Here is a 57,671-nt window from a genome sequence, read left to right on the forward strand (position 1 = left end):
AGGAATGGGCTTGATCGTGCTGCACTCAGGTCACTTCTCTAAGATTTTCAAAAAGCTGATGGGAACATCATGTGATTTGAAATGGCGTGAAGCTGGCGAAAATGAACGCCTATGGGTGGTTCAGCCGAATCATCCGATTGCCGAAGGTATTGGTGAGACGATTGAATTGGAGCATGAAGAGATGTATGGTGAGCATTTCGACATTCCAGTGCCCGATGAACTTGTGTTTGTGAGCTGGTTCAAAGGCGGCGAAGTGTTCCGCAGTGGGTGTGTCTTTAACCGAGGGCAAGGGAAAATCTTTTATTTCCGACCAGGTCATGAAACCTTCCCTACTTATTATCACGCAGATGTGCAACGCGTCATTAAAAATGCCGTCAACTATGTTGCCCCAACCAAGCGTGAGCAACCGATTCGCGGAAATGTCCAGCCGCTTGAAAGCCTAGATTAAGAATCTTTGAGATTTTTAGCTCCTAAAGTCATTTTAGGGGCTATTCTTTTTTACAATGTGAAATAACTTTTCTACTTCTAGGCAATGCAAGAAAGGGAATTAGAGTGAATTTTAACCCAGTACATGAATCATACCAATATTAATGAAAAGGCTTTGAAAGAAGCGTTTAAACGTTTATACTGAATCTATATTAAATTATTTTATTAAGTGGGTGATGAAGACGATGAAGGTGTCACAAGAAGTTTTTGGGCAAGTGGATGGAAAGCCAGTCCATCAATTTACAATAGAAAATGAACACGGAATGGTTCTTTCGTGTCTTGATTATGGATGTATTATTACTAAACTTATAGTCCCTGATCGTAAGGGCATATTTGAAAACGTTGTCCTAGGATTCGATACCCTTGAAGAGTATCAAAAGTATTCACCGTATTTTGGTGCCGTTGTCGGCCGAGTAGCTGGTCGGATTGCAAATGGGGCTTTTGAGTTAGATGGGGAAAACTATCAACTTCCCAAAAATGAGAAAAATAATCATCTTCATGGTGGACCTCATGGCTTTAGTCATGTCCTTTGGGATGTAAATATTATCGAAGAACAGGAATCTGTGAGTCTTGAGTTCACCTATCGAAGTCCCGATGGTGAAGCCGGATATCCCGGAACAGTTGATGTTAAGGTGACGTATATTTTCAATGAGAAAAATGAACTACATATTCATTACGATGCCACAACAGATCAAACGACGTTAGTTAACTTAACCAATCATTCGTATTTTAATTTGAGTGGTAACTTAAAACGGGATGTTTTAAACCATACTTTATTCTTAGATAGCGATCAGTTTATAGAATTAAATGACGAATTGTTGCCAACAGGTCAACGATTAAATGTTGAAGGTACACCTTTTGATTTTCGGGCGAGTCGAAAAATCGCTGATGGACCTAAATCTAGTCACCCACAAAATCAATTAGTCGGCAAAGGGTATGATCATCCCTTTTTATTGAATAAGCAGCAGAGTGAAGAAATTAAATTAACAGATGAAGCGAGCGGGAGAGCACTTATCGTGGAAACCTCGGAACCGAGTGTCGTACTCTACACTTGTAATCAGCTTGAAGAGGGATTTGACATTAGAGGAGTTCCGTCTCGTCCCTATTTAGGGGTTTGTCTGGAAACCCAGTCTCCACCAGACTCCATACACCATTCTCATTTTCAACAATGTATTTTAGAAAAAGGCCAGGACTATCATACACACACTCTTTTTAAATTCATGGTTAAAGATGAATAGCAGGAATAAGAGGCCGAGATTAAAGTATATAAGACAAAGGAAAAACCGAACGATTTTGAAAGTCGTTCGGTTTTTCCTTTGTACGTAAGGTCGCTCCGTCAAAATCCTTCCGCGGACACGGTCTCAGCCCACTCGGGATTGAAATATGTTATCCCGAGTGGACCTTCAGCTCGTCTATTCCCGCAGGACTAAGGAAAGCGACTAGGAGAATCATCTTCGCAGAAAAAATCGTGATTCTTACGATTTTTTTGAGTCTACGTATTTTGACTACGCTTATATTTGCGTCATGACACTTACTCATATTTAAAAATATGATTGTTCATCTTTGACTTGGATTATTTCGTTATGTCCCGACCACTCTATTTTATAACGTTAAAATGAGAGCTTAGTAGAAGAGCTTATAAGTGCAACTTTGGCTTTAGCCGTAATGTTTGGAGATGAGCTAAGTCTTCTAATAGAATTGAAAAATTCCTGGGTCTTTGCAGCAATACAAGAAAATACATTATCCATACAAATTCATAAGAGAACTCTTTCTTTTCTTGTGGGATGTTTTACTAGAGTGAGAAAGTGCTACTGACATTCCCTAAATTGTTTAGGAGATTGTCCAAAGTAACTTTTAAAAGCCCGTGAAAAGGAATAAAGGTCGGAGTAGCCAATCGATAGCGCAATTTCTGTAATGGTATAATTTGTTGCTTTCAGCATGTGTGAGGCTTTGTTCATTTTAAGCGATAGGAGGTATTGTAAGGGCCCCATATTCATTTTTTTGATAAAGGAACTCGTAAAATAGGAACGATGAAGGCCGACGTATTTTGCGACATCTGTTACAGAAATCCCCTCTGCGTAGTGTGTGTTCATATAGTCGATACTACGTTTGAGCCAATTCTGTGACGTGATTTTTTTCACAAGATTCTTTTCAAGGGCTCTATTAGAGAGTTGATAGAAAAGCTTATAGATTAAACTAATGCGATCAAGAATCTCGCTTTCCTTTAGATCAGAGAATTTATTTCCAAGATCCTCAATAGTGCTTCTTACTTCTTTAGAAATTAAATCAGCTATAAAGGGAGAGTGCTCATTTAAGCCGATGCGTTGTAATAAAGACTGGGCTTGTCTACCATCAAAGGCAAACCAAAACATTTGGAGGCAGTGTTTAGGATCCGTGCGATATTGATGCGTTTGTTTAGGGTACAGGCAAAAGATATCTCCTGGACGCAATGTTTTTTTAAAAGCCCCTTGAGAAAATTCACCTTTTCCATCTAAAACAAAATGCAAACTATAGTAAGTAATAAATCGTGGGCCAATCTTATAATGGGGTTTTGATGAAGTCCTTCCTGCTCTTATTGGCCAGATTCCGCTTGCTTTCTCGAAAGGAGAGGGTGTATAAAACCAGTGATCTGCATATTCATGTGAGTATTCCTGCAATTTGGGTCACTCCTCTAAAAAATGTGATAGCTAACAAAATGATAACCATCGACTAACATCAAAACATTTAATTTTTACTGAAACACAGGTATTTTAGGGTGGAAGACGTTAATTATCTTTATTTTATTTTGAATAAGGAGGGACATCAAGTGAAATCTGAAAATGAGAAACCTAATATTTTGTTCATTACAACCGATCAGCAGCATTGGAACACCATCCAAGCCCTAGGGAATGATGCTATTCAAACACCAAATCTTAATCGGTTGGTGAATGAGGGTGTGGCTTTTGAACGCACCTATGTGACGAATCCTACGTGTTCACCGAGCCGATCCTCTATAATAACCGGTCATTATCCTTCTCGACACGGATGTTGGAATATTGGTGTTGCACTGGATAAAAAACATAAAACAATGGGAGAAATCATGTCGGAGAATGGTTATCAAACAGGATTATTTGGAAAAGCTCATTTTCAGCCAGTTTTAAAAGAGGGAAGCTTTGAAGGGCGGCCCAATATTCATCAGCGTGAGTTCTGGCGGGATTGGAAAGGTCCCTATTATGGATTTGAAAAAGTGGCTTTAGTTCACGGACATGCTGATGAAGATTCCTCTCATGGTATGCATTATGGTGCTTGGTTAGAGGCGCAAGGGATTGACCCGACACAATATTTCGGTCCAGGAGGCGGATATCGAGAAGGGTCTTGGGATCTTCCTGAAGAATTACATTATACCCGTTGGACAGCCGATCAAACGATGACTTTCCTTGAAACAGCTCAGAAAACAGAGCCAGATAAGCCCTTTATGGCTTGGTGTAGCTTTCAAGATCCTCATAATGCTTTTCTTTGTCCGGAACCATGGAACAGTCTGTATGATCCTAATCAGTTGCCTCCATTTAATGAATTTGAAGGTGAGATGGCGGATAAACCGAAAATTCATCAATATATGATTGAGGATCGTATGGATGAGCTTGATATAAACGTGACGAGTGACCCTGGTCATGATACAGGTGGCATTCAATGCTTAGGCCATACTAACACTAAATTAGGCTATGAACGCGCCCGGAAATGGCTGGCGTCTTATTATGCCATGATCAGTTTAATCGATCATCATGTCGGTCGATTATTAGACAAATTAGATGAACTTGGAATAGCTGAAAATACCTTGGTTATCTTTACTTCGGATCATGGTGACTATGCGGGTAACCATGGTTTGTGGCTAAAAGGACCCATTCATTATGATGATGTTTTACGTGTGCCGTTCATTGTAAGATTGCCAGGAACTATTCCTGAAGGAGTGAGATCTCGTTCACTCTTAAGTTTAGTAGATATTGCACCGACTTTACTGGATCTATGTGGCATGCCTGTCGATCCATCAATGCAAGGCATCAGTCAGCTAGAGACATTCAAAAATCCCAACAAAACTTCAAGAGAATGGTGTCTCGTTGAAAATAGGGCTGAACCAGACTTTTACGTAAAAACACTTGTTAAAGGACGTTATAAGCTTAATTATTATCTAAGCCGTCATGAAGGTGAGTTGTATGATTTGCAAGAAGATCCTTTTGAATTTACGAACCTTTTTAACAAGGAAGAGTATGCGCCTTTACGAATGGAGATGTTTATGCAACTCATCGATATTTATGGAGAACTAGAAAATCCCTATCCATTGAGAGAGAGTTTCGCATAAAGCACATGTTCTTACTTAGCATGACAAGGAATTGAAGAAGTGAATGTACTGATTTAAGCAAATTAAAAGAAAAAATAAATTTAAGTATAGACTTCATATACTAAATAAGATATCATAATTGACAATAACTTATTAGTAAAGGTCTATCAGGCTACTGAAGGCTCCTTCACTCATACAAAATTAACTTGTAAGAGTTATAGGAGTTTATTTTTTATCCAACCGAAATAGAAAGGGAAGGTCTTCATTTTTTGTCTTAATTCACACTATGCACATCGGAATAATTGTATTATGGGAAACATACGACTCAATAAAGAAAAATTTAGGTAGCAATGATGGTGAGTCATGCAGTGAAATATCTGGGAGGAGTGCGATAGGATGGCCAAAGTGACAAAGGAGAAATTGAACAGTATTATTCATGCGATGGAAGTCTTAGATTTTGGTTCAATTTTAGTTACTATTCATGAAGGTGAAATTACACAACTTGACGTCACTGAAAAAAATAGATTTCCCCAGAATAAAAAGAAAAAGGAAGATAGACAGAATAAATCAATCCGTTAACGCATTCAATATTAGTCGATTGGTCAACCAAAGGCTCATGCTGATTTAAGCAGCATGGGCTTTGGTGTTTTCTGAGACAAAAGGGGTGAGTCACATGTTCAGAGGATGACGATGGTTCGTAAAGAGAGTTATAGAATTAGACGTTTTGTGTGACATAGCTAACAAAATGCCAAATCAAAACTAACATAATGATATTAAAATTTTCATTCTTTTTAGTACACTGGTTGTAAACCCTTACAACTCTGGGGTGTTAATATTCCATTTTTTAAAGGGGGGATTACGCTTCATAACGCTATGATAAGAAAGTGTGACTGGGAATTTTTTGAATAAAGGGAGGCAATGAGGATGAAAAAGAGCGTTATTGTTCTGGTATGTATTGCTTTTATCTCTATCCTATTGAGTGGCTGTTCAAAAGGAAGTTCAGCAGGGGAGGATCCATCAAAGGGTAAGCCACCAGAGGGATTTAATAAGAGTGGTTTTCCGATAGTGGACAAGCCTGTTACGATGACGATGTTTGCAGATCGCTCGGCAGCGAATGGGCCGTATAAAGACATGTCAATGTTTCAAGCTTATGAAAAGAAGACCAATATTAAAGTTAAATTTAATGATGTCCCTGATGTTTCATTCGCAGAGAAGAAAAGCTTAGTGTTCGGTTCAAAGAACCTTCCTGATATCTTCTTTAAAGCCAACATTTCTCCATTGGAAACTGTTAAATATGGAACAAATGGTGTTCTTATCCCATTGGAAGGCCTGATCAAAAAGTATGCACCGAACATTGAGGGGCTTTTCGAGAAGTACCCGGAAACGAAGAAGGCTTTGACCGCTCCAGATGGGCACATTTATACACTATCTGATATTGTCACCCTGCTCAGTGCGAGAACCAACAAGATTTGGCTGAATCAGACAATGCTTAAAGGGGTTAATATGAAGGAGCCAAAAACAACAGACGAGCTTTACACTGTTTTGAAGGCTTTTAAGGAAAAATATCCAAAAAACACACCGCTTTCCGCTTCAAGTATCGGGGATCTGATCAATGGATTTGGTGGAGCGTGGGGATTAACACAACAGATGGGCTATAACATTAATGTAAATAATGACAAGGTTCATATTTGGACAGCCGATGACGAGTACAAAGAACTCTTAACCTATTTACACAAATTGTATCAAGAAAATTTACTTGACCATGAGGTCCCTACACATACTTACGCACAGTACGTTGCTAAAATGCAATCAGGAAAAGTAGGATTATTTTTCAATCAAGCATCAGATGCTTTTCCACAGGTTGCCGATCAATATGCGGGCATAGCACCGCTTAAAGGACCTGAAGGGGAGCAAAAATATACTGCTGGTCCTATTACTCGCTCCTTCGGTGAATTTGCGATTACATCTACAAATAAAAATCCTGAGGCGGCTATACGATGGATTGATTATTTTTACGGTGATGAAGGCTCTATTTTCTTTAGATATGGTGTTGAAGGCAAAACTTTTAACTATACAAAAGATGGTGTTCCAGAATACACAGATGATGTTTTGAAATCATCAAAAGGTATTGGTGCCATGACACCATGGCCTGGTGGTGGTTCGCCAGAATTAATCAATGAAAAGAATTCAACCGCTATCAATCCACCTGAAGTTCAAAAAGCGGCAGATAAAATCCAACCTTATATCTCTAAACAGATCTATGCGGCTCCGCTCTTTGATGCTGATACTGCAACAAAGGTTAATGACTTAAAGAACGATATCGATACCTATGTTAATGAGGCAACAGCAAAGTTTATTACTGGGGATCGCAGTCTTGATACATGGGATAAATACGTCTCTGAATTAAAGAAAATGGGGTTAGATAAGTTAGAGAAATATTATCAAGACGCTTATGACAAACAATATAAATAATGGCAGTTGAGTGGCAATTTCTTTGATTGCCACTCGCCCTTTTCACATATGGAGGTGTAAGGATGGGCTTAAGAACAGAACGCGCACAAAAAGGGGCAAAAAAAATAGCTCCCGCCATAAAACCAAAGAAACGTCTGTGGAAGCAAATCATCAAGCGGTATGACTTATACTTAATGCTGATACTGCCCTTGGCCTGGTATATTATCTTTCAATATGGGCCAATGTATGGATTACAAATTGCCTTCAAAGATTATCTTCCGCTTAACGGGTTCTGGGGGAGCAGATGGGTAGGATTTGAATATTTTCATCGCTTCTTTTCTTCCTACTACTTTTGGAGACTGATAAAAAACACGGTGCTTATTAAATTAATCTCACTTATTTTTGCCTTTCCGATCCCCATTTTATTAGCGCTACTCGTGAATGAAATTAAGAATAATAGATATAAAAAGTTTCTGCAAAATGTGACCTATATTCCGCACTTTATTTCAGTTGTAGTGATCGTCGGTATGCTCAACCTGTTTTTAGACCCTGAAAGTGGGTTAATCAATATTATTTTAGAGCATATAGGAATTCACCCTGTTGCCTTTATGGAAAAGGCCTCCTGGTTTAAGCCTCTCTTTATTAGTTCCAATATATGGACCAATATGGGCTGGCAATCGATCATTTATATTGCGGCGTTAAGTGGGATAGACCCACAGTTGTATGAGGCAGCCCGAGTAGATGGGGCAAGTCGCTTGCGGAGAATTTGGCATATTTCGATTCCAGGCATTTTGCCCACCATTATCATTCTGCTCATATTAGATATTGGCCACTTCATGGATATTGGCTTTGAAAAAATCCTGTTGATGCAGAACGATCTCAATATGGCCTCTAGTGATGTCATTGCGACCTTTAATTACCGAACGGGTATTTTGAATGGGGAATACAGTTACACCACAGCTATTGGTCTATTTGACGCTATAATCAATTTCGCTCTTTTGATTTTAATCAACCAGATTGCTAGGAAGAAGACATCAACCAGTCTATGGTAGAAGGAGGGGAATCCCTTGAATTTAGCGAAAAGAAAAAGTGTGGCAGAGGATCGCGTGTTTAATATTGTTATCTATACGATAGCTGCGGTACTTATCATTATTGTGTTATATCCCTTAATTTTTGTGTTAAGTGCCTCATTCAGTGATCCTAATCAAATTATTAATGGAGGATTGTGGTTATTACCTAAAGGCTTTACTTTAGATGCTTATACCAAGGTCTTTCATGATGCGGATATTTGGAACAGTTATAAGAATACGGTCTTATATACTACGGTAGGAACAATCATAAATATCATTTTAACGACTTTAATTGCTTACCCGCTTTCAAGACGAGATTTACCCGGACGCAATCTATTCATGATCATCATTACCTTCACCATGTTCTTTCAAGGGGGGATTATCCCAACATACCTTATTGTTCAGAATTTGGGCATGGTCAACACGTTTTGGGCGATGGTCATTCCCAATGCGATAGCGACCTATAATGTTATCGTGATGCGGACCTTCTTTCAAACGAGCATCCCGTGGGAATTGCAAGAAGCGGCTCAGATTGATGGCTGCACGAATTTTAAATTATTTTTAAAAGTGATTTTACCACTCTCAAAACCGATTATTGCAGTCATGGTTTTGTTTTATGCAGTCGGACATTGGAACTCTTTCTTCGATGCTTTAATCTATCTCCAAGACGATACATTATATCCACTGCAGCTGGTTTTGAGAGAAATTCTCATTCAAAATCAGGCAGCTTATTTAGATGAATTAGGCTCTTTTGGTATGGCGGATCAGGCCTTGCTCGCTGAAAGTATGAAATATGCGATTATAATTATTGCGAGTTTACCCGTGCTTATATTATATCCGTTTATTCAAAGACACTTTGTTAAAGGTGTCATGATCGGCTCGATAAAAGGTTAGAGGTTTAGGGGAAAGGAAGGAAAAAACATGTCAAAAACAGCAACGATTCAAATCAAAGGGGATCACATCAGTCAAGATAAGATTAATCCCTACATCTTTGGACACTTCGTAGAAGATATAAGGGATCATATGGATGCGATGCTCGCTTATGGCCTTCAAGGGATGGATTTTGAAGCGGAGGATCACGAGAGGAGAGGGATTTCTGCCCCTTGGTATCCAATGACCAACGGAAGAAACACACGCTATGCTTTGGAGCCTGCTGCGCCAAGGCATACAGGACATAGTCAAAAAATTAGAATCTATAATGACGACCAATGCTATGCGGGAATCGCTCAAGCCGTGTCTATTAAGGGAAACGTCAACTATGAGTTGAAGGTGTTTGCAAGAGCGTCATTAGAAATTAAATTTGTAACCATTGAAATTGTAGATCGAAAAAACCAAGAAAAACTATGTACGACCCAAATAGAGGTAACTAGCCATGATTGGCGAGAATACCACGGGATATTAACAGCTGATAGAGACTGCAGTGACGCTGAATTTAGAATTTTGATCAGTTCAGAAGGGGAAACATGGCCGGATGCTGAAGCGACGGGGATGCTCTGGCTTGATCATGTCTCCATCCTTCCAGATGATCGTGTCGGGATTGTAAAAAAGAGTGTTGTGGATATGACTAGGGCGTTAAATCCTGGCATTATGCGATTAGGTGGAAATTATATTAGTGCTTATCACTGGGAGTATGGCGTAGGACCAATGTATGAACGCCCGGTTATGTTAAATGAAGCATGGGACACGCTGGCGTGTAAGACATTCGGGACTGATGAATTTATTCACTTTTGTCGACAGACAGGGGTAGAGCCCCAAATCTGTGTAAACGATGGATCAGGGACACCTGAAGAGGCGGCTCGTTGGGTTGAATATTGTAACGGTGATGCGCAGAGTGAAATGGGCGCCAAACGAGCGGCGAATGGTCATGAGCAACCTTATAAGGTGAAATACTGGGAAATCGGGAATGAGGTTTGGGGGCCATGGCAAGTGGGGCATTGCAGTGCTGAGGTATTTGCCAAACGATGTGTTCAATTTGCCCAAGCCATGAAAGCTGTTGACCCTGAGATTGTTTTACTCGCTTGTGGTCACACCGATCCGGAGTGGAATAGAGTGGTTCTTGAGATTGCCGGTGATGTGATTGATATTTTAACCGTTCATATTTATCAAGGCTACAATCACTATGGACTCATTCATCAAAGTGCGTCTAGAGATGACCGCTATCATGCCATCGTCTCCTATCCAGAAATGACAAGGCACTTTCTCGATCAAGTCAAGGAAAGTATGAAAGGGCATCCTCATGTGAAACTGGCGGTTACTGAATATAACACGATGTATTATCCTAACAACTTAAGAAAAGGGCTCCCTAATGAACATAGTTTGGAAGCCGCGGTTGCCAATGCAGGAAATTTAAATGAATTTCTAAGGAATAGCCATGTCCTTGAAATTGCCAATTTTTCGGATCTTGTCAATGGATGGCTAGGTGGGTGCATCCGAGTCGGTGACTACTATGCCGACCAATTTAGGGGCAAACAGCCAGGCTGGAGCGGTCATGGGGATGTAGTGTATGGCACGCCAACTTATCACGTGATGAAAATGTATGCCAATCGTGATATCACTTATCTTGTAAATAATGAAGTCGAATGTGACACCTTCAATGTTATGGGAAGGAAAAAGGAACTCATTTTTGAAAAACTCCCAGAACTCGATGTTGTGTCGTGTCTCAATGAGAATAAGGATCTCTTGACGGTTTTCGTAGTCAATAGAAGTCTCGAGGATGTAAAGGTTGACATCCACCCTGACTGTTTTGAATGCAAGGGGAAAGTCAACGTAGGGAAAATCACTGGCCCATCGGTTGATAGTGTAAATGATGTGTTTCAACCTGAAAATATTACGGAAAGCTTTGAAGTGGTTGAAATAGTAGAGAACAAGATCGAGTATCAGTTAAAAGCCCATTCGGTCTATGCTTTTGAAATAGCCAAGCGCTAAACCTCTCTAGTTCGATGAGTAAACGACCGAAATCAGGACTAAACACTATCGATTATTTTATGAGCAAAGGTGAGAGCGTATCATAGATGAAGAGTATCCATAAGGAAAACAGGGGATCGGAGGGAACAAGTTGGTCAAAAGCAAACCCAATATACTTTTAATTTTAACCGACGACTTAGGCTATTCTGATTTAGGGTGTTTTGGTGGTGAAATCAGGACACCAAATTTGGATCAATTAGGGATGGAGGGTCTGCGCTTTACACAATTTTATAATTCTGCTCGCTGTTGTCCGAGTCGTGCTTCACTCTTAACCGGACTATATCCGCATCAAACGGGTGTCGGAGAAATGACAGGTGATGATGATTTGCCGGGGTATCGAGGCTTTTTAAATGATCAATGTGTAACATTAGCAGAAGTATTAGGCCAAGCAGGCTATCATACTTATCTTTCTGGAAAATGGCATGTAGGAAAGAAAGATCCTATTAAGCGAGGATTTGATGAATTTTACGGGATGCTTGGTGGCTTTGGGAGCTTTTGGGACGAGGAACTCTATGTCCGCTTACCAAAAGGGCGACCACAACGCCATTATGAGCAAGGTGAATTTTATGCCACAGACGCTATTACAGACCATGCCCTAGATTTTATTGAAGATTCGCGCCAGGATGACCAGCCCTTTTTTCTTTATCTTGCTTACAATGCACCCCATTTTCCACTACAGGCGCCAAAAGAGGAGATTGCGAAGTATGAAAAACTTTATGAAAAGGGATGGGATCATATCCGGGAAGATCGCTTGGATCGGATGAAACAGCTGAAAATTATTGAAGAGGACATCTTACTACCCCCGCGGTCCGAATATTGGAACCGTGACCGTGATTTAAGTGGTACGAATCCAGCCTGGGAGACCATTGATCCTGATCGAAAAAAAGATTTAACACGGCGTATGGCCATCTATGCGGCGATGGTCGATCGCATGGATCAAAATGTAGGGCGGATTGTCAATGACTTGAGGGAAAAAGGGGAGTTAGAAAACACTTTAATTCTTTTTTGTTCGGACAATGGGGCGTGTGCTGAATGGGATCCTTGGGGATTTGATGATTGGATCACCACCTCAAATATTTTACATCGAAAAGAGGACCTTGATCGTATGGGTGACCCCGACTCTTATCACAGCTATGGATCAGGGTGGGCCAATGCGTGTACAACACCGCTTCGTCTTTATAAGCACTATAGCCATGAAGGGGGAATCTGTACCCCATTACTTGTCCATTGGCCGGAAGGTATGAACCGATCTGGTGAGATTGACCACCGTCCAGGTCACTTTATTGACTTTATGGCCACCTTTGTGGATATCGCGGGTGCTGATTATCCAAAAACCTATAAAGGACATGATATTCTTCCCATGGAAGGTGAAAGTTTCATGCCGGCTCTTCAAGGCGAGACACCAGCGACACGAACATTTTGTTTCGAACATGAGGAACACTGTGGCATCCGCCAGGGAGAATGGAAGCTTTCGAAAATTAAAGAACGAGATTGGGAGCTTTATAATATTAATAAAGACCGAACCGAAATGAGGAATCTCGCCGATGATTATCCAGAATTAGTGGAAGACATGCGGAAGACCTGGGAGGCCTGGGCGGAGAGGACCCATGTTTATCCTCGGAGGGAAAATCGATGAATTGAGAAGAAAAAATAGTTGGGCAGCTCTCATACTGATGAAGGGCTGCCCTTTGTCAAAATATAAGAATGTATAAGATTCTGGTCATCAGGAGGGTGTGGATTTACGCTTCAGAACGCTCGCTTTCCTCGGGCACGGCCTCAGCTAACTTGGGATGATAAACGAGTTTCCCAAGTGGATCTTCGGACACGTGCTGTTCCCGAAGGAGTCTCGCGTCTTCCGCTCCAATCCACTTGATCTGACGAAGCATTTTGGTAAAAAAGCTTTTTAATGCCCAACTGAATGAGGACCGGGCATGCATTTCGCCCGGTTTTTCTAATTAAGAAGAAGCAGGTTTCGTAGAATTTCTAATCACTAACTCAGGCTCAAAAACAATAGAGCCGCCGGCGTCTGGGTTTTTGTTTTCAATAAGATTGATCAAGACCTCAGCCGCTGCTCGCCCTAATTCTGTTTTAGGATGCTTCACGCTTGTGAGTTGAACTTCAGAGGCTTCTGTAAGATGAGAATCATCAAAGCCCACGATGGAAAGGTCTTCTGGGACTTTCATGTTCAATTTACGGATGACATGAAGAATACTTAAAGCAGTTTCATCGTTATAACATACGATCGCTTCTGGTCGGTTTTCCTTTTTTCGCGTCAGCATGGCTCTCACCTGCTCTTGTAATTTCTCCCCTTTTTCCTCAGTACTAAAAGAGATCACCATATCAGGAAAGGGAAGGAGATGATGTTTTCTATGGGCATCGATATACCCCTTCATCCGATCAATCCCTTGGAGATCATCCGTTTTAAAGAGGCCAAGGACCTTGGTGTACCCCAGCTTAATTAAATGCTCGGTTGCGATAAATCCCCCTTTTTCATCATTCAAAGTAATGCTAGGGCCGGCTAATTCAGAGTAGGAGGCATTAATCATGACATAAGGGATTTTGTTTCTTTCCAGATTAAGATAGTAATTTAAATTAGGGTTATGATAAGTGCTTTTAGTGGGCTCGACGATAAGGCCATCGATATTGTTGGTCATGACATTTTGCAAACCTTTTTTTTCCAAGTCTACATTGTTGTTTGTGCTGGTTAAAAGCAGGCTATAGTCATTCTCTGTTGTATAGGATTCTATGCCTCTAATGATATAAGGGAATATATAATCGGAAATATAAGTGGTCATAACGCCAATCGTTTTTGTTTTCATCGTACCATGAGTATCAGATTTACGGCGATCCTTACAGTAAGTTCCCCCACCTTGAACCGTATACAGCCAGTCTTCATGAACAAGTTCTCCAATGGCTTGTCTTATGGTATGGCGGCTCACATTAAATTGCCCCATAAGGTCACTCTCAGATCCTATTTTTTCACCTGGGGTGATTCTTCCTTCTAATATCCAGGCCTTTATCGCTTCTTTGACTTGTATGTATTTAGCAACCATACTGTATCCTCCTAGCAACTTATACGTACAAATATAATACCATACCCTTGGATGGGAAACCAAAAGAATTTCTTTAGTGGGAAAATAATATAATTTTTTAAAAATTCATTGACACTATTGAGAATTGAATATAAAATGTGCGTATAATTTAATAAGAAAGCGTTTCAATTATTATTTGTACGGATTAATTTTTTAGTATTTAACGGCAGAATAACAAAAATAATAGTATTTCCTAAGGTAAAGGAGCGTGTTTTATGGCCAAATTAAAAGCAAAAATGACGCTAGACAAAGCATACAAAGTAGCGGAGGTCGATGATCGCCTCTATGGTTCATTTATTGAACATCTAGGAAGGGCCGTCTACGGGGGGATTTACGAACCCGGTCATCCGAACGCTGATGAGCAAGGATTTAGAAAGGATGTTATTGAACTCGTCAAGACCTTGAAGGTACCGCTGATACGATACCCAGGCGGTAATTTTGTATCGGGATATAACTGGGAGGATGGCATAGGTCCTGTTGAGAATAGACCCAAACGCTTGGATCTCGCTTGGAGGACGACCGAGACCAATCAACTAGGGACGAATGAATTTATGGATTGGGCGAAGAAAGTCAATGCTGAGGTCAATATGGCGGTGAATCTAGGGACAAGGGGCGTGGATGCCGCGCGAAATCTTGTCGAATATTGTAATCATTCCTCAGGGTCCTATTGGAGTGATTTGCGGATTTCTCATGGCTATAAAGAACCTCATAGAATTAAAACGTGGTGTCTAGGAAATGAAATGGATGGTCCATGGCAAATTGGTCATAAAACGGCCCATGAATATGGAAGACTCGCTGCTGAAACGGGTAAAGCGATGAAATGGGTGGATCCAACCATTGAACTGGTAGCTTGCGGGAGCTCAAATAGGGAGATGCCGACTTTTGCTGAATGGGAAGCTACCGTATTGGAGCATACATATGAGCATGTTGACTATATTTCTCTTCATAGCTATTACGGTAACAGAGAGAATGATCTCGGTGACTATCTCGCAAGTTCATTAGCGATGGAAGATTTTATTCAATCAGTAGTTGCCATTTGTGATTATGTCAAGGCAAAGAAACGCAGTAAGAAGAAAATGTACCTGTCGTTTGATGAATGGAATGTTTGGTTTCATTCTAATGAAGCAGACCAACAAATAGCCCCATGGCAAGTGGCTCCACCGCTCTTAGAAGATATCTATAATTTTGAGGATGCTCTAGTGGTAGGTACATTGCTTATAACACTCTTAAAAAATGCCGATCGTGTAAAAATTGCCTGTCTTGCACAGTTAGTTAACGTCATTGCCCCTATTATGACAACTCAAGGTGGCGAGGCTTGGAAACAAACAATCTACTATCCTTACATGCATGCTTCAGTTTATGGGCGCGGTACCGTGTTAAATCCAGTGATTTCTTCGCCAGTGTATGATGCGAAGACATTTACCGAAGTTCCATTCCTAGAGTCAACATCTGTCTATGATGAGGAAAATGGAACCTTAACTATTTTTGCAGTTAATCGTAGTCAAGACGACAATCTCTTATTAGAGACAGATATTCGAAGTTTTGAAGATTATAAAGTGGTGGAGCATATTGTCTTAGAAAACAGTGATATAAAGGCGACCAATCAAGAGCATCATCACAATGTCACACCCCATTACAGAGGGGGATCTACTATAGAAGAGGGATATTTGACAGCTGAGTTACCTAGGTTATCTTGGAATGTCATTCGTCTTGCGAAATAGAGAAAAAAATAGGAAGAGAGTCAGGTTGATCTCTTCCTACATTTGTGTAAAAGGAGTGCATGTATGGAAAGAAATCAAATGATTATCAATACGGATATTGAAAAGGGAACAATTAATAAAAATATCTATGGTCAATTTTCAGAACATCTTGGGAGATGTATTTATGAGGGGCTCTGGGTTGGTGAAGATTCTCCGATTTCCAACACGAAGGGGATTCGAAATGATGTGTTAGAAGCTCTAAAAAAATTAAACATCCCAGTATTGAGGTGGCCAGGTGGCTGTTTTGCAGATGAATATCATTGGAAGGATGGTGTTGGACCACGCGAAAACAGAAAACGAATGGTCAACACGCACTGGGGCGGTGTTGTTGAAAACAATCATTTTGGAACTCATGAATTTTTACTTTTATGTGAGCTACTCGAATGTGAACCCTACATTTGTGGCAATGTTGGTAGTGGAACAGTCCAAGAAATGTCCGAGTGGGTGGAGTACATGACTTTCGATGGCGAGTCACCCATGGCCCATTGGCGCAAGGAAAATGGTCGCTCGGAACCGTGGAAAGTGAAATACTTCGGTATAGGTAATGAAAACTGGGGCTGCGGTGGCAATATGCGCCCGGAATATTATGCAGATCTTTATCGGCGTTATCAAACTTATACAAGAAATTATGGTGACAATCAGCTCTATAAAATTGCCTGTGGAGCAAATGTAGAAGATTATCATTGGACAGAGGTGTTAATGCGTGAAGCCGCACGGTTTATGGATGGACTAAGTCTACATTATTATACCGTTCCAGGTGATTCATGGGAGCATAAGGGATCGGCTACTCAATTCTCTGAGAGTGAGTGGTTTGCCACATTTAAGAAAGCGCTTTATATGGACGAACTCATTACGAAGCATGGAAAAATTATGGATCAATACGATCCTGAGAAACGAGTCGGCTTAATTGTGGATGAATGGGGGACCTGGTTTGATGTAGAAATTGGAACGAACCCAGGATTCTTATATCAACAAAATACTATTCGTGATGCACTTGTTGCAGGTGTCCATTTTCATATCTTCCATAAACATAGCGACCGTGTTCAGATGGCAAACATCGCTCAAATGGTGAATGTCCTGCAAGCCATGGTGTTAACCGAAGGGGATAGAATGCTACTTACTCCAACTTATCATGTGTTTAATATGTTTAAAGTCCATCAGGATGCAACTTTGTTGGCGGTTGATGCCAATATTAATGGATTTTCATTGAATGAAGAAATGATACCACAAGTCAGTCTTTCAGCATCAAAAGATAAAAATGGGACGATTAACATCAGCCTGTGTAATTTAGATCCTCAAAATGAAGCACCCATAGATATTCGTTTAAGAGGACTATCGTACGCTATCAACAACATTTCTGGTCAGGTGCTTTCAGCAACCAAGATCAATGATCATAATACCTTTGTAAATCCAGACAAGGTCAAGCCTGAGCCCTTTGCTGGAGCGACATTAACGGGTGAGAATATTTCCGCTACCTTACCCCCTATGTCTGTTGTGCTTTTATCAGTCGATGCATGAAAAGGGTGAACATGTAATGGCACATGTAAACGAGTGCAAAGGATGTAACCAAACGGTGATGGTTCCTGAGGAGGCTATTGAAAAGATGGTGGACTCTATTCCCCAAGATCAAGTGAATAGAGTTAATGAGCCCACTTACGAAAAGAGAATAAGGGCTTGTTATCACTGCTCATCTCTTTTATATAAAACGACCTGCAAGCATTGTGGGTGTCTAGTGAAATATAAGGCAAAGTTTGCAGACAAGGAGTGTCCCCATCCGCAGGGTTCAAGGTGGTAAGCTCAAGACAAGCAAAGTTTTTCGTACAATACGTCAAAGATTCTCATACCTGACTGAACGGTGAAAAGGATGCTATGAACAATGGATTAAACCAAAGGAGGATGTCATTCATGGAAAATGTGAATAAGACTAAAGAAAGTTTTGTGAAAGTTACTGATTCCTTTTGGAGAAGCCGCATGGATGTTGTCCGTGATCAGGTCATACCTTATCAATGGGACGCGTTAAATGACCGTATTCCGGATGCAGCACCCAGTCATGCCGTAGAAAATTTTCGAATCGCCGCTGGAGAAGCAGAAGGTGAGTTTCAAGGGATGGTTTTTCAAGATAGTGACCTCATGAAATGGCTTGAGGCCGTCGCATATAGTCTTGAAAATGACCCTAATCCAGAATTAGAATCCCAAGCGGATGCGGTCATTGACCTTTTCGAAAAGGCTCAACAAGAAGATGGCTATTTAGATACTTACTTTATCGTGAAAGAACCTGAGAAACGATGGACAAATCTCCGGGATTGGCACGAGCTGTATTGTGCCGGACATATGATAGAGGCCGCAGTTGCCTATTTCAAAGTGACGGGAAAATCGAAATTTCTGGACATTGTTTGTCGATTTGCAGATTATATTGATTCCGTTTTTGGTCCAGAAGAACAAAAATTGAATGGTTATCCTGGGCACCAGGAAATTGAACTTGCCTTAGTGAAACTTTATCGTGTGACAGGGAATGAACGCTATCTCAACCTTAGTCAATACTTTATTGATGAACGCGGAAAACAACCTCACTATTTTGATATTGAAAAAGAAGCACGGGGGGATAACAGGAAGTTTTGGTGGAAGGATGATTATGGGTATCTCCAAGCTCATTTACCCGTTCGTGAACAGACCAAAGCTGTAGGTCACTCGGTTCGAGCGATGTATATGTATACAGCCATGGCTGATTTGGCGAAAGAAATCCAGGATGAATCCTTGTGGAAGGCCTGTCAAACCTTATGGGACAATGTGACGAAGCAGCAGATGTATATCACAGGAGGGATTGGCTCTCAAGAATTTGGAGAATCTTTTTCCTTTGATTATGATTTACCCAATGATCTTTGCTATACGGAGACATGTGCCTCGATAGGACTTGTCTTTTGGGCAAGGCGAATGCTCGAATATAAGGTTCATCGTGATTATGCTGATGTTATGGAAAAAGCTTTATATAATGGCACGATGAGTGGGATGGATTTAGACGGTAAAAGGTTCTTCTATGTCAATCCACTCGAAGTGTCTCCAAAAACGAATGCAGAAAGAAAGGATAGAGAACATGCCAAACCGGTTCGACAAAAGTGGTATGCTTGTGCCTGTTGTCCACCAAACCTCGCACGACTTATTGCCTCCATTGGGCATTATATTTATTCAGCAAATGATCAAGAGGCCTTTATTCATTTATATGTCGGAAGCCAAACGGAATTAGACCTAGCAGGCCAAAAAGTTCTCTTCTCCCAGCAAACCAACTATCCATGGGATGAAACTGTCAATATAAAGGTGACCCCGGAGCATCCGGCGCAATTCACCGTCGCGGTTCGTATTCCAGGGTGGTGTCGAAAAGCCACTTTGAATATTAATGGTGAAGAGATAGATTTAAAGGCTTGTCTGAAAGACGGTTATGCTTATATTCATAGACTTTGGACCTCAGGTGATCAGATAGAGCTTTATTTACACATGCCAGTGGAGCGCATGAGAGCCAATCCCAAAGTAAGGGCGAATGCTGGAAAGGTAGCCTTGCAAAGAGGACCGGTTGTCTATTGTCTTGAGGGAGTCGATAATGGGGCAGATCTGCATAATATTGTCATTCCGAGGGAGACGGAATTCAATGTTGAATTTAAACAGGAATTTCTTAATGGGCTTGCCGTCATAACCTGTAAGGGGCAGCGTATTAACGCAACCTTATGGGAAGATGACTTGTATTCCTATCGAGAGGATCAAGTAGAGGAAATTTCCATTACAGCGATACCTTATTATGCATGGTGTAACCGCGAGCCTGGGGAAATGATGGTGTGGGTAAGTGAGAAGTAGGAACGCTAACATTAGAAAGTAGGGATAGTTTTGGGAGCTGGACATGGGTAGTCAAATGTTCAGCTTTCTTTTTCAAAAGAGGTACAAAAGGTATTGACAGAAAAAACATTCAACTCTAAACTATAGTTGTACGTATGAATATTGTATTTTTAGCGAATATAATCATCTTTGTACGAATAAATTTTTAGGGGTAAGTTGAGAAAATCAGTTTTGAAAAAAACGGATAATAAAGAGCACAGAGTAGAAATAGTAAAGTCAAATAGGCTTAATTCATCGGTCTATGGGGATTGCTTTTTTAGGAAATTGACTCTTTCTGTGGTGGACTAAGTGGTTTAAGCATTGCATACGCACGGGAAAAGGTGGTCTTTCTTAGGTATAGGGGAAAAAATTAAGACTTTTACCCCTTTATGCGAGGCATTAGCTTAGCAAAAGTGTAAGGTCCTTTTTTTAGCTTCTAAAAACTGAAATCAAACCTCTTTGAATATATATTGAAAAAAAGGAGGGTGTGTACATTGATAAATCTTGAAGCCTTTAAGACACTTTCTAATGAAATGAATGGCAGGCCGATCGATGTTGAAAAAGTTTTAATTGAGGTTGCCGCTTTAGAACAAGTCCCTAAGTATATAAAAGAAAAAGCTTTTCACCACGTTATGATTGTCATGGACGATAATACAGAGAAGGTGGCGGGACAAAGGTTAGCGCAATTATTTTTAGAGGCGGGGATTAGAATGACCTGTCATAAGCTGTCTGCCAATAGCCATGGTCAAGTGGTTGCTGATGAAGAGACGCTTATTGAGTTGATTCTCGCCCTCAAAAATGAAACCGATGTCTTAATTGCTGTTGGATCAGGGACGATTCATGATATTGTCCGTTTTGTTGGAGCGAAGACGAATAAACCGTTTATTTCTGTGCCGACGGCGGCTTCGGTGGATGGATTTACCTCTAAGGGAGCCCCTCTCATTATAAAGGGTGTCAAACAAACGATTCAAACCGAGTCCCCTATTGCTGTCTTTGCAGATATTGAAATCTTAGCAAAGGCTCCGACGGAAATGACTGCAGCAGGATTTGGAGATATTTTAGGCAAGTATACATCCCTTGTTGATTGGCAAATTTCTCATTTGATTGCTGATGAGCCTTATGTACCAAAGGCCGCAGAGATGACTCGAAGTGCTTTGGAAGCCTGCGTCTCCCATGTCGTTGAGATCGCAGAGAAAGACGAGAAAGGGATTACCCTTTTGATGACAGCTTTAATAGAATCGGGTTTAGTGATGTTGGTCCTGGATCATTCCCGACCGGCATCAGGTGCTGAGCACCATCTTTCTCATTTTTGGGAAATGGCCTTACTCAAAAATCATGAGCGGCAACGGTTACATGGCGCTAAGGTCGGCGTAGCGACAGGCATCATAATCCATCTATATAAAGAGAAGCTACAAAAAGTAAGGCATGAGCATCTCCGGTCAGTGAGCAGCCCTTACGCCGAGCAACTCTACAAGCATTGGTCTAAGATTGCTTGTTTAATAGAGGAACTGCCTGATCCCGAAGAAATACAGGCGCTTTTAAAAATCATAGGCGGTCCGACAACACCGGAAGAATTAGGTCTTACAGAGTCGCTAGTTCAAGAGAGCTTAAGAGAGGCCCATCATTTGAGAAAGCGTTGTACAGGATTATTTATTATTAATGAGAGTGACTGCAATCTATCAGAGAAGGTGTGAACGACGATGACGACATACTCAATCGGAGTAGACTATGGAACAGAATCAGCAAGGGCGGTCCTCGTAGATCTCCGTAATGGCGAAGTGGTAGCCTCTGCTGTGAAAAATTATCCTGATGGTGTCATTGATGACCATCTCCCAAGAACTAACATTAAACTCGAGGCGGATTGGGCCTTGCAAAATCCCAATGATTATGTCGAGTGCTTTATATCTACAGTGGGTGAAGTTGTCAGAGCGGTTAACGGAAAGATCGCTTCTGAAGACATTATCGGAATAGGCATTGATTTTACAGCGTGCACGGTTTTACCCGTTAAAGCAGATGGAACACCATTGTGCAATGTTCCCTCTCTTAGAGATCACCCTCATAGCTGGGTAAAACTTTGGAAACATCATGCTGCACAAGAAGAGGCCAATCGCCTTAATGCGATTGCCGCAGAACAGCCTGACTCCTTTTTATCGAGATACGGTGGGAAGATTTCCTCAGAATGGTTATTTCCTAAACTATGGCAAATTTTAAATGAAGCCCCTGATATTTATGAGGAAATGGATTGTTTTATAGAAGCAACGGATTGGATTATTTGGCAGTTAACAGGAAAAGAAACAAGAAGTTCTTGCACTGCAGGCTATAAGGCCCTATGGCATAAACAAAAAGGCTTTCCTGAATCTTCGTTTTTTAAAGCACTCGATCCTCGGTTAGAACATGTTGTTGATGAAAAATTAACGCGACACTTCTTGCCTGTCGGCTCAAAGGCAGGGGGCTTAACGGCAGCAATGGCTCAGCAAACGGGCTTATTAGAAGGGACGGCTGTTGCCGTGGGGAATGTTGACGCCCATGTTTCTGCGCCACCTACAGGGATCACAGAACCAGGAAGCATGTTGATGATTATGGGAACGTCGACGTGTGATATTTTGCTGAGTAAGGAAGAAAAGCATGTGCCTGGTATATGCGGCGTTGTAGAAGATGGCGCCATTCCTGGGTATTTTGCCTACGAATCAGGACAATCCGCTGTAGGCGATATCTTTGCTCGGTTTATCAAAAATGCTGTTCCGGATGCTTATTTTAAAGAAGCTTCTGCTAAAGGCCAGTCGATTCATGAGCTTCTAGAAGAAAAGGCAGCCAGCTTAGAGGTTGGTGAAAATGGTCTTCTTGCACTCGATTGGTTAAATGGCAATCGTTCGATCCTTGTTGACGGTGATTTATCAGGACTAATATTAGGATTGACACTTAGTACAAAACCGGAGGAGATTTATCGCGCCCTGATTGAAGCAACAGCTTATGGTAAGCGCTTAATTATTGAGAATTATGAGGCTAATGGCGTACCTGTTAATGCTCTGGTGGCCTGTGGGGGGTTACCCCATAAGAATAAGATGTTGATGCAGATCTATGCGGATGTCATAGGAAAAGAAATTTCGATTGCTGAACACCTACAAGCACCGGCTGTCGGAGCGGCGATGTTTGGTGCGGTGGCTGCGGGGCAATCGGAGGGTGGCTATGAAACGATTGCTGAGGCTGCCGAATATATGGCAAAGCTGAAGGACGAAAAGATTAAACCGATCCCGAAAAATACTCAGCGCTATGACATTCTTTATCGAGAATATAAGAAACTCCATGATTATTTTGGACGTGGTGAAAATGATGTGATGAAGGTCTTGAAGACTTTTAAAAAGTAAGGAGGAACTGAGGATGCTAGAAGCTCTTAAAGAAGAAGTCCTTGAAGCCAATTTAGCCTTACCAAAGTATGGATTAGTCACTTTTACTTGGGGGAATGTGAGTGGCATTGATCGAGAATCCGGATGCGTTGTCATTAAACCGAGTGGTGTTCCTTATGAAGAATTGAAGATTCAAGATCTTGTTGTGGTGGATTTGGAGGGGCGTACGGTCGAAGGCGAGTTAAATCCTTCTTCAGATACACCTACCCATCTTGTATTATATCGAGCGTTTCCTGATATAGGAGGGATTGTGCATACACATTCTTCCTGGGCCACAAGCTGGGCACAAGCGAGCCGTCCGATTCCAGCTTTGGGGACAACACAAGCTGATTATTTTTATGGAAGTATTCCATGTACACGACCGATGAGTGCTCAAGAAATAAAGGGAGATTATGAATTGGAAACGGGCAACGTCATTGTTGAAACGTTTAGAGAAATGAATCCTCAACAAGTGCCTGGCGTATTGGTCAATAGCCATGGTCCCTTTGCCTGGGGGGAAAATGCAGACAATGCGGTTCACAATGCCGTGGTGTTAGAAGAGGTGGCAAAAATGGCGTACCGAACGGTCACCTTAAATCCCTCAATAATGCCTATGGATCAGCATCTCCTTGACAAACATTTTCTGCGCAAGCATGGTGAAAATGCTTATTACGGTCAGTAAGAGGATGGCTTTGTGATAAAAATGGGCACGCCAAGCGACATTAATTTTTTGTGAATATGAATATACCAAAAGCGAGACATCCAAGCTTGTTTACTAGAGTTAAAGATAAAGGAGACAGAGATTATGTTAAAACTAAGACCTTATGAATTTTGGTTTGTCACAGGAAGCCAACATCTTTACGGGGAGGAAGCACTTCGGGAAGTTGAAGAACATTCAAAAGAGATGACCGTAGGCTTAAATGAAGGAGAGTCTCTCCCGTTTAAACTTGTCTTTAAGCCCGTATTAACAACACCAGATGCAATCAGGAAACTGTGTCTTGAAGCCAATAGCGATGAAAAGTGTGCAGGAATCATGACCTGGATGCATACCTTTTCTCCTGCGAAAATGTGGATTGCCGGTCTCTCAGAATTAAGGAAGCCGCTGCTTCACCTACATACTCAGTATAACCGGGATATTCCTTGGGATGAGATCGATATGGACTTTATGAATCTTAATCAATCCGCTCATGGGGATCGTGAGTATGGCTTCATGGTGACAAGGATGGGGCTTTCACGTAAAGTCATCGTGGGTCATTGGCAGGATAAGACTGTCCGCGAGCGGATGGGCCACTGGATGCATACCGCTGTCGCTTTTAATGAAGGAAAGCAACTAAAGGTTGCCCGTTTTGGTGACAATATGCGTCATGTTGCCGTCACTGAGGGAGATAAGGTAGAAGCCCAGATGAAGTTTGGCTGGTCCGTTGATTATTATGGCATCGGTGATCTTGTTCAAGATATTGAGGCCGTCACCGATCAAGAGGTTAATGCTTTATATGAAGCGTATCGTGAGCTTTATGATCTTCCAATGGAGGCCAGTCAAGAAGGGAAAATTCAAACTTCTATCAAAGAACAAGCTCGCATAGAAATAGGATTGAAACGTTTTCTTGATAGGGGGGGATACACAGCATTTACAACGAACTTTGAGGACCTCCACGGTATGAAGCAGTTGCCAGGTCTCGCTGTTCAGCGGCTTATGGCTGAGGGCTATGGTTTTGGTGGTGAAGGAGATTGGAAGACGGCTGCTTTAACAAGGATGATGAAAATCATCGCGGACAATAAAAGCACTTCTTTTATGGAGGATTATACTTACCATCTTGAACCGGGAAATGAAATGATTTTAGGGTCGCATATGTTGGAGATCTGCCCAACGATTGCTGCCACTAAACCTAAGATTGTTGTGAATCCACTGACCATGGGGAATAAAGAAGATCCTGCTCGACTTGTCTTTGATGGCCAGGAAGGTGCTGGGGTTACGGTTTCGCTTGTTGATTTAGGAAACCGCTTCCGAATGGTGATTAATGAAGTTAAAGCAGTAAAGGCTGAAAAAGAAACTCCAAAACTTCCAGTCGCAAAAGTATTATGGAAGCCTGAGCCCTCTTTAAGTGTGGCGACTGAGTCATGGATTTACGCTGGCGGTGCTCATCATACGGTCTTCTCACTGCAAGTGACAACAGACCAACTCTTAGATTGGGCAGAGATTGCTGGTATTGAATGTGTGGTGATTGATAAGGAGACAAATTTACGCCAGTTGAAGAATGAACTCAAGTGGGGAGATATAGCTTGGAAATAAAGGCTTAGGACTGGGACATTAATCAAAAAGTTCACTATAAGGAATTCTGTTTTATGAGTAAGGTTGTATTTTTGTAGCAGCTTGAAATAGCGATGGCTTTGTGCGAGAGATGGCTTTAGCTTACGTCATAGGGATGTACTCCCGTTGGCGTTATTACTGAACCAGTTTAAACAGAGTCTTCCCTATTTCAGCTGCTTAAATAGATGTTCTCTCTTCTCAAGTCCGTCCACTATATTTTTAATGGATAAACTTCATATAGTTTGCAAACTTGGATGACTCTATACGGGAACTACAACTAGAAAAGAGGTTTTACAACATGTCCGGTGGTTTATTTCATCTCAGTGCAATCGACTATTTTATCATTATTGCTTACTTTGCTTTTGCTCTTATTGTAGGTTTTATGTTACGTAAGCATACGAAAACAGGAAAAGACTTTTTTTTATCAGGGCGGTCCTTACCGACTTGGATTACAGGGATTGCCTTTATGTCTGCGAACCTCGGGGCCACTGAAATTATTGGCATGAGTGCAGGAGGGGCAGAATACGGCATGATCCAGGCCCACTTTTATTGGATCGGTGCCATTCCAGCCATGATTTTTATGGGCCTTTATATGATGCCCTTCTATTATGCTTCAAAAGCACGCTCAGTTCCAGAGTATTTAAAGCTGCGTTTCAATGAGGCGACTCGTGGGGTCAATGCGGTTGCCTTTGCAGCAATGACACTTTTGGTTTCTGGGATCAGCTTGTATTCTATGGGACTATTATTTAAAACATTATTAGGATGGTCTTTGACAGGGAGTATTCTATTATCTGCAGCGATCGTTTTGGTTTATGTTGTCTTAGGAGGACTGACTTCTTCAATTTTTAATGAAGTGACGCAGTTCTTTTTAATTTGTCTAGGTATTCTTCCCGTAACAATTATAGGGTTATATCATTTAGGGGGATGGAGCGGTTTAGTCGCGCAAATACCTCATGGTTTTGAACATACCTGGGGAAGCTTGGGATCTTCAGACAATTCCTTAGGTGCAAGTTGGATAGGTGTTGTTTTAGGGCTTGGCTTCGTCACCTCCTTTGCTTATTGGACTACAGATTTTCTTGTCGTCCAGCGGGCGTTTGCGGCGAAAAGTCAACGTGCAGCCCAAGTCACCCCGATTTATGCTTCTTTTATTAAAATGTTTATTCCAGCGATTACGATTGTTATTGGTTTAATTGCTCTGGCCGTCTTTCCTCATATTGGGCATGGAGACACGAGTTACAATCTTGCTTTACCGATGCTCCTAGCTAAATATTATCCTGTCGGTATGGTGGGGATTGGGGTTACCGCTCTTATGGCGAGTTTTATGAGTGGGATGGCAGGAAACATATCCGCCTTTACAACCGTTTGGACCTATGATATTTACCAAGCCTATTTTAAGAAGGATGCTTCAGATAGACACTATGTCTGGATGGGAAGGGTGGCTACCGTCGCTGGGGTCATTGTTGCCATTGCGGCTTCTTATTTAGCGGCAGGTTTTCCTAGTATTATGGACTACATGCAAACCCTATTCTCCTTCTTTAACGCACCTATTTTTGGGGTATTCTTACTCGGGATGTTCTGGAAACGCATGACACCCTGGGGAGGATTCTGGGGACTTGTCTCGGGAATCGCTTTCGCTTTTATTTTTTATTTCCTCATTCCCATCGACTTTGCGACACCAAATGCCGGGAATTTCTGGAGATCCTGGTGGGTATGGGTTGTTACTACAGTCGTCGGAGTGGGTGTCAGCTTGATCACAAAGCCAAAGCCGGTCGAAGAATTAAAAGGAATCGTCCTTGGGGTTGGCAAGTATCGTTCTTATAAGGGATTCAGTTGGTACAAACGCCCAGGTGTTCTTGGTATTCTCAGTCTTGTTGTCTTTGTCATTCTGAACATCATCTTTTGGTAGGAGGGGATTGGTATGGAAGAACAGCAACAACAGAAGTATTTCGACCTTCGGCGCTTAATCGGTATATTATTGACGCTTTATGGCATTGTTCTTGGCGGGTACGGTTTAATCTTTAATCCACAGACAGACGCTATTTCTTTCAACATCGACCTCTGGTGGGGACTCCTCATGCTGGTGGTCGGGGTCATCTTTTTACTTTTATCGCTGAAAGCTCCCAAGGTGGATGAAGAAGAGGAGTAAATTAGTATAGATAGTCATGGTCAAAAAGGGCTACGGATCCGTAGTCCTTTTTGAAAGAATGAACTTAAGATTGCGGTTAACTTGAGCTGTCAGCGAGCAGTTTTGAAAGAAAATGGATCACCTTTTTTTTAAGGGTGGGGACCTTATTTAAATTTTTTTCCCAAAGGGTTTGATTTTCAAGAATGGTATTCACCACTGCTTCCATTTTTTCAGAGGTGTCATCATAATTTTGCCATGCTTGTTCTAGAAATTTTAATGTTTCATTATTTTCTTTCAGCGGGTAAGTTTTGCCTTTCCACTGGCCGTAAGCTGTATCACCCTCATAATAGTGAACGCGATAGTAGAGTAGACTTGCAGCAAATGAATAGCTTAAGATTTCAGGGACTTGATGGTATTTTTCAATATAATCAAGGAGAGTAGGTAGGACTCTGACTCTGAATTTACTTAGACCATTGAGCCCTATATCAGATAATTGATGATGGTTAAAAGGATTAAGAAAACGTTGGATGACAGATTCAGCAAACACTGCTTTTTCTTCATCACTCGTCTCTAGAACCGGAAAGATTTCTTGTTGTAGACAGTGGTCAATCATTGCTCGTAATGCGTTATCCTCCATGACTTCAAGGACTGTTTCCTTTCCCTTGAGGAGACCAATTGCATACATCATCGTATGGAGCCCATTTAATATTCTTACTTTTAACTCACGAAAGGGTTTGACAGAGGTCCATTGGATGTTTAGTCCCACCTGCTGAAAAGGGAGGAGCTCTTCCATAGTTATTGGACCATCAATAACAAACAAATGATAAGGTTCTCCGATGGTCAAAAGCTCATCTTCATAATGGAACGTGTTATAAAAGGCCTCAACCTCACCATTTGTCTTTGGAAAGCCGGTGACAATGCGATCAACAAGTGTGTTATAAAAATGGTTGGCGGATTCTATCCAGCTTCTAAATGCCTCAGGAAATCCGAAATCCTGTGAGACTTTTAATACTATTTCCTTTAATAGATCGCCATTGTTTTCAACGAGCTCACAGGGGAAAATGTAAAAGCCGCTATTTGGGTCGCCTTGCGCTGATTGAAATCTCTCATATAGAAAAAGGGCCAGTTTCCCTGGAAAGGAAGGGGGGGCCGTTTCTGGCTCGTACTTTTCCTCTTTATAAGCTAAGCCTGCTTCTGTTGTATTGGAAAATATAAATTGGATGTCTTTATTTTGGGCAAGGCTTAACACCTCTTGCCAATCCGAATAGGGATTAATACCACGACTAATCGAAGTCACTACCTCGGCCTGATCAATCACTTGATTCTCTTGAATCCCTCTGAGTACGGTGGTATATAAATAATCTTGTCGCGCCAATTTTGGGAGAATCCGGCCATGAGGCGTCGGTTGTATGGCCACAATACTCCCATTAAATAGTCCTTGTTTATTCATTTGATGGATCATCCAATCAATGAATCCTCTTAGGAAGTTTCCTTCCCCGAACTGTACAATTTTTTCTGGCAAAGTTGGGCGTTGAGTGAGTACATCATTACTTAATCTCTTCATTGTGTCACCTCTAGCATTATAAAGTTACACCGGTTTTAAATATCGCAATTTCTTTAAATCCAAACTTTTCATTGTTTGTTTGAGTATTCCCAGACGCTATATCAAGAACGTAGTTAAAGAATGCCTGCTTGAGCTGATCCATATTTTTATTCTCTAAAAGCTCTCCGGCATTAAAGTCAATCCAGTTTTTCTTTTTAGTGTAGATCTGTGAATTGGTTGAGATTTTTACCGTAGGCACTGGTCCTCCAAATGGGGTTCCACGCCCAGTAGTGAATAAAACAATATGTGCCCCAGCAGCTGCTAAAGCAGTCACTGAAACAAGATCGTTTCCTGGACCTTGAACGAGATTTAACCCTTGCTTTGACACTTTTTCTCCATAATCAATAACATCTACCACCTCGCCTATACCGCCTTTTTGGACGCAGCCTAAGGATTTCTCTTCTAATGTTGAAATACCTCCTTTTTTGTTCCCAGGAGAAGGATTTTCATAGATCGGTTGTTGGTGTTGGATAAAGTAGTCTTTAAAACCATTAATGAGATTAACAGTTTTTGAAAAAATCCTCTCATTTGCGGCTCGATTCATTAAGATTGTCTCAGCGCCAAACATTTCTGGGACCTCCGTGAGAATGGTCGTTCCTCCATTTTGGATCAAGAGGTTAGAAAACTCACCTACCAGTGGATTCGCGGTAATTCCCGAAAATCCATCAGACCCACCACATTTCAATCCGACTTTTAATTTTGAGAGAGAAATGGGTTGCCTTTTGTCTTTTTCCATTTCGCCAATGAGCTCGCCGATTAAATCAATACCATCGGCGATTTCATCGTCCACCCATTGACTTTCTATAAACTTGACTCTATTTTCTTTATAGTCTCCGAGGCTTTCTTTAAACGATTCAATAAAATTATTTTCACATCCGAGTCCAATAACGAGGACACCACCGGCATTGGGATGGTTGACAAGGTTTCCAAGTAATTTTTGTGTGTATAAAAGATCATCCCCCAATTGTGAGCACCCAAAGGGATGGGGGTAATGATAAATGCCATCGATATTTCTATCCTTGTATAGGTCTCCTGCTAATCTCGCAATGCTTTCGGCGGTTTTATTAATACACCCTACTGTGTTAATAATCCATACTTCATTGCGAATACCGACTTCACCATTTGGACGGAGAAACCCTTGAAAAGTCAGGTCTGTCGTTCCTGCCTGGATACGATTTTCGTCAGGTGTGTAGGCATAGTTCAATGGCCCATCTAGAGTGGTTTTAATATTATGGGTATGGATCCATTCCCCTTTTTCAATGGGTTCAAGGGCCACACCAATCGGGTAGCCGTATTTCATCACTTTCTCCCCAGTAGGAATCGCTTTAAGAGCGACTTTATGACCTGAGGGAACGTCACTTATGAGCGTAATGTGTTGCTCATTTACATGGACAACGTCACCAGCAGATAAATCTTCTAAGGCAATAAAAACGGAATCGTTAGGGTGAATAACCATGGCTCGGTTATTTGCCATTTTATTTTCCTCCTTATTTAAAGCTAATTCATAAAATGACAGACATAGCGATGGGTGAGCTATGTCTGTAAGAAATAGAAATCAACTTATTTATTCAACCATCTATGGTCGGGATCTTCATAGGGATTGAGTTTTCTACCGGTTGGTCCCGCCATAAACCACAGATAATAAACTTGATAACCGCCAGCACTCCCAACTGGATGGTAGCCTTTATCAATCGCAAAACTTGCTCCTGGTCTAATGGTGTAGGCTTCATCAAGTTCACCATCCTTGGTATATAAGAATTGAACACCAAAACCTTGCTCCGGGTTCACCTGGTAATGATAAATTTCCTCTAAGTCCGGCTCTTCAGGAGCAAATTCACCATCATGTTTATGCGGAGGATAACCTGACCAGTTTCCAGGGGCATTGAATGTTTCCCCTAGAACGGTGCGTTGAACTTTCCCCGGGAAATCATTGTCTTCAATAATGTTGTGAACGACCCGTTTCCAAGTCTCATCTCCACGTTCGTTTACAACAATATGTTCTGGGCCTACGACAAATGGTTCATACTTTTCTTCTGCCTTTACTTTGCAGACTGCAACTTTTGTATCTGTCTCAGCCGTAACTTTGTAGGAAGAGTGACAAGGGATGTAAATGGCTGTGGCCTTTCCGTCAAAGACATTTTGCCGCCCGCCGAGATGTGTCCATTCCTTTCCTTCTGAGCTGACGGAGAGTTTTCCGTTTAAAATGACTAGAGTCGTTTCAAAGTCTTTAGTTGCTGCTTCAAAGGTTTGCCCCTTTGTGAGTGCAAGCTTTCCAAAAGCTAAATATTTTAGGAGATCACCATTTTCAGGGAAAATATCTTCATAACCGTTGATCGGTCGACCTTTAACAAATCGTTCCATCTCATCAATCCTTTCTCACTTTGAGACTACTATGTATTCAATGCTGGTGGGAATAGTCTTTGCCATTAGATTCTTGAGTGAATGTAAAACACATCACTATATTAAATGCGTTTTCTAAGGTGCTTAAATAGAGTCTTTTTGAAGACTGTTGTTTTTCTCAGAGGCATAAAGTTTAGGAGTTGAAGGATATTGCGACGTCAATCATAAAACACCGCTACGGAAATACACTCCGCTTTCCGCGGGCGGCTGGTGAGCCTCCTCGCGCTCCGCGCTCCGGGGTCTCACCTAGGCCTCTGCTCCCGCAGGAGTCTCCGTGTATTTCCTTCGCTAGCTTGGGTGCATAGCAAAAAAAAGAAATTCATTGAATTAATTCCTGTGAAACCGCTCAAAAGCTTCGATTGCCATCAAGTCGATTGGAGCGAAAGGCGCGAGACTCCATCGGGAACAGCACGAGTCCGAAGATCCACTTGGGAACAAAATAGTCCATTCCCAAGTTAGCTGAGGCCGTGCCCGAGGAAAGCGAGCGACCTAGAGCGGAAAGCCACCTACCCGTTACGTCGCAATCTATAGCAATAGTGACAAATGAATGAAGGGACCTTTAAGTATACGTCAACGTTATGAAATAAGTATATGCATTATAATGGACTATATCAATCCTGTTTTTTGATTATTCTATCTTATTTAATGATATATTCGGCCATTAAATTTAGGAATTTTCTTATACAAAACCACTCGGTGGCGAAGAGTGGTTTTGCTCTACTTATTTGCATTACCCGTTATACTCTTTATAATTGGTTAAAGTGATGGTTTTTCCTTTGTTAGCCCAGGAGACATTCATTTCACTAGGCAAGACCCCTTGGTTATAGGCTTCTCTAAAGCTTTCACTCAGACCTTGGACCCAAGTGAGCTCCCCATTGTCATCTTTAATCTGATTTTGTGGGAAAGTCGTAATATCTGGGACGGAATCCTGCATGCCATTAATGCTTAAGATGTGTGAATAAGCGGCTTCAGGTCCGCATAATGCGGTAGCGCGACCTGAAGAGACAGCCTCTATACATGCCGGCAATTTTTGAAAGTGCTGCTGTTCTGGATCTGAATAGACCTTCTTATCGCCATTATGGAAGCATGCAGTGATAGTCTCCCCTTTAGAATAAGTGAGCGTTGCTTTCTCAAACTCATAGACAAACGTGGGTTCCAATAACTCTGTAACCGCGTGCGAAGCATAGAAGAGAACCTCTACATCATCCTGTGTAAAAATCCGCGCTGCGCAGGTGTCAAAGTTTTCAATGGCATTGGCCCGATAGAGTTCAGCGGTGACCGTTTTTAAAGGCGCGCTTTTGTTACTATCTTCACCCAGTAGATAAAACATGTTATGCAAGAAATGGGCAGTGGCATTACTCGCTACACTATCTAAAATAAGTTCACCTTTATTACTCCACTTCCTACCAGCCCATGGTGCACGAGTAAAGTAGGAATGGTTTCTGGGCCAGAGGACAATGGTTTTCAACTGCTGCGCTTTTCCGAAAGCACCCTCCATGATATCTTGCTTTAATTGTTGAATGGAAGATGTAAAGGACCAATTAAAGCCAATGGCAACATATTTACCGGTGGTCTTTTGGGTTTCGATAATTTTTCTAGCGTCCTGTACGGTTGGACTGATCGGTTTCTCACATAACACATGGCTGCCATGTTCTAGTGCATAACAAGTATGGCTGGTGTGTAAGTGGATGGGTGTTGAAATAATCGCTAAATCGGCATTGGAATTTTTGTAAAAGGCTTCAATAGAAGAGAATATGGGTATATGCCTTTCTATGAGTTGTTGATAATGCGGACACTTTTCTGGATGGATATCGACGACACCGACCAAAGTGGCATTATACTTTTGTTCTAAAATGGCCTGAACATATAAATCTCCATATCCGCCTATACCAATTAATACGATGGATACGTTTTGTTTCATCCTATCTTCTCCATTTTAAGATCTGACTTTTTTATAATCCTTATTTATACATACTCCAAAAAACGTTCTTTAATCCGTTTTAAAGTCTCTTGGCAAGGGTGTTGCCAAAGCTTATCGTTTAATATCTCGACTTCAACGGGACCTTTGTAACCTGCAGCTTCAACAGCCTCCCGGATGCGGCGTATTTCAATAACACCATCACCCATCATCCCTCTTGAGGTAAGTGGATCTGTGACTTTAATCCAATCATTCACGTGAAAGCCGAGGATATGACCTTGGGATCTCTTAATCTCCTGATAAAGGTTAGGGTCCCACCAGACATGATAGACATCAATGACGACGCCGACTTGAGGCGAAGCGAATCTCTCCACAATATCATTCGCCTGACCTAGTGTGGAAATCACAGAACGGTCCCCTGCAAAAACAGGGTGGAGGGGTTCGATCCCAAGTCGAACATTAGCCTCTTCAGCATAGGGGATTAATGCTTCTATCCCTGCCTCAACCATTGCCCGTGCCCCTTGAATATCTCGATCGGGAGAAGGACCACAAACGAGAACAAGCACATCCGTACCAAGTTCTGCGGCCTCATCTATCGCGCGACGATTATCATCAATGCGCACTTGACGTTCGACGTGAGTTGCAGCCGGAAACATTCCGCCCCGACAAAGACTTGAAACCTTAAGGCCAGAATCCCGAATAATTTGAGCACTCTTCTTCACACCGATGTCTTGCACTTTATGTCGCCAAGGGGCGATATAAGGGACGCCTTCTTTGACACATGCTTCAGCAACCTCCTCTAAACTACAGTTGTCTGAAGTGATTTGATTAAAACTTAAGTAGGCTGTTTCCATTTATATAACCCCCGCAACATCAAGGACCTTATTGATACGATGGCTGGCTTTGTCAGGATCAATAAAGAGACCGGCTTCATCGGCCAGTATAAAAAGCTCGGCTAGGTGTACCACTGAACGCATACTTTCGAGACCTCCAACCATTCTAAAATGATCCTGATGGCCATTGAGGTAGGCCAAAAAAACCACCCCTGTTTTATAAAAGCGAGTGGGTGCCTTGAAAATATGGCGACTTAAGGGCACCGTTGGAGCAAGTATGTTTTGATAGCCTTTGATATCTCCGTCATCCAAAGCTCTAAAAGCAGCAGAGGCAAGAGGAGCAATGGCATCAAAAATACCCAAAAGCGCATGACTATATCCTGCTTTATCACCTAAGATTAAGTGAGGATAGTTAAAATCATCCCCGGTATACATCTTTACAGTGTCAGGTAATTGTTGGCGCATTTTTATTTCAAGGTTGTCATCAAGTAAGGAAATCTTAATCCCACCAATCTTGGTTTCATTCTCTTTGATCACCTTTAAACAATTCTCCATCGCTTGATCGATAGTAGAAGCTCCCCAATAGCCTTCTAGCTTTGGATCAAACATCGCCCCAAGCCAATGAAGGATGACCGGATGAGAGACCTGAGAGAGGACCGTGTGATAGACTTTAGCATAATCCTCAGGTCCATTAGCTAGAGCAGCAAGGGCAGGACTTGCCATAAGAATAATGCTTCCACCAACACTTTCTATAAAACTACATTGTTCTAAGTAAGCATTGATGACATCATCTAAAGTCGTCTGCGGGCTGACATTCAGATGGTCGGTACCAGCGCCACAAGCAATATCGCCTTTATGGCTCTTGGCCTCTGCAACAGAGCGTTGAATTAATTCTTTTGTAGCTTCCCAGTTTAATCCCATCCCACGTTGAGCGGTATCCATCGCTTCAGCAACTGAAAAACCGAGGGACCATAAATACCGACGATAGGAAAGGGTGGCTTCCCAATCTAATACCGTTTCTGATGCGAGATCAATATCGGCCAGTGGATCAGCGACAACATGGGCGGCAGCAAAAACGGTCCGACTTTTAGGAGATTGCGTGAGTGTCGGCGGTAAGCTTTTTTTTGTAGGTTGATAGAGTTCGAGTTTTCCACTTGCTCGAGGTAATCGCAATTTATTTGACACCGTCGATACTCCCTTCCTTTTTTACGTCAAGAGTAAGCTCCGGGATATCTAGCCAACGACGCTGCTGCCAAGATTTCAAACCTAGCTCGGCGAATTGAACTCCTTTTGCTCCTTCAAGAAGGTCAAAGCGATAAGGGGCGTCAGTGACGACATGGTCTAGGAACATTTCCCATTGGATTTTAAAAGCATTATCCTCATCGCCATTCATCGGCACCTCTATCCATTGTTCACGGTAATTATTTTTATCTGGAAGATCAGGATTCCAGATGGCCATTGGTGTATTCACACGGTGTTGGACTTTGCAATTGCGAAGTCCGGCTACGGCACTGCCTTCGGTACCATCGATTTGCAGTTCAAAGAGTTCATCACGATTAACACGCACATTCCAGGAAGAGTTGATATGGGCCACAATGCCGCCTTCGATTTCAAAGGTCGAATAGGCTGCATCATCTGCAGTTACTTGATAAGCTTTACCGTCTTCATCATAACGAGTGGGGATGTGGGTTTTACCATAACAAGACAATGCATTAACCTTTCCAAATAAGTTACTTAAGACATAACGCCAATGACAAAGCATATCGACAATGATGCCACCACCGTCTTCTTTACGATAATTCCAAGAGGGACGTTGACTCGGCTGCCAATCGCCCTCAAAAACCCAATAACCAAATTCGCCGCGGACGGAAAGAATGTCTCCAAAGAAACCGTTATCAATAAGACGCTTTAGTTTAAGAAGTCCAGGTAAGAATAACTTATCTTGCACAACACCGTTTTTAACGCCTTTTTCTGTGGCTAGGCGGGCTAGTTCTAAAGCCTCTTCAGAAGTGACAGCTGTTGGTTTTTCACAATAAATATGCTTCCCAGCCTCAATGGCTTTTTTGACATCAGCTGCCCGTCTTAAGGTCGTTTGTGAGTCAAAATAAATCTCATTATAGGGATCAGCCAAGCACGCTTCTATATTCGTACTCCATCGTTCAATCCCGAATTGTTGAGCAAGCGTTCGTAGCTTTTCCTCATTTCTCCCAAGTAAGATAGGGTCAGGCATGAGTCTTTCGCCATTGGCTAAAGTCAGTCCTCCTTGATTGCGGATCGCCATGATTGAACGTTCTAAATGCTGGCGGGTGCCCATGCGCCCAGTAACACCATTCATAATAATGCCAATTGGTTTCATAAGAGATGAAGCCCCTTTCTGTAATAAAGCGAAGGATAAAAGCAATAACTTATGGTATATTATATATTATTGTAATATTTAAAACAATATTAAAGGCTGAAAAAAACGGAAGGTAGGGTGAGTGACTTTTTTAGGTATATAATATATCATTCAATTATTAAGAAAATTAATAGGAGACCAGAGAATGAAATTAACTATCTCACATAATATTCCTTATAGAACGAAACAAGAATATGTTTATCAAGTTCTAAGAAAGGCCATTATGATGTGTGAATTACACCCTGGAGAAAAACTTGTCATCTCAGAAATCGCGAGCCAACTGGATACTAGTGCCATACCCGTACGTGAAGCTTTAAAAATATTGCACACTGAAGATTTAATCACTTATAACGCTCATGTAGGAGCTATTGTGGCACCGATAACGAAGGACTCCGTTGTTGAAACCTTTGCGATTAAAGAGGGCCTAGAGGGTGTGGCCACCCGTATTGCGACAGAAAAAATAACTGAGAAAGAGATTGGGAAATTGCAGAGAAAGCTAGCTAATATGGATCTTATTCTTGAACAGAGGGATTATGGCAAATGGGGACAATTAAATGCAGAGTTTCACCAGAGCATTGTAAATCTGACATTAATGCCCACCTTAAATATTATGCACACAAAAGTCCTGGACAAATGGGATCGCATTCACCGCTATTTTTTTAGTGAGATATTAATTGACCGTCATGATGAGTCCCAAAGTGAACACTATGAAATACTGGAGGCGATTAAGGATGGGAAGGGTGAGAAGGCGGAGCTCCTAACTAAACGACACAATCAATACGCATTAAAGGAGTATATGAATTTTCTTAACAATGAGTAACCATAATTCGAATTCATGAAAATATTTTAATCAGGAGGGATTTTAATGAAACTTGGCTGCTGTGCTGATATTCAAAAAGCAGAAATTGTTCAAAGGGCTGGTTTTGATTTTATAGAATGTACGGTGACGTCATTAAGTCCAGAAAAGGATGATCACTATTTCAGAGAAATCCTTTTAAAGCCCTTTGAAGCAAGTCCAATACCTGTTGAAGCGTGCAATGTTTTTCTACCTGGAGACCTCACCTTGGTTGGTGATTCTGTAAATTGGGAGCGCATTCATTCGTATGTTGAGAGGGCATTAGAGCGGGTAAAAAGGATTGGAGCCGAAATTGTGGTGTTCGGAAGTGGCAAAGCAAGGAGTATTCCAGCTGGTTTTGATCGCGAGAAAGGAGAGACGCAGATTCTCAACTTTTTAAATAAGGTTGCTGATAAAGCAGAGGAAACAGGAATAACAGTGGTGATCGAACCTTTAAACAAAAAAGAAAGCAACGTTATAAATACTATTCCTGAAGCCGTTGATTTTGCCCAAAAGGTGAGTCGATCTTCTATTCAGGTCTTAGCGGATTTTTACCATATGGATGAGGAAGATGAGAATTTAGATCATATTGTGCAATGGGGAGATTATCTTCGACATATTCATGTTGCTGATACTGGAAGAATGGCACCCGGAACGGGGAACTATCCATATGAGGTTTTCGTAGACAAAATAAAACAGGCAAATTACCAAGGTAGAATTTCAATAGAATGTAAATGGAATGACTTTGATAGTGAAGTAAAAGAGGCAAAGCGTTCCTTAGAACAGATTTTTAGTAACTAAAAATCAGGCAATATTTTTAGTAATGTGGGTACTTAATATGTTTGTGTTAAATAACTGAAAAAAACTCACTCTTTGTATTAAGGAGTGAGTTTTTTTAGTCAAAAAAATTATTAAGTACTACTAGCGAATGAAAGTTAATTTTAATAATTGAAAAATATCTGTTGAGTTTTTATATATTATATATTATTATAATATTTAATCGACGGTAAGTTGTTTTCAACACCTTAGTAAAATTAAATTTATCTAAGATTTGAATAGTCATTTTGCATTTCCAAGTATAGCTTAAATTTTTTTACTGCCCATTGAAAACGGTTTCTATAATTCGTGAAAAGGGGGACATATTTGGAAGCAGACAGTTGAAGAGCTAATTGAAAGGAGAATATTATGCTAAGTAAACCAAGTCAGAAAAATATGGTTAATGATGTAATAAGATCAAAGAACTCTAAAAGATCTCAATTAATTTGGTATGTTTTTTTGGCACCAGCCTTCTTAGGGATCTTATGTTTTATGGTTTATCCCATTATCGAATCCCTACGTCTTAGTCTATTCAACTCTTCGGGCACAGGTGGGACCTGGGCAGGGCTAGATAATTATAAGACAGTTCTCAGTTCAGGTGACTTCTGGAGATCCGTTTATAATACTTTCTATATTGGACTGTTTCAAATGATTATTACCATTCCACTAGGATTCATTTTCGCTTCAATGATCAATACGGTTTCATTTGCTAAAAACTTTTTTAAAGTCATCTTCTTTTTACCTAATGTCACAGCCATAGTTGCTGCTGCCATGATATTTACTTTTGTCTTGCATCCAGATATGGGACTTTTAAATTATTTCTTAGGGAAGTTAGGACTGCCCACACCTTTGTGGTTATCAAACCCTGGAACCGCCAAATGGGCAATTATTCTGCTTGGAGTATGGCATTGGATTGGGTTTGTCATTATTATTTGTTTGGCTAATTTGCAAGCGATTTCTTCTGAACTTTATGAAGCATCCACTATTGATGGGGCTAGTGGATTTCAACAATGGTTGTTTATTACCATTCCAAATATGATGGGGACATTTGCCTTCCTATTAATTACTGGTTGGATTGGAGCATTGCAGAGATTTAATGAGGTCTATGTAATTGGGGGAACAACCGGAAGTCCAAATAGATCGATCCAAACCGTTGTTGCTTATATTTATGAGCATGGTTTTACCGGTTTTCAATTTGGAATCGCTTCGGCGGCAACGTATGTACTTTTTGTCATCATACTTATTTTCACTATGTTCAATTTGAAGATTACGAACATGAAATTATAGTCATGAAGGGGGATAAAGCATGGCGGTTCTGACCCAGAAAAAGACCTTTTATCTTAGTAATGTCATTAAAGTTATAGTTTTATTAATTTGTGGATTTCTTCTAATGGTTCCTTTTATTTGGATGATTAGTATTGGATTTAGTAAAACGGCAAACGTGCAAATGCCTTTCCCGCCTCGACTAATTCCGAAGGATCCCTCTTGGTTTAACTTTAAACTTGTGTTTGAGAATGGGCAAATTTTCAAAGCATATTTAAACTCTGGGATAATTACGGTGTGTTCGGTTTTAATAGGTGTAACATCTTCTCTTTTAGGAGGATATGCTTTTTCAAAAGGGACCTTCAAAGGGAAAAAGTTGATGTTTATTATCGTATTAGGAACCCTTATGATTCCGATGGAACCGCGATTAATTCCAATGTATGAGATGTTTAATAAACTGGGCATGTTAAATACTTTTTGGCCACTATTTCTACCCGCGCTGGTTAATGGTTTTGGTATATTTTTGTGTAAACAGTATTTTGATCGATTACCCGATAGCTTAAGAGAATCAGCACAAATTGATGGGGCTAGTGAGCTTGGTATTTTCTTTAAAATTTATTTTCCATTAACAGGTCCCATTGCTGCGACTTTGGTCATTCTCACCTTTATTTCTAGTTGGAATGATTTTGTCTGGCCCCTTGTGGTGTTAAACGATCCAAATTTACAAACCATTCCTTTATACTTAGCAAGTTTTACTCAAGAAAATGGAACAAGTTTAGGTGGTTTAACTATGGCTCTTGCAACGGTAAGTGTCATTCCAATCATTATTTTGTATCTCTTTTTACAGCGTTTCATCATTCAGAGTATTGCTTTAAGTGGTCTGAAAGAATAATGACGCTGAATCTAGCATTCAACATTTTTTACCTTGGTTATTGGAACGTGTAGAGTTTTATGATTATTACACGTTTCTTTAAATAAAAAATCTGGGAGGAAAAACTGTGCTAAAGAATAAAAAGAAAGCGATATCATTAGGCTTAGTCGCATTACTGGTCGCGTTATGTCTTTTAACAGGCTGTAGTAGCTCAAAAAGCTCCACAAGTAAGAAAGACGGAAAATGGGCAGGTCAGACACTCACAGTACAGATGATTGGTGATTTTAAAATGCAAGATTCGACTGATCCCATTTCAGGTAAAAAGGTTAAAGGGCTGAACACCCTAAAAGAAGAATTTGAAAAAGAACATCCAGGGGCAACTTTAAAAATTGTGACGATGCCATGGGATGGTTATATCCAAAAGACGAAGACAATGGTAACAGGTCATCAAGCCGATGTTTATCAAATGCCAGGTCTTGATGGTGGCTATGCACGAGAAGGAGATTTGGAGCCTTTACAACCATATATAGATAAAGACAATTTCGATCTTAATAAATATATAGACAATCAAGTGGAAGGTTGGGAAACAATAGGTCCTGACGGGAAAAAACGCATATACGGTTTACCAGTATTCGGAGATACTCGATTTATACTCTATGATAAGAAAATTTTTAAAGACTGGGGTGTAGATGAGTTATCTGAGCATCCGACGATGGACGAAATATTAGATAAAGCAAAACAAATGACTGGAAAAGACCCAAAAACAGGGAAACAAACCTATGGGGTTTATTTCAGTGGTAAATCTCCTGAATGGTTAATTGTAAACGCTGCCGAGGGGCAAAATGGCTCATGGGGAAGTGGTCAAAACTTTAATGAAATGAAGTTTAATTTTGATTCACCTGAAATGTTAAAGGGATTAAATTGGTTAGTAGATTTATCAAAGTATGCGCCAAAGGGAATTACAAGTGACCAAGGTTCCGAAAAATGGCTAACAAAGGATAATAATATTGCAATCATGTTGAATCAAGGTCCTGGATCATTGATAACTAAAATAAATTCTCAGGGCTTACAAGATCGCATTGGAATCGCACAAGAATTTAATAATGATGAAGGAAAAGGTGGCTTATTTGCTGGTAGTCCTTTTGTAATGGCTAAAAGTAGTAAGCATAAAGATTTGGCATGGGAATGGATCAAGTTTTCATCCTCTGACTTTTTTCAAAAGTACCTATGGGAACAATATAATAGTATTCCAGTCATTAAGTCAGCAAAAGATTGGAAGAGTGTAAAAGATGAAAGTCAATTTATGGATCCAACTTTTGATGCCCTCAGTACGCCATGGACTCCTCACTATCCTTGGGTGAATGGTGAGCCACGTCTTGAATTAGAATCACAGGTTCAAGGGGTCCTAACAGGGAAAATAAGCCCAAAAGATGCGCTTGAAAAAGTACAACAAAAAAGTATTGAGTGGGCAAAACAACAGCAAAAAAATTAAGTGTGGGGAGAATCTTTCTCCTCACCCTTTTTTCTTAGGGGGTGAAACTGGATGAAGGGAACGATTGAAAAGCACTGTATTATTCAACGCGACAATCCTTTGACAGGGAAAGCTGTCTATCAACTAACTTCATGTTCAGGGAATCATCACCACCTCTATTTTACATCTAATAGTTTTACTAAAGATAATAAGCACATTATTTTCATTAGTGAGGGGAACTCTGGTAGCCCCAATCTGTTTAGATTGAATTTAGAGGATGGAGAAGCAGTACAATTGACAGAAAACACCAATGGTTATCTTAAAAGCTATGTTTATTATGATGGTGAAAAGGAGAAAGGATTGGGAAAGGCCAGTGTGAGTTTCAGCCCTGAAACGAATCGTCTACTTTATATTGATGGAAGAGATATAAAACTATTAAATGTTGCTTCTCTAGAGGAAACAACAGTGTATGAGTTACCTCCAAAGGTAATGACAGGATTTACTCACATATCCAGAGATGGTCGGTACGCTTGTATTCCTTATATATCAGATTCAGCCTTTCAGGTACAAGGCGATAATCCTTTTTCTTTAATCCGTCAAAAAGTTGAGAATGAGTCTATTCAATCACACGTGCTTGTCATTGACACTCAAACAGGTCAATCAAACATTTGGTTTTCACATGTAGGTTGGATTACGCATGTCCAATTTCATCCTTATGACCAGAAAAAAATCCTCTTTAATCATGAAGGGGGAGAGGTTGATCAACGCATATGGCTTTATGATAATGGAGAGATAAAGAAAGTGCGTGATGAGTCTATCGAGAACCATTTCATTTGGATTTGCCATGAAGTGTGGTCAAATGATGGTGAATATATCCTTTTTCATGGTAGAAAACAATTACCTGACTTAGAAAAAGAGGAAATCAATCCTTCACTACAATTTATTGGGCGTTCACAGTTGAAGCATTCTGAACAGGCTATAGAATTAACCTTTCCACCTCAAATGGATGCTTATGGACATTTTACATTAAGCCCTAACGATCACTGGTTAGTCACAGATGGTATCATCAACCCTAATATGATCCACATATGTCAAGCACATTGGGATAATAAACAACTCAAGTGGTTCCCATTATGTGAACATGGGAGTAGTTTTTTAGTCCAAGATGTTCATCCTCATCCCATTTTTAGCCATGATGGACGATATGTCCTTTATACTTCAGATGTCCACAACGAAAAAGGGCAAGGGAATGTTTATTTAGTTGAAGTATAAAAACAACCGATTAATCATTATTACAAACAAGAAGGTGTATGGCGTGATAAAAACAGAGACTCTTAAAGCCAGTACTCACCGCAGGTTTTGGCTGGACACAATGTTAAACATCATAAGTCCTGTGATCGAAGCACTGGCGGAAAAACAATTAAAAGCGAGAATGCCTGTTGAAGGAAAGATCGATCGCACCGATGTGTCCTCTTTGGAGGCCTTTGGGCGTTCGTTAGCTGGTATTGCCCCATGGCTTGAAAGTGTCCCTGAAAATAATGAAGAAAAGAGATTAAGAGATCTATTTGCTGAGCGTTCGCGGCAGGCAATTGATGCCGCAACGGATCCACAATCTCCTGACTTTATGAATTTCACTATAGGCTTTCAACCAATAGTGGATGCTGCCTTTTTTGCGCATGCTTTGCTTAGAGCCCCGAAGGAGCTTTATTTTAAGCTGGATCTTAAAGCGCAACACAATGTGGTCAATGCCCTTAAAGCCACACGTTCTAGAAAGCCTGGCTTTAGCAACTGGCTTTTGTTTTCAGCTATGATTGAGACGTTTTTGTATTATGTTGGAGAAGAATGGGATCCGATGCGACTCGATTTTGCTTTAAAGCAACATGAACAATGGTATAAGGGAGATGGTGTCTACGGAGACGGCCCAGACTTCCACATGGACTATTACAACAGTTTTGTCATTCAACCCATGTTGGTGGATATTATAGAGACCATTGGCGAGGAGTATCAGGATTGGAAAGCTCTGAAAGAGGGCATTTTGGCTCGTGCTGAACGCTATGCTACGATTCAAGAAAGAAGTATTTCACCTGAAGGGACCTTCCCAGCCGTTGGACGCTCCATTGCTTACCGTTTCGGCGTGTTTCAGCATTTATCACAAATGGCTTTGCAACATAGATTGAAAAAGGACATCCAGCCAGCACAGGTACGTTGCGCTTTAACAGCGGTTATTCGTCGCATGATTGAAGCCCCTGGAACCTTTGATGAGAAGGGCTGGTTACGGATTGGTTTTTGTGGGCATCAACCCGATATTGGTGAGAACTATATCTCCACAGGAAGCCTTTATCTATGTTCAACGGTCTTTCTTGCTTTAGGGTTACCTGAAAGTGATCCATTTTGGCAGGGAGAGGCGGAATGGACGTCACAAAAGGCTTGGTCAGGAAAAGCCTTTTTGATTGATCATGCTTTGTAAGCGTTGTACTTTAGTGAAAAAAGGAGGAAATGCAGAAATGAAGCTTGCCTTTACGACATTAGGATGTCCTGAATGGGATTTAGAGAGGATTATTGAGAAAGCCGTTGAATTTGGTTATCAGGGAGTGGATTTTCGTGGGTATCTTAATGAGCTAGATATTTATAAAACACCTGAATTCACAACCGACATTGAGAAGACAAAGGAAAAGTTTCGAAAGGCCAAACTCGAGATTCCTTGCTTTTCAAGTTCCGTGCGCTTATTTACAACATCCTCAGAAGAGCTAGGAGCCTTTCTAAATGAATTGGATCACTATGGCCAGCTCTGTCAGTATTTTCAGACCCCCTATATCAGAGTGTTTGGCGGCTCAATTGGCTCTACAGATCGACAAGAAGCTATTGCCACTGTTATAGAAAATCTCAAAAAGATGTTGGTTATTGCAGAAAAATATGATGTTACTTTATTGCTAGAAACTCATGATGATTGGACAAATAGTGCCTATGTTGCAGAAATTTATAAGAAAGTTGACTCTAAACACTTTAAAGTGCTATGGGATATCCATCATCCTTATCGAACAATTCATGAAGATCCTGATGATACGATAGAAACTCTTGGTCATTCGGTCAGCTATACGCATTGGAAAGATTCTTATCTGACGGATAAAACAGAAAAGGGGTTCCAATTATGTTTACTCGGTGAAGGGGATGTGCCACTCGAACGCATTTACAAGCGATTGGTTGAAAATGAATACGATGGATACTTTACTTTAGAATGGGAGAAAAAATGGTGGCCAGACATTGAAGAACCTGAGATCGCGTTCAAGCAGTATGCCGATTTTATGAGGGCGTTATCTGAAAGAGTGGATTGAGAGCACAATAAATGTAACATCACGTTGAAATGAAAAGGGAGTTATTAAGATGACTAAAGGGCTTTACATTATGGGAGAAGAGGCGTTTGAACGTGTTTATGCGCCTAGCATAAGAGAAGAAATCGCAGAGTTAGTCACTGTAACCGCTCCGTTAATGACCAAAGAAAAAATCAAACATCATTTAGAGCTTTTACAAGATATCGATGTGATTTTTTCGGGGTGGGGTGCCCCAAAGCTTGATAAGACATTTTTAGAGGCAGCACCCCAATTAAAAGCTTTTTTCTATGCAGCCGGTTCAGTTAAAGGCATTGTCACTGAAGAGGTTTGGGAACGTGAGATTATTGTATCCAGTGCCTATGCGGCCAATGCGATTCCTGTTGCAGAATTTACATTGTCACAGATTCTTTTTTCTTTAAAAAACGGGTGGCGCTATGCTCTTAATATAAAAAATCAACAGGGTTTTATACATAAGAACTCTGATGCGATCATGGGTGCCTATAAAAGGAAGGTGGGTATCATTTCATTGGGGATGGTAGGGCGACGGGTTTGTCAACTGCTTCAACCCTTTGATCTCGAGGTCATTGCCTATGATCCCTTTATTGATAAAGAAGAGGCGAAGGCATTAGGTGTTACCCTTTGTTCTTTAGAGGAGCTTTTTAGCCAATCTGATATCGTTTCATTACATGCGCCATGGCTTGCAAGTACAGAGGGACTCATCTCTGGCTCACATTTTGAAAGAATGAAACCTTTTGCAACTTTCATTAATACAGCACGAGGAGCTATTGTGAAGGAATATGAAATGATAGAGGTTCTAAAAGAGCGCCAAGACCTTTTTGCCATTCTTGATGTCACCTATCCCGAACCTCCTGACAAAGGGTCTTTATTATTTACCTTACCCAATATCGTGTTAACACCTCATATTGCGGGAAGTGAAGGCGCTGAATGCCAAAGACTTGCCAAGTACATGGTAGAGGAATTAAGACGTTACCTGAATGGTGAACCACTGCATTGGGAGATTACAAGAAAAAAGTTCTCTTTACTTGCTTAAGGAGCTGCCAAAGAAAGGGAGAAATAGATCATCCTTTTCTTTGGCTTTCCATTTTATTTGAAAAGGAGTGGTTTATAATGGCAATCCAATTATGGGACGAGAAAGTCCCTTATCTAAGAGCAGATGCGACAGAACGGCCGACGATGATCCCATATTTAATAGACTCTGAGCATCCGACAAGTGCCATTGTCATTTTTCCAGGTGGCGGCTACGGTATGCGAGCGGATCATGAAGGTGAACCTATTGCCGAGTGGTTAAATCAGTTAGGGATGTCCGCTTTTGTGGTCAATTATCGTGTCGCTCCGAACCAACATCCAGCACCGCTATTGGATGCGCAAAGGGCTGTACGCTATGTACGTGCTTATGCCAGAGAATGGAATCTTAATATCGACCGCATCGGTATTTTGGGCTTTTCTGCTGGTGGACACTTAGCATCAACGCTGGGAACCCATTTCGATCTAGGCAACAAAGAAGCGTCAGATCTTATTGAGACGATGAGCTGCCGTCCTGACTTAATGATACTTTGTTATCCTGTAATTACGATGCAAGGTGTTTATGCCCATGAAGGTTCTGTTATCAATTTATTAGGAGAACATCCTTCTGAGGACCTTACCGAACATTTATCCAATCAACTTCATGTTACAGAAGAGACCCCACCAACCTTTTTATGGCACACTGCCGATGATGCGAGTGTTCCTGTGGAAAATAGCTTTCTCTTCGCAAGCGCATTACGGAAAAATAAGGTACCCTTTGATCTTCATGTTTATGAAAAAGGGGCTCATGGTTTAGGATTAGCAAATGATGATCCCCATGTCAGTAGCTGGCAGGAGCAATGTAAGCTATGGCTTGAGAAATATAATTTTGCGTAATAAAACAATACAACAGAGTAAGCCTGCTGAAATTCTCTTTTTCAAATCCCCTTTAAAAAATAATCCTAAATTAATGTGAACCATCAGAGGAATAAGATCTTGGATAGCCTTATTCATTTTTTCAAAAACGTTTATCTATTAATTCTGTATAAACGGATGTTATTCTAAGAAGAGCGAAGGTGGATATCAAGTGTTTTGAGGTTCACTTTAATTGTATTACGCTAAAGGAGGAAACATTATATGGGAGAGGTCATGAAAAAAAGTACATCGGGAAACCCTATTTTTTCAGGTTGGTATGCTGATCCAGAAGCAAGAATCTTTGAGAATCGTTATTGGGTTTATCCTACATATTCAGCTCCATATGAGGAGCAGCTCTTCTTTGATGCCTTTTACTCTGATGATCTCGTCAATTGGCATAAGGTTGAAGGGATTTTGAAGCAAAGCGATATCACTTGGGCTCGACGGGCGATGTGGGCGCCCTCACCCATTGAGTACAAGGGTAAATACTATTATTACTTTGCGGCAAATGATATACAAAGTAATGAAGAATACGGTGGTATAGGTGTGGCTGTATCTGATCGACCTGAGGGTCCATTTCGAGATGCCCTTGGAAAGCCATTGATTGATCAATTTCATCACGGGGCTCAACCTATCGATCCTCATGTTTTTATTGACGATGATGAGGTGGCTTACTTGTACTATGGTGGTTGGGGTCACTGTAATGTTGTGAAATTAAATGAAGATATGATCAGTCTGGGAACATTTGAGGACGGTGACGTTTATAAAGAAGTTACACCTCAAGGCTTTGTTGAAGGACCGTGCATGATTAAAAGGAACGAGAATTACTATTTTATGTGGGCAGAAGGGGGTTGGGGGGGGCCAGATTACTCTGTTGCTTATGCGATGTCCTCTTCACCTATCGGACCATTCCATCGTGTTGGAAAGATTCTACAACAAAATCCGCAGGTGGCTACTGGCGCTGGACATCATGGCATGATTCAAATTCCCAATACGGATGATTGGTATATTGTCTATCATCGTAGACCTCTTTCTGAGACCGATGCCAACCATCGTGAAGTGTGTATCGATCGCCTTTTCTTTACAGAGGATGGCAGGATTCGCCCTGTAGATATTACTCTCGAAGGGGTTTCCGCTCGCCCACTTAGAGAAATTCATGGGAAATAAGATCGGTAAAATGATGAAAAGTCAATTACACGGGTCTCAATTTAGCCTTTATAATAGTGCACTCAGGCAGGGAGAGTTTTACCCGCAAGTCATCGCTTACTATTATAAGCAGTGGCAAGGTTTTACGATGGGGTTCCATACTCATCAGGCTGTTGAAATAATGTATGTCATTTCTGGGCAGTGTCAGATTGAAGTAGAGACAGAGGTCTGTGCCTTGCAAAAAGGTCATTTTATTATAATAGATGCACTGATTCCACATCGTCTCATTGTTGATGAAGCAAGCCCTTGTCGAATGTTAAATATTGAGTTTTTATTTAAGGCACAGAAGCTCTCCTTTCCATCATTAAAGCAATTGGCCCAAAGTGAGGCCTCTCTTATGGAACTGCTAAAACTGAATAAGCCTTACATCATGCTCAGAGACCCACAGGATGTCCACAATCTCTTGAAAAGTCTTGTGCTTGAACTTGATAGTGACCATGAGAATGAACTCATGGTTCAATTACTATTGGCGCAACTATTGATTCGAATCTCAAGGCTGCTCAATGAGTCAATGCAGAATCCGGTACGAGCAACAGATGATTATATTAGGCAGGTGATTGATTATATGCATCATCATTATGATCGCGATATTAAGGTCAATGATATGGCTCAGGCTGTTAATCTTCATCCCGGTTATCTGCAACGTCTATTTAAAAATAAAATGGCTTGTTCACTAATTGATTATCTTAATGCTCATCGGATGGATAAAGCTAAAATGCTTCTTACTCAGACGGACATCCCGGTCACAGAAATCTCAGAATACGTTGGAGTCAACACTCGTCAATATTTTAGTGCTCTTTTCAAAAAGCATACAGGACAAAGTCCGCTACACTATCGGCAGACCATTCAAGCGGAAAAAAGAAACTCCCCTATGTAGTTAGGTTAGAATTTTATACATCACTTGGATGATTGGTAAGAATTTTGATAACGGTTTCTTTTTTGAGGCTGTTAAAATATATATATATTTAGTATAGATATTAATGTGAATGGAGAGGCGGTACTCATGTCTTTTAAGATCACTTTTATTGGTGCTGGGAGCATTGGGTTTACAAGGAATTTACTGCGCGATTTACTTGCAGTGAAGGCACTTAGTCATATTAAGGTTGCTTTTACTGACATTAATGAGCGGAATTTAAAAATGGTCAAAGAGTTATGTCAAAGAGATATTGATGAGAATGGATTAGCGATTAAAATTCATGCGACGACCAATCGCAGAGAGGCATTACAAAATGCCAAGTATATTTTTAACGTGGTCCGTATCGGTGGCTTAGAAGCCTTTCAAACGGATATTGATATTCCACTAAAATATGGAGTGGATCAATGTGTCGGTGATACGCTTAGTGCTGGAGGGATCATGTATGGTCAGCGCGGGATAGCCGCTATGCTAGAGATTTGCAAGGATATTCGTGAGGTCGCTGATCCGGACTGTTTACTTCTGAATTACGCGAATCCTATGGCGATGCTCACTTGGGCTTGCAATAAATATGGTGGCGTGAATACAGTTGGCCTTTGTCATGGGGTGCAGGGTGGACACCGGCAAATTGCAGAGGTCTTTGGTCTAAAGCAAGAAGAAGTGGATATTATTTGTGCGGGGATTAATCACCAAACGTGGTACATTCAAATTAAACATAAGGGAGAAGATCTGACCGGTCAGCTTCTAGACGCTTTTGAACATCATCCTGAATTTAGTAAAACAGAAAAGGTTCGGATCGATATGCTTCGTAGATTTGGTTACTATAGTACCGAGTCAAATGGTCATCTCAGTGAGTATGTGCCTTGGTATCGCAAACGGCCAGACGAGATCAGGGATTGGATTGACCTTGGAACATGGATTAATGGTGAGACGGGCGGCTATCTCAGAGTATGTACAGAAGGAAGAACTTGGTTCGAAACTGATTTTCCCAACTGGATGAAAGAACCTGCTCTAAAATATGAAGAAAGCGAAAGAAGTCAGGAGCATGGTTCATATATTATTGAGGGTCTTGAAACAGGACGTGTGTATCGCGGACATTTTAATGTGGTCAATCAGGGTGTGATCGCCAATCTCCCAGACGATGCTATCATTGAAGCACCAGGTTATGTGGTTCGGAATGGCATTAATATGCCGCAAGTTGGAAACCTCCCACTAGGATGTGCCGCGGTATGCAATGTCAGTATTTCCGTTCAGCGCCTTGCAGTTGAAGCGGCGGTTCATGGTGACGATACTTTGCTACGCCAAGCAATGATGATGGATCCCTTGGTTGGGGCGGTGTGTAACCCTCCTGAAATTTGGCAGATGGTTGATGAAATGCTTATAGCTCAAGAAAAATGGTTACCTCAATATACTGGTGCAATAAAAAACGCAAAGGAACGAATGGCTTCAAAGGATCTTATTCCTACACGGAATTATAAGGGAGCCGCACGATTAAAGACAAAAACGATTGAAGAAATGCAATTGAATAAAGAAGAAGCGAAAAAGAATGCGTCTGAAGCAGATAAAGCTTTAGAGAGACCTTCAGCAGTGGATTAAGATTAAAAGAGGCCAATGAATGGAAGCCGCTGAAAAGTTACTTTTTATTATAAATTAAAGAATGCAAAAGCTCTCATATTCTTTTGAGGGTTTCTGCATTCTTTGTTTGTTTCTTTTAATGAAATACACCTTCGACAAGTAAGTTGATTGGAGCGGAAATCAGCCTCTCGACACCCCCTTGCTTTAAAGGGGACACTTTCAGTGGTCACAATGAATGGCCCTCTATTTTTGCCCTATACAAAAGACAATGCTGGCACAGGGATTAAGGTTTTATGACTGATGAAAAAGGCTGCCGTCAAGGTGGTTCAAAAATGATGATGGATCTTGTGGAGCGCCAGGTAAGCAGGCTTAATTTTTTCTTGCATTTAGTCAATAGGAAGACAACAACATGTGTTAAACTATCAACAAGAAAAGTTAAGTAGAATGACGCTTGATTTGTTAAAATAAGCATATATATTAAGTGGTAACAAAGGGATTTAATGAATCTTGCATTGGAGCGGGTAAAATGCACAAAGATATTCCGGAAAAGTGTAAGCGCATACGAGAATGGCTTAAGAGGAAAGGCTATGATGGTCTTTTGATCACGAGCCAAGCGAGTTTCTCTTGGCTCACTGGGGGAAGAGGTTTCATTGGCCTTGCTTCAGAGAGAGCATGCGGGAGCATTTTAGTGACCACTGACCGTTTAGTGCTATTTGTTAATAACATTGAAGCGAACCGATTACAGAATGAGGAATTAGAGGAAGATTATTTTGAGGTTATTAAGACCTCTTGGTTTAGTGCTGATGAGGAGAAAGCGAAGCTTGAGGCCTATACTTCTCAATATCAGCATATTGTTCATGAGGAAGACCACTTACAGGATGTCATCAAACTGCGCTCTGTTTTAACAATGGAAGAAAGAGAGAGCTATCATCATTTGGGGCAAGACGCTGCTGAGGTATTAGAAGAAGTCTGCCACACCTTAAGTCGCGGTGATACAGAATATCAAGTGGCCGGTCAACTCGCCAAAGCGTGTTATGAACGAGGGATTGAACCTATCCTGACTTTAATCGCTGCTGACGAGAGAGCTTTTTATTACCGGCATCCGCTCCCAACATCTAAAATGATTGACCACTATGTGTTGCTTGCTCTCGGTGCTCGAAGGAAGGGGCTCGTGGCTTCACTGAGTCGCCTCGTGCATTTTGGTTCTATACCAGAAGCGTTGGCTCGTAAACATCGAGCGGTTGCAGCTGTTGATGGCTTATTCATTGAACACACACGACCAGGTGTCAGTGTTTCTGACATTTTCAACAAGGGAGCTCGTTCCTACGAAGCGTTTGGTTTTAAAGAGGAATGGCAGAATCATCATCAAGGAGGGATGACGGGTTATCTGTCTAGGGAATACCGGGCGACACCAGACTCAACAGAATGTGTCGAGCTTTATCAAGCCTTTGCTTGGAACCCGTCAATCGCAGGGGTGAAGTCTGAGGATACTCTTATTGTAGGGGAAACAAATAACCTAATCGTGACACGGACAGAAGCGTTTCCTGAAATTGAGATCTCTGTTGGTGAAAAATCTTTGGTGCGCCCTGCTATTTTAGAGCGTAAGCATCAATATGCGGGTAAGAATTTTGTAGAACTCTAAGCCTTTAAGGAGGGAAAAGTATGACGGTTAAAACTGCCGATGTATTGACGACTGTTCAAGAGATTGTAGAGAACACACCGATTACAGATATACATACACACCTCTATTCTCCTCAATTTAAAGAACAGCTCTTGTTTGGTATTGATGAGCTATTAACCTACCACTATTTAATCGCGGAAACGATGCGCGTTGTGCCTTTGTCCTATGAAGAATACTGGCAGCGATCAACGAAGGAACAGGCTGATCTTATTTGGGAAGAATTATTTATTAAACGGACACCTTATAGTGAGGCCTGTCGTGGAGTGGTAACGACGTTATCAAAGCTCGGCTTAAATTTGCAGAGTAAGGATTTAGAAGCCTATCGTGAAGAGGTGGCGACTTCAAGTATTGAGGAATATGTCGATCGCATCTTTCATTTAGCTCATGTCAACAGTGTGGTCATGACTAATGATCCTTTTGATCCTAAGGAACGTCAAATTTGGCTTGAAGGCCCTGAACGAGATCCGCGATTCCATGCCGCCCTTCGCATTGACCCATTACTGAATAGTTATACAGACATTGTTGAAGATTTAAGAGATTGGGGCTATCAAGTAGGAGACGATCTGGCCGATCAAACGGTTCAGGAACTGCAACGATTCATAGAGGATTGGGTCGAAAGGATGGCGCCTCTTTATGTCGCAGTGTCTCTGCCAGATGATTTCAAGTATCCAGACACGTCTATACGCTCGGCTTTAATAGAAAAGGTCTTGCTTCCTGTATGTCGAAAAAAGAACCTTCCTTTTGCCATGATGATTGGCGTGAAAAGAAGTGTAAACCCACAACTAAGAAGCGCTGGGGATAGTGTCGGTAAAGCGGATATTCAATCTGTTGAATATTTGTGTAAAAATTTCCCGGAAAATAAGTTTATGGTCACGATGCTTTCTAGAGAAAATCAGCATGAACTCGCTGTTACAGCAAGGAAATTCAGAAATTTAATGGTTTTTGGTTGTTGGTGGTTTCTCAATAATCCGACTTTAATCGAGGAAATAACAGCAATGAGGTTTGAACTGCTCGGTACAAGTGTCATTCCCCAACATTCTGATGCAAGAATCTTAGATCAATTGGTTTATAAGTGGGATCATTCTCGGAAAATTATTGCGAAGGTTCTCACGCGCCAATATCAAAATTTAATCGATGCCGGTTGGACATTGACCGAAGAGGATATTCGTCGAGATGTTAAACAATTATTCAATGATAATTTCTGGGATTTTATATCATTAAAGCTCTCGTGAGTCTTTAGAGGTGGGATGGGTGTGATTACTTCTTTTTTAAATGGGGATCAGGCAGTTGGTATGGATTACCATCAACGAACCATCGGTCAAAGTGGCTATGAATCCGACTTTCATTCCCATTTAGAATTTGAAATTTATTACTTTCACAATGGAGAATGTAACTATTTTATCAATGATAAGATTTACCGATTAAGGCCAGGTGACATGATTGTGATGCACGGGCTGACCTTGCACAGACCCAATCCTAATCTCCTTATTCCTTACGAGCGGACTAAGGTGCACTTTAAGCCCTATTATTTAGAAAATTTGATCAAAGCTTTTAATACCTTAGATTTATATCGGCCTTTTCGCCAACTGAAAAATACACGAATGAATCTACGACATCGTGAAAATGAGCTGGAGCGTATTTTTAGCGCATTGCATCAGAGTTATCAACTTCAAGGGGAGCCGTTATATGATGCAAGATTACAAATCTATTTATTGGAGCTATTGACCCTGATCTATCAATCGTGTGCTGAAAAGCTTGACCCACATGCCTTTGAATCGGGTGTCAACCCTAAGGTCGCCAATGTTCAAAAGGTCATCGACTTTATTGAGGACCACTTTCAAGAGAAAAGTCTTACTTTAGATGATGTTGCCTCAGGAACTTATCTAAGTAAATATTATATTTCCAGAATCTTTAAAGAAATAACTGGGGCAGGATTAACGGACTATATTACTATCAAGAAGGTGAATTTAGCAAAGCAACTTCTTTTGGAGGGGAGAACAGTAACAGAGGCAGCTTTTGAGGTTGGTTATAAACACCCCGCTCATTTTAGCCGTATTTTTAAGCAGAAGGTGGGCATGACAGCTGACCGCTATCGCAAGTTAAATGACATGACATAAGGGTTGGAAGAGGAGGAGATAAAATGGTGACATTAACAGCTTTTGCAGATGAAATTTCAGCTGATTTTAACGTTCAACTCGATACGTTACAAGAGGAAGGGATTAGACACATTGAGTTTCGCGGAGCCTGGGACACTGGCGTCCTAAAACTAAGCGATGAAGAGCTGGACCGTGTTCAAGTCATGATGGAGGAAAGAGGTTTTAAGCTCTCCTCTATTGGTTCTCCAATAGGGAAAATAAAGATTACAGATGACTTTGAACCCCATCTTAAAGACTTTGAAAGAGCTCTAGCCCTGGCGAAGCGTTTCAATGTCCCTTATATTCGGATCTTTTCCTTCTTTATTCCAGAAGGGAAAGACCCAGCAGACTACCGTGATGAAGTGATGAGAAGAATGACGGAACTTGTTAGGCGTGCAGAGGAAGCTGGGATTACGCTATTGCATGAAAATGAGAAGGAAATATATGGTGACACAGCCGAGCGCTGCCTAGATCTTTTTCAAACCTGTGCATCACCACGGTTCCGTTGTGCTTTTGATCCAGCAAATTTTGTTCAATGTGGTGTTCAACCTTTCACTGAAGCCTATCCTTTGCTTAAGCCTTATATTGAGTATTTGCATATAAAGGATGCTCTTTTTAAAGATAATAGTGTTGTCCCAGCTGGAGAAGGTGACGGTCAAGTAAAAGAAGTATTACAAGCAATGAAAGAGCGAGACTATGATGGATTTCTTTCTTTAGAACCTCATTTGGCGCAAGCAGGTACATATTCAGGATTTAGTGGTCCAGATCTTTTCCAAGTGGCCTCTAAAGCATTAAAGAAACTTCTTGTAGAACTTGATGAAACATGGGATTGATCAATGGAGAAGAGGTGAGAGCAAGTGCGTTCAGTTCGAATCGGGATTATTGGGTTAGGCAATATGGGCACGGCTCATGCCCAGTATATAAGTGAAGGAAAAGTTTTAGGTGCAGAGCTTGTTGCGGTTTGTGACATCAATAAAGAACGCTTAGAGTGGGCCCGACATCATTTTGAAGAAGGAGTACAGTGCTTTGAGGCGGTTGAAGACTTGCTTGCCTTTGATGGACTCGATGCCGTCATGATTTGCACCTTGCATTATACCCATCCGGATTATGCGATAAAGGCCTTTTCTCATGGCTTACACGTTCTCATCGAAAAGCCAGCAGGGGTGTATACAAAACAGGTTCGGGAGATGAATGAAGCGGCAAGGAAAAGTGGCTTAGTCTTTGGCATTATGTATAATCAGCGAACGAACCCTTTGTATGTCAAGCTGAGAGAAATGGTGACATCAGGGGAACTTGGAGAAATCAGACGGACGAACTGGATCATTACTGATTGGTACCGCAGTCAAAGCTACTATGATTCTGGGGATTGGCGCGCAACATGGTCCGGTGAAGGTGGCGGAGTGCTCCTCAATCAGTGTCCCCATCAGCTTGATTTATGGCAATGGGTCATCGGCATGATGCCTAAGCGAGTCCGGAGTTTCTGTTCCTTTGGTAAATACCGGGATATAGAGGTCGAAGATGAAGTGACTGCTTACTTAGAGTATGAAAATGGCGCAACTGGAGTGTTTATCACGAGTATTGCTGAAGCGCCAGGGACCAATCGTTTGGAAGTCATCGGTGACAAGGGGAAGGTTGTCGTCGAAAATGATCAGATCAATTTCTGGCAGCTGCAAATGTCAGAATCTGAGTTTAATAGAGTGAATACAGAAAAATTTGCTCGACCTAAAAGTCGTGAGGTCCCGCTAACTGTCCCAAAAGAGGAGAGTGGGCATCACGTGATAACTCAAAACTGGATAGAAGCTATGACGAAAGGAACGCCATTGATTGCCCCTGGTGAAGAAGGCATTAATGGACTCACACTCTCTAATGCGATGTATTTATCAACATGGACCGAAGACTGGGTCCAACTCCCTATAGATGATGATATTTATTATGAACAATTACAAAAGAAAATTGCGCAATCGACATTAGCGTAGTGTTAGGAGGTGATGAGTATGTTTGATTTAACGGGGAAAACAGCGGTCATCGTCGGTGGAACGAGCACTCTAGGATCGGCAATGGCAATGGGACTGGCTAAACAAGGGGCGACCATCGCATTGGTGGGACGAAATCTTGAGAAAGCCAGTGAAGTCGAACAAAAGATTAAAACATTTGGAGTAGAGGTTCGTACCTTTCAAGCTGATGTAACAGATGATCGGGCCCTTAAAAGTGCTGCCGATGAGATCGTTGCATGGGCAGACTCTTGCGATATTCTTTTAAATGCCCCTGGTGTGAATAGTACGACACCCTTTTCGGAGCTCACTATGGATGAGTGGGATCACATCATGAATGTGAATTTGAAAGGTGTTGTTTTAAGCTGTCAAATCTTTTCTAAACATATGATTGAGCAGGGCAACGGAGGGAGTATTATCAATATATCCTCGGTTTCTTCAACGACACCACTTTCAAAGGTATTTACTTACTCGGCGTCTAAAGCAGGGATAAATAGTATAACACAATATTTAGCGCGGGAATTTGCCCCTTATAACATACGTGTTAACGCTGTGATCCCAGGCTTTTTTCCCGCAGAACAAAATAGGAAAATTTTAAGTGAAGACAGGGTTGCTGCGATCATGAGGCATACACCTATGGAAAGATTTGGGGATCCAGAAGAGTTACAAGGTGTGGCTATTTG

The 57,671-nt window shown here is 41.2% G+C and carries 47 protein-coding genes (1 of these 47 running past the window's edge); 38 read left to right on the forward strand and 9 right to left on the reverse strand.

The window, feature by feature from the left end; genetic code table 11:
• Both IEV91_RS15905 and IEV91_RS15910 read left to right on the forward strand, forming a co-directional pair.
• A partial coding sequence (locus IEV91_RS15905; RefSeq protein WP_188498415.1) for a ThuA domain-containing protein occupies window positions 1-448 on the forward strand: 448 nt, incomplete at its 5' end.
• A gap of 223 nt (window positions 449-671) precedes the next feature.
• Window positions 672-1,724 (forward strand): aldose epimerase family protein, encoded by a 1,053-nt coding sequence (locus tag IEV91_RS15910; RefSeq protein WP_188498416.1) that lies wholly within the window; start codon window positions 672-674, stop codon window positions 1,722-1,724.
• A gap of 570 nt (window positions 1,725-2,294) precedes the next feature.
• Here the strand turns inward: IEV91_RS15910 and IEV91_RS15915 are convergent.
• The gene (locus IEV91_RS15915; RefSeq protein ID WP_188498417.1) at window positions 2,295-3,143 is read right to left on the reverse strand and encodes an AraC family transcriptional regulator; all 849 of its coding nucleotides are present in this window, start codon (window positions 3,141-3,143) and stop codon (window positions 2,295-2,297) included.
• A gap of 149 nt (window positions 3,144-3,292) precedes the next feature.
• Between IEV91_RS15915 and IEV91_RS15920 the strand changes: the two genes are divergently transcribed.
• The 7 genes from IEV91_RS15920 (at window position 3,293) to IEV91_RS15950 (ending at window position 12,922) form a co-directional block, all read left to right on the forward strand.
• A complete protein-coding gene (locus IEV91_RS15920) occupies window positions 3,293-4,822 on the forward strand; it encodes a sulfatase family protein (RefSeq protein ID WP_188498418.1) in 1,530 nt (509 codons plus the stop codon).
• 375 nt (window positions 4,823-5,197) lie between these two features.
• Window positions 5,198-5,380, forward strand: a complete 183-nt coding sequence (locus IEV91_RS15925) for a DUF2292 domain-containing protein (RefSeq protein ID WP_188498419.1) — start codon at window positions 5,198-5,200, stop codon at window positions 5,378-5,380.
• Between the two features lie 345 nt (window positions 5,381-5,725).
• Window positions 5,726-7,273, forward strand: coding sequence for an extracellular solute-binding protein (locus IEV91_RS15930; RefSeq protein WP_188498420.1), 1,548 nt, complete (start codon window positions 5,726-5,728; stop codon window positions 7,271-7,273).
• A gap of 62 nt (window positions 7,274-7,335) precedes the next feature.
• Window positions 7,336-8,304, forward strand: a complete 969-nt coding sequence (locus IEV91_RS15935) for an ABC transporter permease (protein WP_188498421.1) — start codon at window positions 7,336-7,338, stop codon at window positions 8,302-8,304.
• Between the two features lie 15 nt (window positions 8,305-8,319).
• On the forward strand, window positions 8,320-9,216 hold the full coding sequence (locus IEV91_RS15940) for a carbohydrate ABC transporter permease (RefSeq protein ID WP_188498422.1): 897 nt from the start codon (window positions 8,320-8,322) through the stop codon (window positions 9,214-9,216).
• A gap of 27 nt (window positions 9,217-9,243) precedes the next feature.
• Window positions 9,244-11,247 carry an alpha-L-arabinofuranosidase family protein gene (locus tag IEV91_RS15945; RefSeq protein WP_188498423.1) on the forward strand — a complete coding sequence of 668 codons (2,004 nt, stop codon included), beginning with the start codon at window positions 9,244-9,246 and terminating at the stop codon, window positions 11,245-11,247.
• Between the two features lie 130 nt (window positions 11,248-11,377).
• Window positions 11,378-12,922, forward strand: a complete 1,545-nt coding sequence (locus IEV91_RS15950; RefSeq protein WP_188498424.1) for an arylsulfatase — start codon at window positions 11,378-11,380, stop codon at window positions 12,920-12,922.
• A gap of 319 nt (window positions 12,923-13,241) precedes the next feature.
• Here IEV91_RS15950 and IEV91_RS15955 read toward each other — a convergent pair whose 3' ends face one another.
• Window positions 13,242-14,339: a GntR family transcriptional regulator gene (locus tag IEV91_RS15955; protein ID WP_188498425.1), complete on the reverse strand. Its 1,098-nt coding sequence runs from the start codon at window positions 14,337-14,339 to the stop codon at window positions 13,242-13,244.
• Between the two features lie 254 nt (window positions 14,340-14,593).
• On the opposite strand from IEV91_RS15955, the gene arfA reads away from it, so the two are divergent.
• From arfA to IEV91_RS16000, 10 genes are all read left to right on the forward strand, one after another.
• On the forward strand, window positions 14,594-16,099 hold the full coding sequence (gene arfA, locus IEV91_RS15960) for an arabinosylfuranosidase ArfA (RefSeq protein WP_188498426.1): 1,506 nt from the start codon (window positions 14,594-14,596) through the stop codon (window positions 16,097-16,099).
• Between the two features lie 63 nt (window positions 16,100-16,162).
• Window positions 16,163-17,656: an alpha-N-arabinofuranosidase gene (locus IEV91_RS15965; RefSeq protein WP_188498427.1), complete on the forward strand. Its 1,494-nt coding sequence runs from the start codon at window positions 16,163-16,165 to the stop codon at window positions 17,654-17,656.
• Window positions 17,657-17,672: 16 nt separating this feature from the next.
• Window positions 17,673-17,933, forward strand: coding sequence for a DUF6171 family protein (locus IEV91_RS22095; RefSeq protein WP_373284457.1), 261 nt, complete (start codon window positions 17,673-17,675; stop codon window positions 17,931-17,933).
• A 110-nt stretch (window positions 17,934-18,043) separates the two neighbouring features.
• Window positions 18,044-19,981: a glycoside hydrolase family 127 protein gene (locus IEV91_RS15970; protein WP_188498428.1), complete on the forward strand. Its 1,938-nt coding sequence runs from the start codon at window positions 18,044-18,046 to the stop codon at window positions 19,979-19,981.
• 512 nt (window positions 19,982-20,493) lie between these two features.
• Window positions 20,494-21,693: a sn-glycerol-1-phosphate dehydrogenase gene (locus tag IEV91_RS15975; protein WP_229745620.1), complete on the forward strand. Its 1,200-nt coding sequence runs from the start codon at window positions 20,494-20,496 to the stop codon at window positions 21,691-21,693.
• A gap of 6 nt (window positions 21,694-21,699) precedes the next feature.
• Window positions 21,700-23,364, forward strand: coding sequence for a ribulokinase (locus IEV91_RS15980; protein WP_188498429.1), 1,665 nt, complete (start codon window positions 21,700-21,702; stop codon window positions 23,362-23,364).
• A 13-nt stretch (window positions 23,365-23,377) separates the two neighbouring features.
• Window positions 23,378-24,064 carry an L-ribulose-5-phosphate 4-epimerase gene (gene araD / locus IEV91_RS15985; RefSeq protein ID WP_188498430.1) on the forward strand — a complete coding sequence of 229 codons (687 nt, stop codon included), beginning with the start codon at window positions 23,378-23,380 and terminating at the stop codon, window positions 24,062-24,064.
• A 123-nt stretch (window positions 24,065-24,187) separates the two neighbouring features.
• Entirely contained in the window at window positions 24,188-25,672 is a 1,485-nt protein-coding gene (gene araA / locus IEV91_RS15990) for an L-arabinose isomerase (RefSeq protein ID WP_188498431.1), read from the forward strand.
• Between the two features lie 316 nt (window positions 25,673-25,988).
• Entirely contained in the window at window positions 25,989-27,596 is a 1,608-nt protein-coding gene (locus IEV91_RS15995) for a sodium:solute symporter family protein (protein ID WP_188498432.1), read from the forward strand.
• Window positions 27,597-27,608: 12 nt separating this feature from the next.
• Complete coding sequence (locus tag IEV91_RS16000) at window positions 27,609-27,836, forward strand: hypothetical protein (protein WP_188498433.1); 228 nt, start codon at window positions 27,609-27,611, stop codon at window positions 27,834-27,836.
• A gap of 76 nt (window positions 27,837-27,912) precedes the next feature.
• Here IEV91_RS16000 and IEV91_RS16005 read toward each other — a convergent pair whose 3' ends face one another.
• The 7 genes from IEV91_RS16005 to IEV91_RS16035 all read right to left on the reverse strand — a co-directional run bounded on the left by IEV91_RS16005 (window position 27,913) and on the right by IEV91_RS16035 (window position 36,925).
• Window positions 27,913-29,379: a tagaturonate reductase gene (locus IEV91_RS16005; RefSeq protein ID WP_188498434.1), complete on the reverse strand. Its 1,467-nt coding sequence runs from the start codon at window positions 29,377-29,379 to the stop codon at window positions 27,913-27,915.
• Between the two features lie 16 nt (window positions 29,380-29,395).
• Window positions 29,396-30,892 (reverse strand): UxaA family hydrolase, encoded by a 1,497-nt coding sequence (locus IEV91_RS16010; RefSeq protein WP_188498435.1) that lies wholly within the window; start codon window positions 30,890-30,892, stop codon window positions 29,396-29,398.
• Between the two features lie 86 nt (window positions 30,893-30,978).
• On the reverse strand, window positions 30,979-31,779 hold the full coding sequence (gene iolB, locus IEV91_RS16015) for a 5-deoxy-glucuronate isomerase (protein ID WP_188498436.1): 801 nt from the start codon (window positions 31,777-31,779) through the stop codon (window positions 30,979-30,981).
• Between the two features lie 769 nt (window positions 31,780-32,548).
• A complete protein-coding gene (locus IEV91_RS16020; RefSeq protein ID WP_188498437.1) occupies window positions 32,549-33,739 on the reverse strand; it encodes a Gfo/Idh/MocA family protein in 1,191 nt (396 codons plus the stop codon).
• Window positions 33,740-33,783: 44 nt separating this feature from the next.
• Window positions 33,784-34,590, reverse strand: a complete 807-nt coding sequence (locus IEV91_RS16025; protein ID WP_188498438.1) for a sugar phosphate isomerase/epimerase family protein — start codon at window positions 34,588-34,590, stop codon at window positions 33,784-33,786.
• On the reverse strand, window positions 34,591-35,754 hold the full coding sequence (locus IEV91_RS16030) for a dihydrodipicolinate synthase family protein (protein ID WP_188498439.1): 1,164 nt from the start codon (window positions 35,752-35,754) through the stop codon (window positions 34,591-34,593). It abuts the gene before it with no gap.
• Window positions 35,744-36,925, reverse strand: coding sequence for a Gfo/Idh/MocA family protein (locus IEV91_RS16035; RefSeq protein WP_188498440.1), 1,182 nt, complete (start codon window positions 36,923-36,925; stop codon window positions 35,744-35,746). Before IEV91_RS16035 ends, IEV91_RS16030 begins: the two co-directional genes overlap by 11 nt.
• Window positions 36,926-37,109: 184 nt before the next feature.
• On the opposite strand from IEV91_RS16035, the gene IEV91_RS16040 reads away from it, so the two are divergent.
• From IEV91_RS16040 to IEV91_RS16130, 19 genes are all read left to right on the forward strand, one after another.
• Window positions 37,110-37,784, forward strand: coding sequence for a GntR family transcriptional regulator (locus tag IEV91_RS16040; protein WP_188498441.1), 675 nt, complete (start codon window positions 37,110-37,112; stop codon window positions 37,782-37,784).
• 45 nt (window positions 37,785-37,829) lie between these two features.
• Window positions 37,830-38,600, forward strand: a complete 771-nt coding sequence (locus tag IEV91_RS16045) for a sugar phosphate isomerase/epimerase family protein (RefSeq protein WP_188498442.1) — start codon at window positions 37,830-37,832, stop codon at window positions 38,598-38,600.
• Window positions 38,601-38,984: 384 nt separating this feature from the next.
• Window positions 38,985-39,902 (forward strand): carbohydrate ABC transporter permease, encoded by a 918-nt coding sequence (locus tag IEV91_RS16050; protein WP_188498443.1) that lies wholly within the window; start codon window positions 38,985-38,987, stop codon window positions 39,900-39,902.
• Between the two features lie 19 nt (window positions 39,903-39,921).
• A complete protein-coding gene (locus IEV91_RS16055) occupies window positions 39,922-40,770 on the forward strand; it encodes a carbohydrate ABC transporter permease (RefSeq protein WP_188498444.1) in 849 nt (282 codons plus the stop codon).
• 106 nt (window positions 40,771-40,876) lie between these two features.
• Window positions 40,877-42,241, forward strand: a complete 1,365-nt coding sequence (locus IEV91_RS16060; RefSeq protein WP_188498445.1) for an extracellular solute-binding protein — start codon at window positions 40,877-40,879, stop codon at window positions 42,239-42,241.
• Window positions 42,242-42,292: 51 nt separating this feature from the next.
• Window positions 42,293-43,492, forward strand: a complete 1,200-nt coding sequence (locus IEV91_RS16065; protein WP_188498446.1) for an oligogalacturonate lyase family protein — start codon at window positions 42,293-42,295, stop codon at window positions 43,490-43,492.
• Between the two features lie 43 nt (window positions 43,493-43,535).
• The gene (locus IEV91_RS16070) at window positions 43,536-44,687 is read left to right on the forward strand and encodes a DUF2264 domain-containing protein (RefSeq protein WP_268236405.1); all 1,152 of its coding nucleotides are present in this window, start codon (window positions 43,536-43,538) and stop codon (window positions 44,685-44,687) included.
• Between the two features lie 37 nt (window positions 44,688-44,724).
• Window positions 44,725-45,552 (forward strand): sugar phosphate isomerase/epimerase family protein, encoded by an 828-nt coding sequence (locus IEV91_RS16075; RefSeq protein ID WP_188498447.1) that lies wholly within the window; start codon window positions 44,725-44,727, stop codon window positions 45,550-45,552.
• Window positions 45,553-45,601: 49 nt separating this feature from the next.
• Entirely contained in the window at window positions 45,602-46,600 is a 999-nt protein-coding gene (locus IEV91_RS16080) for a hydroxyacid dehydrogenase (RefSeq protein WP_188498448.1), read from the forward strand.
• A gap of 77 nt (window positions 46,601-46,677) precedes the next feature.
• Window positions 46,678-47,469, forward strand: coding sequence for an alpha/beta hydrolase (locus IEV91_RS16085; protein WP_188498449.1), 792 nt, complete (start codon window positions 46,678-46,680; stop codon window positions 47,467-47,469).
• A 240-nt stretch (window positions 47,470-47,709) separates the two neighbouring features.
• Window positions 47,710-48,654 (forward strand): glycoside hydrolase family 43 protein, encoded by a 945-nt coding sequence (locus IEV91_RS16090; protein ID WP_188498450.1) that lies wholly within the window; start codon window positions 47,710-47,712, stop codon window positions 48,652-48,654.
• Window positions 48,644-49,570 (forward strand): AraC family transcriptional regulator, encoded by a 927-nt coding sequence (locus IEV91_RS16095; RefSeq protein WP_229745621.1) that lies wholly within the window; start codon window positions 48,644-48,646, stop codon window positions 49,568-49,570. Before IEV91_RS16090 ends, IEV91_RS16095 begins: the two co-directional genes overlap by 11 nt.
• 126 nt (window positions 49,571-49,696) lie before the next feature.
• Complete coding sequence (locus IEV91_RS16100; protein ID WP_188498451.1) at window positions 49,697-51,202, forward strand: alpha-glucosidase/alpha-galactosidase; 1,506 nt, start codon at window positions 49,697-49,699, stop codon at window positions 51,200-51,202.
• Between the two features lie 505 nt (window positions 51,203-51,707).
• Entirely contained in the window at window positions 51,708-52,823 is a 1,116-nt protein-coding gene (locus IEV91_RS16105; protein ID WP_188498452.1) for a M24 family metallopeptidase, read from the forward strand.
• 20 nt (window positions 52,824-52,843) lie between these two features.
• On the forward strand, window positions 52,844-54,094 hold the full coding sequence (locus IEV91_RS16110; RefSeq protein ID WP_188498453.1) for a glucuronate isomerase: 1,251 nt from the start codon (window positions 52,844-52,846) through the stop codon (window positions 54,092-54,094).
• 21 nt (window positions 54,095-54,115) lie between these two features.
• Window positions 54,116-54,979, forward strand: a complete 864-nt coding sequence (locus tag IEV91_RS16115; RefSeq protein WP_188498454.1) for an AraC family transcriptional regulator — start codon at window positions 54,116-54,118, stop codon at window positions 54,977-54,979.
• A gap of 23 nt (window positions 54,980-55,002) precedes the next feature.
• Window positions 55,003-55,830, forward strand: coding sequence for a sugar phosphate isomerase/epimerase family protein (locus IEV91_RS16120; protein ID WP_188498455.1), 828 nt, complete (start codon window positions 55,003-55,005; stop codon window positions 55,828-55,830).
• 24 nt (window positions 55,831-55,854) lie between these two features.
• The gene (locus IEV91_RS16125; RefSeq protein WP_188498456.1) at window positions 55,855-56,973 is read left to right on the forward strand and encodes a Gfo/Idh/MocA family protein; all 1,119 of its coding nucleotides are present in this window, start codon (window positions 55,855-55,857) and stop codon (window positions 56,971-56,973) included.
• 12 nt (window positions 56,974-56,985) lie between these two features.
• Window positions 56,986-57,671 carry the 5' portion of an SDR family oxidoreductase gene (locus IEV91_RS16130; RefSeq protein WP_188498457.1) on the forward strand. The gene runs 82 nt beyond the window's last position, so 686 of the gene's 768 nt are visible here — the first part of the coding sequence; the start codon lies at window positions 56,986-56,988; its stop codon lies beyond the right edge, outside the window.

The organism is Pullulanibacillus pueri (genome assembly GCF_014639255.1).
GTDB classification, from domain to species: domain Bacteria; phylum Bacillota; class Bacilli; order Bacillales; family Sporolactobacillaceae; genus Pullulanibacillus; species Pullulanibacillus pueri.

What these genes read in the sequence shown, in the direction of transcription:
- IEV91_RS15965 (WP_188498427.1), top strand. Translation starts at nt 16,163, where the DNA reads ATGGAAAGAAATCAAATGATTATCAATACGGATATTGAAAAGGGAACA.
- IEV91_RS16105 (WP_188498452.1), top strand. Translation starts at nt 51,708, where the DNA reads ATGCACAAAGATATTCCGGAAAAGTGTAAGCGCATACGAGAATGGCTT.
- IEV91_RS15945 (WP_188498423.1), top strand. Translation starts at nt 9,244, where the DNA reads ATGTCAAAAACAGCAACGATTCAAATCAAAGGGGATCACATCAGTCAA.
- IEV91_RS16110 (WP_188498453.1), top strand. Translation starts at nt 52,844, where the DNA reads ATGACGGTTAAAACTGCCGATGTATTGACGACTGTTCAAGAGATTGTA.
- IEV91_RS16050 (WP_188498443.1), top strand. Translation starts at nt 38,985, where the DNA reads ATGCTAAGTAAACCAAGTCAGAAAAATATGGTTAATGATGTAATAAGA.
- IEV91_RS16100 (WP_188498451.1), top strand. Translation starts at nt 49,697, where the DNA reads ATGTCTTTTAAGATCACTTTTATTGGTGCTGGGAGCATTGGGTTTACA.
- IEV91_RS16005 (WP_188498434.1), bottom strand. Translation starts at nt 29,379, where the DNA reads ATGAAGAGATTAAGTAATGATGTACTCACTCAACGCCCAACTTTGCCA.
- IEV91_RS16095 (WP_229745621.1), top strand. Translation starts at nt 48,644, where the DNA reads ATGGGAAATAAGATCGGTAAAATGATGAAAAGTCAATTACACGGGTCT.
- IEV91_RS15925 (WP_188498419.1), top strand. Translation starts at nt 5,198, where the DNA reads ATGGCCAAAGTGACAAAGGAGAAATTGAACAGTATTATTCATGCGATG.
- IEV91_RS16010 (WP_188498435.1), bottom strand. Translation starts at nt 30,892, where the DNA reads ATGGCAAATAACCGAGCCATGGTTATTCACCCTAACGATTCCGTTTTT.
- IEV91_RS16045 (WP_188498442.1), top strand. Translation starts at nt 37,830, where the DNA reads ATGAAACTTGGCTGCTGTGCTGATATTCAAAAAGCAGAAATTGTTCAA.
- IEV91_RS16085 (WP_188498449.1), top strand. Translation starts at nt 46,678, where the DNA reads ATGGCAATCCAATTATGGGACGAGAAAGTCCCTTATCTAAGAGCAGAT.
- IEV91_RS16000 (WP_188498433.1), top strand. Translation starts at nt 27,609, where the DNA reads ATGGAAGAACAGCAACAACAGAAGTATTTCGACCTTCGGCGCTTAATC.
- IEV91_RS15980 (WP_188498429.1), top strand. Translation starts at nt 21,700, where the DNA reads ATGACGACATACTCAATCGGAGTAGACTATGGAACAGAATCAGCAAGG.
- IEV91_RS16055 (WP_188498444.1), top strand. Translation starts at nt 39,922, where the DNA reads ATGGCGGTTCTGACCCAGAAAAAGACCTTTTATCTTAGTAATGTCATT.
- IEV91_RS15935 (WP_188498421.1), top strand. Translation starts at nt 7,336, where the DNA reads ATGGGCTTAAGAACAGAACGCGCACAAAAAGGGGCAAAAAAAATAGCT.
- arfA (WP_188498426.1), top strand. Translation starts at nt 14,594, where the DNA reads ATGGCCAAATTAAAAGCAAAAATGACGCTAGACAAAGCATACAAAGTA.
- IEV91_RS16040 (WP_188498441.1), top strand. Translation starts at nt 37,110, where the DNA reads ATGAAATTAACTATCTCACATAATATTCCTTATAGAACGAAACAAGAA.
- IEV91_RS16090 (WP_188498450.1), top strand. Translation starts at nt 47,710, where the DNA reads ATGGGAGAGGTCATGAAAAAAAGTACATCGGGAAACCCTATTTTTTCA.
- araA (WP_188498431.1), top strand. Translation starts at nt 24,188, where the DNA reads ATGTTAAAACTAAGACCTTATGAATTTTGGTTTGTCACAGGAAGCCAA.
- IEV91_RS16035 (WP_188498440.1), bottom strand. Translation starts at nt 36,925, where the DNA reads ATGAAACCAATTGGCATTATTATGAATGGTGTTACTGGGCGCATGGGC.
- IEV91_RS15930 (WP_188498420.1), top strand. Translation starts at nt 5,726, where the DNA reads ATGAAAAAGAGCGTTATTGTTCTGGTATGTATTGCTTTTATCTCTATC.
- IEV91_RS16120 (WP_188498455.1), top strand. Translation starts at nt 55,003, where the DNA reads ATGGTGACATTAACAGCTTTTGCAGATGAAATTTCAGCTGATTTTAAC.
- IEV91_RS15910 (WP_188498416.1), top strand. Translation starts at nt 672, where the DNA reads ATGAAGGTGTCACAAGAAGTTTTTGGGCAAGTGGATGGAAAGCCAGTC.
- IEV91_RS22095 (WP_373284457.1), top strand. Translation starts at nt 17,673, where the DNA reads ATGGCACATGTAAACGAGTGCAAAGGATGTAACCAAACGGTGATGGTT.
- IEV91_RS15995 (WP_188498432.1), top strand. Translation starts at nt 25,989, where the DNA reads ATGTCCGGTGGTTTATTTCATCTCAGTGCAATCGACTATTTTATCATT.
- IEV91_RS16080 (WP_188498448.1), top strand. Translation starts at nt 45,602, where the DNA reads ATGACTAAAGGGCTTTACATTATGGGAGAAGAGGCGTTTGAACGTGTT.
- IEV91_RS16075 (WP_188498447.1), top strand. Translation starts at nt 44,725, where the DNA reads ATGAAGCTTGCCTTTACGACATTAGGATGTCCTGAATGGGATTTAGAG.
- IEV91_RS16025 (WP_188498438.1), bottom strand. Translation starts at nt 34,590, where the DNA reads ATGGAAACAGCCTACTTAAGTTTTAATCAAATCACTTCAGACAACTGT.
- IEV91_RS16020 (WP_188498437.1), bottom strand. Translation starts at nt 33,739, where the DNA reads ATGAAACAAAACGTATCCATCGTATTAATTGGTATAGGCGGATATGGA.
- iolB (WP_188498436.1), bottom strand. Translation starts at nt 31,779, where the DNA reads ATGGAACGATTTGTTAAAGGTCGACCGATCAACGGTTATGAAGATATT.
- IEV91_RS15955 (WP_188498425.1), bottom strand. Translation starts at nt 14,339, where the DNA reads ATGGTTGCTAAATACATACAAGTCAAAGAAGCGATAAAGGCCTGGATA.
- IEV91_RS15970 (WP_188498428.1), top strand. Translation starts at nt 18,044, where the DNA reads ATGGAAAATGTGAATAAGACTAAAGAAAGTTTTGTGAAAGTTACTGAT.
- IEV91_RS16065 (WP_188498446.1), top strand. Translation starts at nt 42,293, where the DNA reads ATGAAGGGAACGATTGAAAAGCACTGTATTATTCAACGCGACAATCCT.
- araD (WP_188498430.1), top strand. Translation starts at nt 23,378, where the DNA reads ATGCTAGAAGCTCTTAAAGAAGAAGTCCTTGAAGCCAATTTAGCCTTA.